Origin of the sequence: Burkholderia sp. BCC0398, from assembly GCF_902833245.1 — a bacterium.
Classification (GTDB): domain Bacteria; phylum Pseudomonadota; class Gammaproteobacteria; order Burkholderiales; family Burkholderiaceae; genus Burkholderia; species Burkholderia sola.
This window is the reverse complement of record NZ_CADFEM010000015.1, coordinates 57,672-115,342: the sequence shown is the minus strand read 5'-3', so window position 1 is coordinate 115,342 and position 57,671 is coordinate 57,672. Positions and strand designations below refer to the sequence as shown.

The 57,671-nt window shown below is 67.1% G+C and carries 51 protein-coding genes and 1 tRNA gene (2 of these 52 cut by a window edge); 27 read left to right on the top strand and 25 right to left on the bottom strand.

The features are described 5' to 3' along the window. From HWX76_RS28650 to hslU, 4 genes are all read left to right on the top strand, one after another. Positions 1–255, top strand: partial view of a GTP-binding protein gene (locus HWX76_RS28650; protein ID WP_176016704.1) — the end only. It extends 828 nt beyond the left edge of the window; 255 of the gene's 1,083 nt are visible here — the last part of the coding sequence; its start codon lies off the left edge, out of view; it ends in the stop codon at positions 253–255. A gap of 494 nt (positions 256–749) precedes the next feature. Next, positions 750–1,166, top strand: coding sequence for an RNA polymerase-binding protein DksA (gene dksA, locus HWX76_RS28645; protein ID WP_006477498.1), 417 nt, complete (start codon positions 750–752; stop codon positions 1,164–1,166). 236 nt (positions 1,167–1,402) lie between these two features. Further along, the gene (hslV, locus tag HWX76_RS28640; RefSeq protein WP_006477497.1) at positions 1,403–1,939 is read left to right on the top strand and encodes an ATP-dependent protease subunit HslV; all 537 of its coding nucleotides are present in this window, start codon (positions 1,403–1,405) and stop codon (positions 1,937–1,939) included. 10 nt (positions 1,940–1,949) lie between these two features. Further along, complete coding sequence (hslU, locus tag HWX76_RS28635; protein WP_050017933.1) at positions 1,950–3,293, top strand: ATP-dependent protease ATPase subunit HslU; 1,344 nt, start codon at positions 1,950–1,952, stop codon at positions 3,291–3,293. Positions 3,294–3,360: 67 nt separating this feature from the next. Here the strand turns inward: hslU and HWX76_RS28630 are convergent, their stop codons facing one another. From HWX76_RS28630 to HWX76_RS28620, 3 genes are all read right to left on the bottom strand, one after another. After that, positions 3,361–3,903: a response regulator transcription factor gene (locus HWX76_RS28630; protein ID WP_021156278.1), complete on the bottom strand. Its 543-nt coding sequence runs from the start codon at positions 3,901–3,903 to the stop codon at positions 3,361–3,363. Between the two features lie 13 nt (positions 3,904–3,916). Next, positions 3,917–5,335, bottom strand: a complete 1,419-nt coding sequence (locus tag HWX76_RS28625; RefSeq protein ID WP_124631154.1) for an ATP-binding protein — start codon at positions 5,333–5,335, stop codon at positions 3,917–3,919. Positions 5,336–5,415: 80 nt separating this feature from the next. After that, a complete protein-coding gene (locus tag HWX76_RS28620; RefSeq protein ID WP_011546466.1) occupies positions 5,416–5,640 on the bottom strand; it encodes a cysteine-rich CWC family protein in 225 nt (74 codons plus the stop codon). 293 nt (positions 5,641–5,933) lie between these two features. Here HWX76_RS28620 and argB point away from each other — a divergent pair, with 293 nt between their 5' ends. The 13 genes from argB to HWX76_RS28555 all read left to right on the top strand — a co-directional run bounded on the left by argB (position 5,934) and on the right by HWX76_RS28555 (position 22,825). Continuing rightward, positions 5,934–6,833 (top strand): acetylglutamate kinase, encoded by a 900-nt coding sequence (gene argB, locus HWX76_RS28615; protein ID WP_006490510.1) that lies wholly within the window; start codon positions 5,934–5,936, stop codon positions 6,831–6,833. Further along, positions 6,830–7,621 (top strand): pyrimidine 5'-nucleotidase, encoded by a 792-nt coding sequence (locus tag HWX76_RS28610; protein ID WP_176016703.1) that lies wholly within the window; start codon positions 6,830–6,832, stop codon positions 7,619–7,621. Before argB ends, HWX76_RS28610 begins: the two co-directional genes overlap by 4 nt. Then, positions 7,588–8,253, top strand: coding sequence for a nucleoid occlusion factor SlmA (gene slmA / locus HWX76_RS28605; RefSeq protein ID WP_050017929.1), 666 nt, complete (start codon positions 7,588–7,590; stop codon positions 8,251–8,253). The genes HWX76_RS28610 and slmA overlap by 34 nt, the downstream gene beginning before the upstream one ends. A 533-nt stretch (positions 8,254–8,786) precedes the next feature. Further along, the gene (locus tag HWX76_RS28600; RefSeq protein WP_050017928.1) at positions 8,787–9,329 is read left to right on the top strand and encodes a fimbrial protein; all 543 of its coding nucleotides are present in this window, start codon (positions 8,787–8,789) and stop codon (positions 9,327–9,329) included. Continuing rightward, a complete protein-coding gene (locus HWX76_RS28595) occupies positions 9,259–10,194 on the top strand; it encodes a fimbria/pilus periplasmic chaperone (protein WP_235356319.1) in 936 nt (311 codons plus the stop codon). The genes HWX76_RS28600 and HWX76_RS28595 overlap by 71 nt, the downstream gene beginning before the upstream one ends. A 114-nt stretch (positions 10,195–10,308) precedes the next feature. Continuing rightward, a complete protein-coding gene (locus tag HWX76_RS28590) occupies positions 10,309–12,918 on the top strand; it encodes a fimbria/pilus outer membrane usher protein (RefSeq protein WP_176016702.1) in 2,610 nt (869 codons plus the stop codon). A gap of 56 nt (positions 12,919–12,974) precedes the next feature. Then, the gene (locus HWX76_RS28585; RefSeq protein ID WP_176016701.1) at positions 12,975–14,048 is read left to right on the top strand and encodes a fimbrial protein; all 1,074 of its coding nucleotides are present in this window, start codon (positions 12,975–12,977) and stop codon (positions 14,046–14,048) included. A 250-nt stretch (positions 14,049–14,298) separates the two neighbouring features. Then, positions 14,299–14,841, top strand: coding sequence for a fimbrial protein (locus HWX76_RS28580; RefSeq protein WP_050017925.1), 543 nt, complete (start codon positions 14,299–14,301; stop codon positions 14,839–14,841). 13 nt (positions 14,842–14,854) lie between these two features. Continuing rightward, positions 14,855–18,232 carry an autotransporter outer membrane beta-barrel domain-containing protein gene (locus HWX76_RS28575; RefSeq protein ID WP_244138027.1) on the top strand — a complete coding sequence of 1,126 codons (3,378 nt, stop codon included), beginning with the start codon at positions 14,855–14,857 and terminating at the stop codon, positions 18,230–18,232. 265 nt (positions 18,233–18,497) lie between these two features. Next, the gene (locus HWX76_RS28570; RefSeq protein WP_176016700.1) at positions 18,498–19,643 is read left to right on the top strand and encodes a homoserine O-acetyltransferase; all 1,146 of its coding nucleotides are present in this window, start codon (positions 18,498–18,500) and stop codon (positions 19,641–19,643) included. Continuing rightward, entirely contained in the window at positions 19,640–20,248 is a 609-nt protein-coding gene (metW, locus tag HWX76_RS28565) for a methionine biosynthesis protein MetW (RefSeq protein ID WP_006755281.1), read from the top strand. The genes HWX76_RS28570 and metW overlap by 4 nt, the downstream gene beginning before the upstream one ends. 119 nt (positions 20,249–20,367) lie before the next feature. After that, a complete protein-coding gene (locus tag HWX76_RS28560; RefSeq protein WP_050017922.1) occupies positions 20,368–21,789 on the top strand; it encodes an AmpG family muropeptide MFS transporter in 1,422 nt (473 codons plus the stop codon). Continuing rightward, the gene (locus HWX76_RS28555; protein WP_089488911.1) at positions 21,779–22,825 is read left to right on the top strand and encodes a M48 family metallopeptidase; all 1,047 of its coding nucleotides are present in this window, start codon (positions 21,779–21,781) and stop codon (positions 22,823–22,825) included. Before HWX76_RS28560 ends, HWX76_RS28555 begins: the two co-directional genes overlap by 11 nt. Before the next feature lie 21 nt (positions 22,826–22,846). Here HWX76_RS28555 and HWX76_RS28550 read toward each other — a convergent pair whose 3' ends face one another. Continuing rightward, positions 22,847–23,791 carry an AraC family transcriptional regulator gene (locus tag HWX76_RS28550; protein WP_050017920.1) on the bottom strand — a complete coding sequence of 315 codons (945 nt, stop codon included), beginning with the start codon at positions 23,789–23,791 and terminating at the stop codon, positions 22,847–22,849. Between the two features lie 227 nt (positions 23,792–24,018). Here HWX76_RS28550 and HWX76_RS28545 point away from each other — a divergent pair, with 227 nt between their 5' ends. After that, entirely contained in the window at positions 24,019–25,071 is a 1,053-nt protein-coding gene (locus HWX76_RS28545; protein WP_069618219.1) for an NAD(P)-dependent alcohol dehydrogenase, read from the top strand. A gap of 86 nt (positions 25,072–25,157) precedes the next feature. Here the strand turns inward: HWX76_RS28545 and HWX76_RS28540 are convergent, their stop codons facing one another. The 5 genes from HWX76_RS28540 to gatC all read right to left on the bottom strand — a co-directional run bounded on the left by HWX76_RS28540 (position 25,158) and on the right by gatC (position 30,266). Further along, positions 25,158–25,931 (bottom strand): exodeoxyribonuclease III, encoded by a 774-nt coding sequence (locus tag HWX76_RS28540; protein ID WP_050017918.1) that lies wholly within the window; start codon positions 25,929–25,931, stop codon positions 25,158–25,160. A gap of 42 nt (positions 25,932–25,973) precedes the next feature. Continuing rightward, complete coding sequence (locus HWX76_RS28535) at positions 25,974–26,813, bottom strand: polyphosphate kinase 2 family protein (RefSeq protein WP_050011134.1); 840 nt, start codon at positions 26,811–26,813, stop codon at positions 25,974–25,976. A gap of 118 nt (positions 26,814–26,931) precedes the next feature. After that, the gene (gene gatB / locus HWX76_RS28530) at positions 26,932–28,404 is read right to left on the bottom strand and encodes an Asp-tRNA(Asn)/Glu-tRNA(Gln) amidotransferase subunit GatB (protein WP_050011133.1); all 1,473 of its coding nucleotides are present in this window, start codon (positions 28,402–28,404) and stop codon (positions 26,932–26,934) included. 2 nt (positions 28,405–28,406) lie between these two features. After that, the gene (gatA, locus tag HWX76_RS28525; protein ID WP_006494379.1) at positions 28,407–29,897 is read right to left on the bottom strand and encodes an Asp-tRNA(Asn)/Glu-tRNA(Gln) amidotransferase subunit GatA; all 1,491 of its coding nucleotides are present in this window, start codon (positions 29,895–29,897) and stop codon (positions 28,407–28,409) included. Between the two features lie 69 nt (positions 29,898–29,966). Further along, positions 29,967–30,266, bottom strand: coding sequence for an Asp-tRNA(Asn)/Glu-tRNA(Gln) amidotransferase subunit GatC (gatC, locus tag HWX76_RS28520; protein WP_006485929.1), 300 nt, complete (start codon positions 30,264–30,266; stop codon positions 29,967–29,969). Between the two features lie 367 nt (positions 30,267–30,633). Between gatC and HWX76_RS28515 the strand changes: the two genes are divergently transcribed. From HWX76_RS28515 to rodA, 5 genes are all read left to right on the top strand, one after another. After that, complete coding sequence (locus tag HWX76_RS28515) at positions 30,634–31,677, top strand: rod shape-determining protein (protein WP_004189550.1); 1,044 nt, start codon at positions 30,634–30,636, stop codon at positions 31,675–31,677. A 138-nt stretch (positions 31,678–31,815) separates the two neighbouring features. Continuing rightward, complete coding sequence (mreC, locus tag HWX76_RS28510; RefSeq protein WP_050011132.1) at positions 31,816–32,892, top strand: rod shape-determining protein MreC; 1,077 nt, start codon at positions 31,816–31,818, stop codon at positions 32,890–32,892. Continuing rightward, on the top strand, positions 32,889–33,401 hold the full coding sequence (mreD, locus tag HWX76_RS28505; protein ID WP_006477476.1) for a rod shape-determining protein MreD: 513 nt from the start codon (positions 32,889–32,891) through the stop codon (positions 33,399–33,401). The genes mreC and mreD overlap by 4 nt, the downstream gene beginning before the upstream one ends. Positions 33,402–33,502: 101 nt before the next feature. Beyond that, positions 33,503–35,791, top strand: coding sequence for a penicillin-binding protein 2 (mrdA, locus tag HWX76_RS28500; protein ID WP_050011131.1), 2,289 nt, complete (start codon positions 33,503–33,505; stop codon positions 35,789–35,791). An 11-nt stretch (positions 35,792–35,802) separates the two neighbouring features. Next, complete coding sequence (gene rodA, locus HWX76_RS28495) at positions 35,803–36,951, top strand: rod shape-determining protein RodA (protein ID WP_050011130.1); 1,149 nt, start codon at positions 35,803–35,805, stop codon at positions 36,949–36,951. A 67-nt stretch (positions 36,952–37,018) separates the two neighbouring features. Here rodA and HWX76_RS28490 read toward each other — a convergent pair whose 3' ends face one another. The 14 genes from HWX76_RS28490 to def all read right to left on the bottom strand — a co-directional run bounded on the left by HWX76_RS28490 (position 37,019) and on the right by def (position 49,859). Further along, positions 37,019–37,774 carry a tetratricopeptide repeat protein gene (locus HWX76_RS28490; protein ID WP_124638337.1) on the bottom strand — a complete coding sequence of 252 codons (756 nt, stop codon included), beginning with the start codon at positions 37,772–37,774 and terminating at the stop codon, positions 37,019–37,021. Continuing rightward, positions 37,771–38,556: an aldolase/citrate lyase family protein gene (locus tag HWX76_RS28485; protein ID WP_050011128.1), complete on the bottom strand. Its 786-nt coding sequence runs from the start codon at positions 38,554–38,556 to the stop codon at positions 37,771–37,773. Before HWX76_RS28485 ends, HWX76_RS28490 begins: the two co-directional genes overlap by 4 nt. Before the next feature lie 333 nt (positions 38,557–38,889). Further along, positions 38,890–39,342, bottom strand: a complete 453-nt coding sequence (gene queD, locus HWX76_RS28480; RefSeq protein ID WP_050011127.1) for a 6-carboxytetrahydropterin synthase QueD — start codon at positions 39,340–39,342, stop codon at positions 38,890–38,892. Positions 39,343–39,360: 18 nt separating this feature from the next. Then, the gene (queE, locus tag HWX76_RS28475; RefSeq protein WP_050011126.1) at positions 39,361–39,993 is read right to left on the bottom strand and encodes a 7-carboxy-7-deazaguanine synthase; all 633 of its coding nucleotides are present in this window, start codon (positions 39,991–39,993) and stop codon (positions 39,361–39,363) included. A gap of 76 nt (positions 39,994–40,069) precedes the next feature. Continuing rightward, positions 40,070–40,804 carry a 7-cyano-7-deazaguanine synthase QueC gene (queC, locus tag HWX76_RS28470; protein ID WP_050011125.1) on the bottom strand — a complete coding sequence of 245 codons (735 nt, stop codon included), beginning with the start codon at positions 40,802–40,804 and terminating at the stop codon, positions 40,070–40,072. A gap of 350 nt (positions 40,805–41,154) precedes the next feature. Beyond that, positions 41,155–41,230, bottom strand: a tRNA-Phe gene (locus tag HWX76_RS28465). Between the two features lie 60 nt (positions 41,231–41,290). Continuing rightward, the gene (gene esaR, locus HWX76_RS28460; RefSeq protein ID WP_176016699.1) at positions 41,291–41,992 is read right to left on the bottom strand and encodes a response regulator transcription factor EsaR; all 702 of its coding nucleotides are present in this window, start codon (positions 41,990–41,992) and stop codon (positions 41,291–41,293) included. Then, positions 41,993–44,407 (bottom strand): sensor histidine kinase EsaS, encoded by a 2,415-nt coding sequence (esaS, locus tag HWX76_RS28455; protein WP_089491792.1) that lies wholly within the window; start codon positions 44,405–44,407, stop codon positions 41,993–41,995. Then, positions 44,397–44,987, bottom strand: coding sequence for a DUF4390 domain-containing protein (locus HWX76_RS28450; RefSeq protein WP_006477467.1), 591 nt, complete (start codon positions 44,985–44,987; stop codon positions 44,397–44,399). The genes esaS and HWX76_RS28450 overlap by 11 nt, the downstream gene beginning before the upstream one ends. Beyond that, on the bottom strand, positions 44,984–46,375 hold the full coding sequence (gene rsmB, locus HWX76_RS28445) for a 16S rRNA (cytosine(967)-C(5))-methyltransferase RsmB (protein WP_089488947.1): 1,392 nt from the start codon (positions 46,373–46,375) through the stop codon (positions 44,984–44,986). Before rsmB ends, HWX76_RS28450 begins: the two co-directional genes overlap by 4 nt. Positions 46,376–46,608: 233 nt before the next feature. Then, complete coding sequence (htpX, locus tag HWX76_RS28440; protein ID WP_011546484.1) at positions 46,609–47,466, bottom strand: zinc metalloprotease HtpX; 858 nt, start codon at positions 47,464–47,466, stop codon at positions 46,609–46,611. Positions 47,467–47,566: 100 nt separating this feature from the next. Then, on the bottom strand, positions 47,567–48,208 hold the full coding sequence (locus HWX76_RS28435; RefSeq protein WP_050011122.1) for a LysE family translocator: 642 nt from the start codon (positions 48,206–48,208) through the stop codon (positions 47,567–47,569). A 120-nt stretch (positions 48,209–48,328) separates the two neighbouring features. Beyond that, positions 48,329–49,321 carry a methionyl-tRNA formyltransferase gene (fmt, locus tag HWX76_RS28430; protein ID WP_050011121.1) on the bottom strand — a complete coding sequence of 331 codons (993 nt, stop codon included), beginning with the start codon at positions 49,319–49,321 and terminating at the stop codon, positions 48,329–48,331. 34 nt (positions 49,322–49,355) lie between these two features. Further along, a complete protein-coding gene (gene def, locus HWX76_RS28425) occupies positions 49,356–49,859 on the bottom strand; it encodes a peptide deformylase (RefSeq protein WP_006485794.1) in 504 nt (167 codons plus the stop codon). Between the two features lie 185 nt (positions 49,860–50,044). Between def and dprA the strand changes: the two genes are divergently transcribed. From dprA to HWX76_RS28410, 3 genes are all read left to right on the top strand, one after another. Continuing rightward, positions 50,045–51,361, top strand: a complete 1,317-nt coding sequence (dprA, locus tag HWX76_RS28420) for a DNA-processing protein DprA (protein ID WP_176016698.1) — start codon at positions 50,045–50,047, stop codon at positions 51,359–51,361. Positions 51,362–51,397: 36 nt separating this feature from the next. Beyond that, entirely contained in the window at positions 51,398–51,778 is a 381-nt protein-coding gene (locus HWX76_RS28415; protein WP_050011119.1) for a thioredoxin family protein, read from the top strand. Positions 51,779–51,970: 192 nt separating this feature from the next. Beyond that, positions 51,971–54,568: a DNA topoisomerase III gene (locus tag HWX76_RS28410; RefSeq protein WP_050011118.1), complete on the top strand. Its 2,598-nt coding sequence runs from the start codon at positions 51,971–51,973 to the stop codon at positions 54,566–54,568. Positions 54,569–54,692: 124 nt separating this feature from the next. Here the strand turns inward: HWX76_RS28410 and HWX76_RS28405 are convergent, their stop codons facing one another. Next, positions 54,693–55,739, bottom strand: coding sequence for a LysR family transcriptional regulator (locus HWX76_RS28405; protein WP_124631136.1), 1,047 nt, complete (start codon positions 55,737–55,739; stop codon positions 54,693–54,695). 426 nt (positions 55,740–56,165) lie between these two features. Between HWX76_RS28405 and HWX76_RS28400 the strand changes: the two genes are divergently transcribed. Beyond that, positions 56,166–57,179: a D-2-hydroxyacid dehydrogenase family protein gene (locus tag HWX76_RS28400; RefSeq protein WP_050011116.1), complete on the top strand. Its 1,014-nt coding sequence runs from the start codon at positions 56,166–56,168 to the stop codon at positions 57,177–57,179. Positions 57,180–57,240: 61 nt separating this feature from the next. Here the strand turns inward: HWX76_RS28400 and HWX76_RS28395 are convergent, their stop codons facing one another. Further along, positions 57,241–57,671 carry the 3' end of a patatin-like phospholipase family protein gene (locus tag HWX76_RS28395; protein ID WP_124631135.1) on the bottom strand. It continues 436 nt past the right edge of the window, so 431 of the gene's 867 nt are visible here — the last part of the coding sequence; the start codon falls outside the window, past its right edge; its stop codon occupies positions 57,241–57,243.

Sequence of the window (57,671 nt, the reverse complement as noted above, 5' to 3'; positions counted from 1 at the left end):
GACCCGAACAAGCTGGAAGACTTCCTCGGCGGCATCCTGCAGATCTACGGCGAGCGGATGCTGCGCTACAAGGGCGTGCTGTACATGAAGGGCGTCGACCGCAAGGTCGTGTTCCAGGGCGTGCACCAGATGATGGGCAGCGACCTCGCGGCGAAGTGGCTGCCGGTCGAGAAGAAGACCAACAAGATGGTGTTCATCGGCGTCGACCTGCCGCAGGACCTGATCACCGACGGCCTCGACGCCTGCCTCGCCTGACCCGCGCGGGCGCCCGCCGCGCCCCGCCGCCCGGCCGCCAGCCCGGGCGGTGGCGGCCGCCGCGCGGCGCCTTTTTCGGGCAGGGTTTCGCCGTCATCGCTTTTTCGCGATTTGCGCGTTATATTTTCTAGATATTGGCGCAGCCGACGGGGATCGACCCGATACGGCGCCCGCTTGCGATTCAGTTACAATACGTGCCCGCTGGAGTACGGCAACAAACAGGCCCGGTTCTTGCTGAACCAGTTTTCCGGGCATCGCAACCGCGCCGGATCGCCCATCCGCCTCCCGGCCGCGGCCGATGCGATGTGCCGCGCAGCACACCGGTTCGCAGCGCGCACAACTCCGCGCCAGGCCTATCCTGGTATTTGAGAACCGGTTTCCAGAGGCTTTCGGCCCCGCGGCGGCAAATCGCAAATGAATGCAAACGCGGTTGCGGGTAATCCCAAAGTGCAGGCAATATCTCTCGATTTGCCGCACATTGAAGAAGCAAGCAGATGACGAAGAAACTCTTGACCGAAGCCGAAATCCTGAAGATGAGCGACAAGGATTACATGAATGAGGATCAGCTCGCCTTCTTCAAAAATCGGCTCGAACAGTTGCAGGCGGACATCCTCAAGAATGCAGGCCAGACGACCGAGAACCTGCGCGAGACGGTGATCGTCCCCGATCCCGCCGACCGCGCGACGATCGAGGAAGAGCACGCGCTCGAGCTGCGTACGCGCGACCGCGAACGCAAGCTCCTCAAGAAGGTTCAGCAGTCGCTCGCCCGCATCGATTCCGGCGATTACGGCTGGTGCGAGGAAACCGGCGAGCCGATCGGCATTCCGCGCCTGCTCGCGCGTCCGACCGCCACGCTGTCGCTCGAGGCGCAGGAGCGCCGCGAGCTGCGCCAGAAGCTGTTCGGCGACTGATCGGGCGGCATTCCGCTCAAACACGCTGCTTCCCGAAAGCGCGCGGCCTGCCGCGCGCTTTTTGTTTTTCCGGCACCGATTCCCGGCCGCCGGCCGATTTGCCTTCCCCTCTTGATATCCCGGCGCCCGCCCTAAAATGAAACGGACGCGCGCCGGGCCGCTTCCCGGCGCACTGCGAGATTTACGCGGCGGCGCCCCGCGCCCCCGCCTTCCCCCGTTTTTCTCAAGGAACGCAGATGGAGCAATTTCACGGCACGACCATCGTTTCGGTCCGGCGCGGCGACAAGGTCGCGCTCGGCGGCGACGGCCAGGTAACCCTCGGCAACATCGTCATGAAGGGTGGCGCGCGGAAAGTGCGGCGGATCTACAACAACCAGGTGCTGGTCGGATTCGCGGGCGGCACCGCCGATGCGTTCTCGCTGCTCGACCGCTTCGAGGCGAAGCTCGAGAAGCACCAGGGCAACCTGACCCGTGCGGCCGTCGAGCTCGCGAAGGACTGGCGCACCGACCGGATGCTGCGCCGCCTCGAGGCGATGCTGATCACGGCCGATGCGACCACCACGCTCGTGATCACCGGCAATGGCGACGTGCTCGACCCGGAAGGCGGGATCTGCGCGATTGGCTCGGGCGGTGCGTACGCGCAGGCCGCGGCCCGCGCGCTCGTCGAGAACACCGAGCTGTCGCCGCGCGAGATCGTCGAGAAGTCGCTCGGGATCGCCGGCGACATGTGCATCTACACGAACCACAACCGCATCATCGAAACGATCGAGTAAGGACAGCCCCATGAGCACCATGACCCCTGCCGAGATCGTCTCGGAACTCGACAAGCACATCATCGGCCAGGCGAAGGCGAAGAAGGCCGTCGCCGTCGCGCTGCGCAACCGCTGGCGCCGCCAGCAGGTCGCCGAGCCGCTGCGCCAGGAAATCACGCCGAAGAACATCCTGATGATCGGGCCGACGGGCGTCGGCAAGACCGAAATCGCGCGCCGCCTCGCGAAGCTCGCCGATGCGCCGTTCATCAAGATCGAAGCGACCAAGTTCACCGAAGTCGGCTACGTCGGCCGCGACGTCGACAGCATCGTGCGCGACCTGATCGAGATCTCGGTCAAGCAGACGCGCGAATCCGAAATGCGCAAGGTGCGCAGCAAGGCGACCGACCAGGCCGAAGACCGCATCCTCGACATCCTGCTGCCGCAACCGCGCGCGGTCGGCTTCGGCGGCAATGCCGAGCACGCGAACGACGACAACAACGCAACCCGTCAGACGTTCCGCAAGCGCCTGCGCGAAGGCCAGCTCGACGACAAGGAAGTCGAGCTCGACCTCGAGCAGCCGTCGGTCGGCATGGACATCATGGCGCCGCCCGGGATGGAAGAGATGACCGAGCAGATCCGCTCGATGTTCTCGAACCTCGGCAGCGGCAAGAAGCAGCGCCGCAAGGTGAAAATCAAGGAAGCGCTGAAGCTGCTGACCGACGAGGAAGCGGCGAAGATGCTGAACGAAGAGGAAGTGAAGACGAAGGCCGTGCAGAACGTCGAGCAGAACGGCATCGTGTTCCTCGACGAGATCGACAAGATCACGTCGCGCAACAACGAAGGCAGCGGCGGCGAAGTGTCGCGCCAGGGCGTGCAGCGCGACCTGCTGCCGCTCGTCGAAGGCACGACGGTCAACACGAAGTACGGGATGGTGAAGACCGATCACATCCTGTTCATCGCGAGCGGCGCGTTCCACCTCGCGAAGCCGAGCGACCTGATTCCGGAACTGCAGGGCCGCTTCCCGATCCGCGTCGAACTCGATTCGCTGTCGGTGAACGACTTCGAAGCGATCCTCGTCGCGACCGACGCGAGCCTCGTCAAGCAGTACCAGGCGCTGCTCGCGACCGAAGACGTACAGCTCGAATTCGCCGACGACGGCATCCGCCGTCTCGCGGAGATCGCGTTCGCGGTCAACGAGAAAACCGAGAACATCGGCGCGCGCCGGCTGTACACGGTGATCGAGAAACTGCTCGAGGAAGTGTCGTTCTCGGCGGGCAACCATGCGAGCGAGCGCGTGACGATCGACGCGAAGTATGTCGACCGCGCACTCGGCGAAGTGTCGCAGGACGAAGACCTGTCGCGCTACGTGCTGTAACGCGCGCGGCGCCGGATGCGAGACGGGCGGCCCCTTCGGGGGTCGCCCGTTTTCGTTGGTGCGCCGCTTACTGGCGCACCGGCTTCTTCGCGAGCTTGCGCTGCAGCGTGCGGCGGTGCATGTTCAGCGCACGCGCGGTCGCCGAAATGTTGTTGTTGTTCTCGGCCAGCACGCGCTGGATGTGCTCCCATTCAAGCCGGTCCACCGACAGCACGACCGGGTTCTCCAGCGCCTCGTCGGCCTGCACTTCGGTCGCGTTGGTCTGCAGCGCGGCCAGGATCGACTCGACGTTCGCCGGCTTCGCGAGGTAGTTGTCGGCACCCTCCTTCACGGCCTGCACGGCGGTCGCGATGCTCGCGTAGCCGGTCAGCACCAGAATCCGCGCATCGGGCTGCAGGTCGCACAACGGCGCGATCAGGCTCAGTCCCGAATCCTCGCCGAGATGCAGGTCGACGGTGATGAACTGGAACTTGCCGCCCGCGGCGAGCCGCAGCGCCGCCTCCTTGTCATGCGCCTGCTGGACCGCGTAACCGCGGCGCTCGAGGCCGCGCGCGAGCGTGCCCGCGAACACCTCGTTGTCGTCGATCACCAGGAAATTGTTCTCGCTCATGGGGTTTCTCCGTCTACGTGTTGGTTGAGGCCGCCGGCAGCGCGACGCGCACGACCGGCAGGCGCAGCACGGCCCGCGTGCCGCGCCCGGCCGGCGCGCCAGTTGGGCGGCCGTCCGGCGTGCCGGCTGGCCGGTCGGCTGCATGTGCGCCCGCGCGTTGTCCCGATGCGGCCGCCGCGTGGCCATTCGCCGCACCGCCGGCCCGCCCGTTGCCGCCCGCCGCGCGCGGCGTGACGTCGGACAGTTCGATCTCGCCGCCCAGCCGCGCGGCCGCGCTAAACGCCAGATACAGGCCGACGCCGTGCCCGCCCTGCGTACTGTCGACCGGCATCGCGCCGAGCGATTCGCGCAGCGCGGCCGGAATACCGGGCCCGTCGTCGCATACCTCGAATTCGATTTCGTCGGCCGTGCCGCCATGCGCGACCTTCGCAGCAAGCGTCACGCGCTGCGGGCTCGCGCGCGCGGCGTTGTCGAGCAGGATCGTCAGGATCTGGCCGGCCGCGACCGTATCGTCGAGCGCGACGCCCGCCGGGCGCGCGCCGAGCAGTTCGAACTGCACGTGCGGATGCCGCAGACGCCAGTGCTCGACGAACGTGTCGAGCCAGTCGTCCACCGGCTGGCGGCTCGCCGGCGCGCTCGCGCGGCTGCGCAGGCGCGCGAGCGCCGACGTGCAGAGCGTCATCTGTTCCTCGAGCACCTTCAGGTCGGCCTCGTAGCGCGCCAGCCCCGGATCGGCGCGCGCCGCGTCGCGCAGCTCCTCGGCGAGCATCGCGATCGTCGACAGCGGCGTGCCCATTTCATGCGCGACGGTGGCGGCCTGCACACCGAGCGCAACGGCCCGCTCGTCGCGCAGCAGGTGCTGCTGCGCCTCGCCGAGCGCCGCGTCGCGCTGGCGCAGCGCGTTCGACATGCGCGCGACGAACCACGCGATCAGCCCGACGCTGACCATGAAGTTCGCCCACATGCCGGTACGGTAGTAATCGAACAGGTTCGCCGGGTTGTCCATGTTGAGCGGCACCGAGTCGAAGCCGAGCGCCGCGTAGCAGGCGACCGCGAACGCCGCGAGCCAGATCATCAGGTGCCACGGCAGCACCGCCGCCGCGATCGCGAGCGACGGCAGGTACAGCGACACGAACGGGTTGGTCGTCCCGCCCGACAGGAACAGCAGCGCGGACAGCGCGCCGAGGTCGACCCACAGCTGGCCGAGCAGCTCGAAATTGGTCTCGGGCCGCGCGCGCAGCACGCGCACCCAGGTCAGTGCGTTGAAAACGATTTCGAGCGCGATGACCATCAGCATCGCCGGCAGCGGCAGATGCACGCCAAAATAGGTCTGCACGACGCCGATCGTCACGAGCTGGCCGATGATCGCAAGATTGCGCAGCCAGAACAGGTGACTGAGGTTGACGCGCCCGGTGGTGGTGATTCGTTGCATCCGGGCAGTTTACCCGTTTAGCGCCCGGCGCCTCTAGCGGGGCCGGATCGATGCGCACGAACGGGCGCGGCGCGGCGCCGTCAACCGGCCGCGCCGGCCATGCGCTGTGCGATCTCGTCGGCCAGGCACTCGGGGCATCGGCACCGCGCGCCGGCCGCGGGCGGCGTGCCGCCGGGCGGCACCGGCATCGCCGCGCACCAGCAGTCGAACGGCTGCGTATGCGCGCCGCAGTCGAAGCCGCGCCCGCAGTGCGGGCAGCGCGCACGGCGCGGGGCGGAACGGGCGTCGGCGGCGGAATCGGTCATGGCGCAATCGCGGAAGCGGGCGGGACATCGCCCCACGCGACAAGCATAGCGCGGCGGCTGGATTTTGCACGCCGGTCGCCTGACCGAACGCCATCGGAAACGCACGTTGGCCAGCCCGCCGGCACCGCCCGCGCGGCGCCGCCCGAATCGCGCCGCGCCATAGCCGGCGGGCCGCCGCGTGCGTTGCCGGGCCGCGCCGCCGGTGTTCCGGCCAGCCCAAAAACCCGATGCTGCGCTGCGCCACTCCTGTACAATTCGGCCTGTTTCAACCGTTCCCAGCCAGAGCCGCCGCCATGTCCGAGCCCATCGACCTCTCGCAGATCGCCCCCACGCTGAAAGCAGAAATCCTCGCGGAAGCGCTGCCGTACATCCGCCGTTACCACGGCAAGACCGTGGTCATCAAATACGGCGGCAACGCAATGACGGAAGAGCGGCTCAAGCAGGGCTTCGCGCGCGACGTGATCCTGCTGAAACTGGTCGGCATCAACCCGGTGATCGTCCACGGCGGCGGTCCGCAGATCGATCACGCGCTGAAGAAGATCGGCAAGGCCGGCACCTTCATCCAGGGCATGCGCGTCACCGACGAAGAGACGATGGAAGTCGTCGAATGGGTGCTGGGCGGCGAAGTGCAGCAGGACATCGTGATGCTGATCAACCACTTCGGCGGCCACGCGGTGGGCCTGACGGGCAAGGACGGCGGCCTGATTCACGCACGCAAGCTGCTGATGCCGGACCGCGACAACCCGGGCCAGTACATCGACATCGGCCAGGTCGGCGAGGTCGAGGCGATCAACCCCGCGGTCGTGAAGGCGCTGCAGGACGACGCATTCATCCCGGTGATCTCGCCGATCGGCTTCGGCGAAGATGGCCTGTCGTACAACATCAACGCCGACCTCGTCGCGGGCAAGCTCGCCACGGTGCTGAACGCCGAGAAGCTGCTGATGATGACCAACATCCCGGGCGTGATGGACAAGGACGGCAACCTGCTGACCGACCTGTCCGCACGCGAGATCGACGCGCTGTTCGAAGACGGCACGATCTCGGGCGGCATGCTGCCGAAGATCTCGTCGGCGCTCGACGCCGCGAAGAGCGGCGTGAAGTCGGTGCACATCGTCGACGGCCGGATCGAGCATTCGGTGCTGCTGGAAATCCTGACCGAGCAGCCGTTCGGCACGATGATCCGCTCGCATTGAGACCACGCAGCAAGACCGCCACACCCGACTTGCCGGCCCCGCTGCGGCGCCGGCGCGTGTCGCGCAGCCGGCCCCGCGCCGGCGCGCCGGTGTGGCTGTTCGATCTCGACAATACCCTTCACCACGCATCGCACGCGATCTTTCCCGAGATCAACCGCGCGATGACGCAATACATCATCGATGCACTGCAGGTCGAGCGTGCCGAAGCCGACCGCCTGCGCAACGGCTACACCGAGCGCTACGGCGCCGCGCTGCTCGGCCTCACGCGCCATCACCCGATCGACCCGCACGACTTCCTGCGCGTGGTCCACACGTTTTCCGACCTGCCCGCGATGGTGCGCGCCGAGCGCGGCCTCGCGCGCATCGTCGCCGCGCTGCCGGGCCGCAAGTTCGTGCTGACCAACGCGCCCGCGAACTACGCACGCGCGGTGCTGCGGGAGCTGCGCATCGAGCGGCTGTTCGAGCGCGTGATCGCGATCGAGCACATGCGTGATCGCCGCACGTGGCGCGCGAAGCCCGATCGTGCGATGCTGCGCAGGACTTTGCGCGCCGTGCATGCACGGCTCACGGATGCGATCCTCGTAGAAGACACCCGCAGCCACCTGAAGCGCTACAAGCGCCTCGGCATCGGCACCGTATGGATCACCGGCCACCTGCCGGGCCATCTGCCGAACGTCGGCCGACCGCATTATGTCGACCAGCGCATTCGTTCGTTAAAATCGCTGCGACTGGGCACACGATCGGGGCGACAAAAATGCAGCCGACTTACCCGCAGGACCACGCCGTAAAGGAAGACCAGGCCACACCGTCCCGCCCGCGCCCGAAACCGGGCGAGCGGCGCGTGATGATCCTGCAGACCCTCGCCGCGATGCTCGAGGCGCCCAAGCCCGAGAAAATCACGACCGCCGCGCTCGCAGCCCGGCTCGACGTGTCGGAAGCCGCGCTCTACCGGCATTTCACCAGCAAGGCGAAGATGTACGAAGGGCTGATCGAGTTCATCGAGCAGGCGCTGTTCGGGCTCGTGAACCAGATCGTCGCGAAGGAGCCGAACGGCGTGCAGCAGGCGCGCACGATCGCGCTGACGATGCTCAATTTCGCCGCGAAGAACCCGGGCATGACACGCGTGCTGACCGGCGAGGCGCTGGTCGGCGAGGACGAGCGGCTGACCGAACGCGTAAACCAGCTGCTCGACCGGATCGAGGCGACCGTCAAGCAATGCCTTCGGGTCGCGCGCACGGAAGCCAACGCGCCGCAGGACGGCGCCGCACCGTTCGCGCTACCGGCCGACTACGATCCGGCCGCCCGCGCGAGCCTGCTCGTCTGCTACGTGATCGGCCGATGGCACCGCTTCGCAAAGGGCGGGTTCCAGAAGCCGCCGGGCGAGCAGGCCGATGCGCATTTGCGGTTGATCCTGCAGTAACGCCCGAGGCGCGGACGTGCGCGCTGCGAGCACGCCGTCTGGCGTCGCACTCGCTTGGCGACACGCGTCAATGCCCAGGCGCCGATTCCGCGCTCGCCGTGGCACACGGCATCGCCTCACCTGTCCGCACCCGCGGTACTGACGGCCTGAATCGGCGCGGGGTTCATATCCCGCGCACGCCGTCATTAATTCGCCATCCTCAATATATCCCTGCCTGAATCGGCCGCCGAGGCGAGCCGAATCCATCAGACAGCCTCTCGATCCTTGCGGCGCTCCCGCAACGTCGACGTCCCGGCACGGGTGTGCGGCATGCGAGTCACGGCCCTTGACGATTCTTAAAAGAAATTTAGTACTCGAACTAGATTAAAGCCACTCAACTTAGAAATCGTCCCATTCTTTCGAATGACTTACTTCGGAACAATAGCACCTGTTTCCCGCAGCTGCTGCCGCCCCGCAGCAGCGATGCGCGACAGCGCGATGGAAACGTCCGTGCGTCGTCTTTCGACGCGAGGCCCTTACTAACAGGTACTTAAATGTCCAAAAAAGCACTTTCCATTCTGATGGCGACAGCAGGTCTCCTCGCCGCGGCCTCGTCGGCTCAGGCAGCTGACGGCACGATCACGATCACCGGCGAAATCACCGCCCAGACCTGCAACATCTCGGGCGACGGCGGCGGCAAGGATTTCACCGTCACGCTGCCCAACGTGTCGGCCTCGGCACTCTCGGCGGCCGGCTCGACGGCCGGCCGCAAGCCGTTCCGCATCAACCTGTCGAACTGCTCGCCGAATTCGGGCAACGCATCGGTGTACTTCGAGCCGGGCACGACGGTCAACGCGCAAACGGGTCAGCTGTTCAACGCGACGGGTGACGCGAAGAACGTCGAGGTCGGCCTCCTGAACAAGGACGGCTCGAACATCAAGCTCGGCGCGGCACAAGCGCAGCAGAACTCGCAGACGGTGCCGATCGCAAGCGGCTCGGCGGAGCTCAACTACTACGCGCAATACGTTGCAACCGGCGGCGCGGCCACGGCCGGCACGGTCAATACGTCGGTCATGTATTCGGTCTCGTACCAGTAACGCGGTCTGCCGACCGGCGGCCCGGGCACGCGATGCAGTGGTGCTGCACGGGCCGCGTCCGACCAACAGTGAACTGTCCATCTATAAGGAGAAATCGGCGATGGGAATGCCAATGAACTTGCGTTTGAGCGTGGGCGCAGCAATGCTGATCGCGTCGCTGTCCGGCCTGACCACCGCGGATGCAAGCGTCGTGATCGGCGGAACGCGTGTGATCTATCCGGAAAAGGAGCGCGAGGTCACGGTCAAGATGACCAACGAGGGCGACCGGCCTTCGCTCGTCCAGGCATGGATCGACGACGGCCACGCGAACGCACTGCCCGACGACTCGAAGGTACCGTTTACGCTGACGCCGCCGTTGTTCCGTCTCGATCCGAAGAAAGGCCAGAGCCTGCGGCTGATCTATACGCAGGAACCGCTCGCGCAGAATAAGGAAACGCTGTACTGGCTCAACGTGCTCGACGTCCCACCTCAGGCGACCGGCGATTCGAATGATCCGAACATGCTGCAGCTCGCGTTCCGCACGCGCATCAAGCTGTTCTTCCGCCCGGCGGCACTGCAAGGCGTCGCCGACGAATCCGCGGAAAAGGTCACCTGGAATTTCGCGCCGAAGTCCAGCGGCGGCTATGCGCTGCAAGCGACGAATCCGACGCCCTACCACGTGACATTCACCAAGCTGGTCGTCAAGTCCGGCGGCGCGACCTGGACCGACGACAAGGGCGGCATGGTCAAGCCGGGCGCCACCGAACAATTCGACGTCGGCAACGTGCCGTCACCGTTGGGCGCGCCGATCGAAGTCGACTATACGTTCCTCAACGATTACGGCGCCGCCATCGAAGGCCGTTACGCGCCGAAAAAGGCGCACTGACACAGCCCGACCGTTTCTGACTCAACCCGTCGTTGACCTGCGGTGCGGCCCTCGCACCGGCACAGGTAGACCGTCGCTCGCGTTATGACGATGCGGCATCAACATATTGAATTCATGCGAGCGAATCATCACATTCAACCACTGGAGTCCCCGCGTTTAGCCCTCAAGCCGGGCTATCTGCTCGTCATGGCGACGCTCGGCGGCTGGACGGCCGGTGCATTTGCCGCCGACGCGTCAACCACTCCGGCAGAGCACTTCGATGTCGCGCAGGTTCAGTTCAATGACACGTTGATGATGAAACCGCGCGGCCAGCGGCTCGACCTCGATCGCTTCGCGAAAGGCAACCCGGTTCCGGCCGGCGAGTACCTGGTCGACCTCTACGTGAACGAAACGTGGACCGGCCGCTCGACCGTACGCTTCGATGCACCGGCAGGCGCGGTCAGCGCGACGCCGTGCCTCGATCGCACGGTCGTGAGCCGGCTCGGCCTCGACAGCGAGACGCTGACCGATGCGGCGCGCGCCGAGCTGGCTCGCGTGCAGGCCGGCGAGTGCACGGACGTCGCCAGTCTGGTGGCCGGCGCTACGATTGAATTCGACCTGTCCGAGTTGCGGCTGAACGTGAGCATTCCGCAGGCATCGCTGCTGCGCAATCCACGCGGTTACGTGAGTCCGGAACTGTGGGACAGTGGCGTGCCGAGCATGACGCTCAAGTACGACGCAAACGTGTTCCGGAACATGTCGTCCGGCTATGACAGCACGCAGGCCTATCTCGGGTTGCACGGGGGCGCCAATCTCGGCAACTGGCATTTCCGCCACAACGGGTCCTACAGCGCGCAATCCCAAGGGCCGAGCCGCTACCGGAGCCTCAATACCTACCTGCAGCGCGACCTGCCCGCATGGCGCAGCCAGCTGAAGATCGGTGAGACCTATACCGACGGCACGCTGTTCGAGAGCGTCGGCATGCGCGGCGCCACGCTCGAATCGGACGACCGGATGCTGCCCGATTCGATGCGCGGCTATGCGCCGATGATCCGCGGCGTCGCCACGAGCAATGCGCACGTCGAAGTGTCGCAGAACGGCGCGCTGCTGTACGAAACCAACGTCGCGCCCGGCCCGTTCGAGATCAACGACCTGTACCCGACCGGTTACGGCGGCAACCTGCTCGTCACGGTCACCGAGGCCGACGGCAGGAAGCACAGCTTCACAGTGCCATATGCGGCGGTCGTGCAGTCGCTGCGCCCTGGCATCTCGCGTTTCGGTGTCGCAGTGGGCCAGTTGCGCGAGCCGCTGCTCGAGCGTCACCCGAATTTTGCGCAGGCCACCTATCAGCGCGGCATCAGCAACCTGCTGACCGGCTATGTCGGGGCCATCGTCGCGGAAAACTATCTGGCCGGGCTGGTCGGTGCCGCGTTCAACACGCCGGCCGGCGCTTTCGCGGTCGATGTCACGCAGGCGAGCGCCCGCATCCCGGGCGTGTCGGCCACGAGCGGCCAGAGCGTGCGCGTCAGCTACAGCAAGTCCGTCGAAGCGACGGGCACCAACGTCGCGGTCGCCGCGTACCGTTACTCATCGCGCGGATACTGGGGCATGCGCGATGCGATGCATGCCCGGGAACAAGCGGCGGCAGGCCGGGATCCGGGCGACGTGTACCGGCAGCGCAACCAGGTTCAACTGACGCTGAACCAGACGCTCGGCGAAGGGCGCGGCACGCTGTTCGCGATCGGCTCGTCGTCCAGCTACTGGAATCGGCAAGGCACGACCACGCAGTTCCAGGTCGGCTACAACAACAGCCTGCGGATCGCCGGCCTCAACGTGAGCTACAACCTGTCGGTGTCGAGGCAGCGTGACGGCTATTCGGGCAACCTGAACAATCAGGTCTATGCGAACGTGACCATCCCGCTCGGCCGGCGCTCGTACTCGCCGACGTTGAGCTCGAGTATCGCGCACGACAACCAGGGCGGCACCACCGGCCAGATGTCGCTGACCGGCACGCTCGGCGAATCCGGCGCGCTCACCTACGGCTTGAACACCACCACCGGCGGCGGCACGACGTCGGGCGGCGGCAACGTGCAGTATCGCAGCCCGTTCGCGACTTTCTCGGGCAGCGCGACCGGCGGCAGCGGCTACTCGAGCGTATCCGTCGGCGTATCGGGCGGCGTCGTCGGTCATGCGGGCGGTGTCACGCTGGCCAACGATCTCGGCGATACCGTCGCGATCATCGAGGCCAAGGACGCCGTCGGCGCCCGTATCACCAACGGCACGGACGTTCGGATCGGCCGGCGCGGCTATGCGGTGCTGCCGTATCTGACGCCGTACAAAATGAACTCAATCGAGCTCGACCCGAAGGGCATTCCGCTCGACGTGGAGATGCTGACGACGAGCCAGCAGGTCGCACCGCGCGCGAATTCGGTGGTGAAGCTCAAGTTCGGCACCATCAGCGGACGCGCGGTGCTGCTCGGGATTCATCAGCCGGACGGCACGCCCATTCCGTTTGGCAGCGCGGTGGTCGACGAGGAAGGCAATTCGATCGGCATGGCGGGCCAGGGCGGCACGGTATTCACGCGCGGCCTGAATGATTCGGGTGTGCTGACCGCGAAATGGGGCGACCGCGCCAATCAGGCCTGTTCGTTCTCCTACAGTTTGCCGACGGAGCGGAGCAAACATTCCGCATACGCGCGGATGGACGCGAAATGCGATTACTCGCTGGTCAAGGCCCGGCCGTAAGCCGTTCCACATGCTGCCGACTCCTTCGAACACACAATTTTTTACGGTGAGGTTTCATGAAGTTCACCCCACGCAGATTCGTCATTCATCTTCTCAGGCTGCTCATCGTCTGGTTGATACCGGTGACATGCGGTTTCGGCACTGCGCATGCGCAAGCATGCAAGTTCGACAAGCCCAACCAGGTATCTAGCTGGTACTTCACCTTCGGTAATGGAGGGAAACTCGTCATTCCACCCAATTTGCCGAATGGCGCCGTACTTGGAACCGCCACTACGGAATTTGAGTACGTCTGTGACACCAATCCCCCCCTGCACGGCAAGCCCGGCGGATGGGAGATCCAGTTCGGGCAGTGGTTCTGGCAGACCAAAATGCCGGGTGTCTACAGCATCGGCACTTTTACCGGCTGGGAGCACTATCTATACATCGGCATTCGCACGACGAACCTGGATACGGGTGAAGTCATGATGCTCCCCTCTACTGCTCAGCGGTGGGCGCCACCGTTCGGTGAGACCGGGCCCGTCCGAGGCGTGGTGAGGGTCAAGAAAGAGCTGATCAAAGTGGACGACATGATCTACAACTATCCCAATGCAACGCTATTCTCACCTACTCAATTCGATTCGGAGATACGAATACACAACAGGAATACCAATGCACCTGCGGCGATTTGGAGAAGCTATTGGAAGGAAACCGGGAACATCGCGCTCACCCCGGTCAGCTGTACCGTCCTGACGAAAAACCAGACCGTCCCGCTGCCACCGGTCGCCGCCAGCAAGCTGAATGCGGTCGGCATGACAGCTGGCGATCGCGACTTCGCCATCGGCCTGTCCTGCAAGTCCGGCACGAGCCTCTACGTGACGCTGACGGACCTGACCAATCCGGGAAACATGGGCAATGCCCTCACGCTCACGCCGGACGCCACGGCGAAGGGCGTCAAGCTGCGGATTCTCAGGAACGGCCAACCCGTCAGCTACGGTCCCGATTCGGGCGCGGTCGGCAACCCGAACCAGTGGTACGTCGGATCGTCAGGGTCGGTAAGCAGCATCCCGCTGAGCGCGCAATACATCGCGACCGGAGCCGTATCGGGCGGGACGGTCAAGGGCGCCGCGACGTTCACGTTGAGCTATCAGTGAACGCGTCGCACTCGATCAAAGCAATTCGGCAGTGCGCCGGCCGCAACCCAATTTCAAGCGGTAGGCGCGCTCCATCGGTCACCGTCCGATCGGTGACCAAAACAAGCTTCTGATTAGCAGTCCGACAGGACTTCATCGGAAGGTGCTTATCGGATGAACTCGACATGCCGCACGCACGGCCAATCCCGGCGTGCAGGCGGCACGACGACGGAGTCCGCGTTTTTTCCAACCAGTACTTGAGGAAATTGATATGAAATTCGCTCTCTCCAGCATCGCTGCTCTCACCGTCGCAGCCGCAGCCATGATGCCGGCCGTCTCGCACGCCGCCGACGGCACGATCACCATCAACGGCAAGATCGGTACGCAGACCTGCACGATCGACGGCAACGGCACGGGCGGCAAGGACTTCACGGTCGCGCTGCCGAAGGTGTCGACGTCGTCGCTCGCCAGCGGCGGCTCGACGGCAGGCCGCACGCCGTTCAAGATCGGCCTGAAGAACTGCTCGCCGGCCACCGGCAACGTCTTCACGCATTTCGAGGCAGGCACGACGGTCAACTCGACCACCGGTCAGCTGCTCAACGCATCGGGCACCGCGAAGAACGTCGAAGTCGGCCTGCTCAACGGCGATACGACCAATATCGGCGTCGGCAAGGCCGATGAAAATTCGAAGGCGGTCGCGCTGAAGGACGGCGCTGCAGACCTGCCGTACTACGCCCAGTATGTCGCGACGGGCGGCGCAGCAGGTCAAGGCACGGTGAACACCTCGGTGATGTACTCGATCATGTATCAGTAAAGTCCGAGCGCCGGTGCGCGTCCTGCGCGCCGGCTCGTACCAGGGCGCGGGGGCGCGCGCCCCTTCCCCGACATCCTCGGCGGACCAACGCGCCATCGATCCGCGTGCCGACGGAATTGTCGTTCGAGCAGTCGTCACTGCCTCTCGCCTCTTTCAGGATTCCCTCATCAACCCGGCCGGCAACGCTCACGCCGGGCGGCACGCAATTGGCCAGCGCAGTTCCAGGCCCGCTACACACCACCCACGCCTCCAATCATTCAGGCAACGGGCACCGAAGCACCTTCCCGCCTCACGTGTCCCCCGTGCCGTTCGTCGGTTTCCTCCGAAAATTCGAACTCGTCCAATATCCAAACCTGCTCAACAAAACTACTTTTCACCTGTTCAAGACAAGAAAGGTGATCTGGTGAACCGCAGTTATTTCCTCTCGTCCCGAGCGCGCGTCCGCCTGTACGTCGCACATTCGGCCCTGCTCGCCGGCGCGGCGATGTCGTCGCCGTCAACCGCACAAGTCACGGGCGGCGGCCCGCAGCAAGCCGACGGCATTGAACTCGAAGTCGCGCCGGGTGAATATTCGACGCACGAGGCCGGCAAAGCGGTGCTTTCCGCGATCAACGGCGGCATCCTGACGACCGGCGGCAGGACCCGCGTTTTTTCAACCGGCAACGGCGCGGCGGGCGCCGCCGCATGGGGCAGCGCGTCGCGCGTCGTGCTGCGCGATACGGAAATCCGGACCCGCGGCGGCTCCAGCGCCGGCATCGATCTTCGTAATGGTGCCAACGCGACTGCGGAGCGCATTTCCATCGATACCGACGGCGACTACGCGCATGGCGCGTCCGTCGACGGCACCAACGCGCGCCTCACGCTCTCCGACAGCGTGATCGTGACACGCGGCAAGGAAGCGCATGGCATCACGGCGATCCTGGCGCCGGGCGGCACCATCGAGGTGGCCGACACGCTGGTCCGTACCAGCGGCCTGTTCGGCGTCGGCCTGTCCATCAGTTACGGCGGTGTCCGCGCGACACTGACCCGCACCGATATCCGCACGGACGGCGACTACGCGTCGGTGCTGTACCTGCCGAGCGCCTCCACGGTCGCACTGAACGACTCGCACCTCGAAACCGCCGGCGACTACGCGCTCGGCGTGGACACGCGCGAGGGCAGCGTCGAACTCGCGGGCACGCGCGTCATCACGCACGGCAAGAGCGCGCACGGGCTTTATGCATCGAAGGAATACACCGATACGCCTGTCGTCGATGCAACCGATACGTTGGTGACCACCACCGGCGACCGCGCAATCGGCGTGATCGCCCGCCTCGGCGGCAAGATCTCGATGACGCGCGGCGGCATCACCACGAGCGGCGAACGCGCGCGCGGCGTGATGTCGGCCGGCGCGGACTCCGTCGCGTCGCTCGTCGATACGAGCGTCGAAACGCAGGGCAAGCAAGCCGTTGCGCTTTATTCGAGTTCAGGCGGCACAATCGACCTGGTGCGGACCAGCGCGCGCGCGACCGGCGAAGGCGCCCCCGCAGCGGCCGTCTACGGCGGTACGCTGACGATCGACGACGGTTCGCTGGTCAGCGAACGCCACGGCGCGATCGACGCGTCCGACGCGACCATCGCGCTGAAGAACGGCACGCGCGCCATCGGCGGCAACGGCACACTGCTGTCGGTCCATGCAGAGTCAAGCGCACCCGTGCGCCTCACGCTCGACACCGGCTCCCGTGCCGACGGCGACATCGTCAACCTGCCGACCGACGACGGCAGTGCGACCGATGCCGTGACGAACGTCGCGCTCGCCAATGCATCCGAGTGGACCGGCGCGACCGACGTGGTCCGCACGCTGTCGCTCGACACGAACAGCCGCTGGACCGTCACCGCCGATTCGACGGTCGGCTCCGTCGCCCTGAACGATTCGACGATCGAGTTCGCCGCGCCCGCGGCACGCGGCATGCCGACGCCGCGCACGCTCGTCGTGACGGGCGACTATGCGGCCCGCAACGGCCGGCTCGTCCTCCATACGACGCTGCAGGACGACGCGTCGCCCACCGACCGCCTCATGATCGACGGCGGCCGAGCGTCCGGCGACACCGGTATCGTCGTCAAGCGTTCGGGCGGCGACGGTGCGCCGACGACCATCGGCATCCCGCTCGTCGAAACCCGCAATGGCGGCACGACGGACGTGTCGGCATTCACCCTCGATGCGGGATCCGACGGCTACCGGAATGGCTTCGGCACGTTGTCCGCGGGCGGCTACGACTACATGCTCAAGCGCGGCGGCAACGGCGGGCAGGAAGAAGACTGGTATCTCGTGTCCGCTGCGAAGCCTCAGCCGCCGGTTCCACCCGGCCCCGTCGACCCGGTTCCGCCCGGCCCGGTCGATCCCGAGCCGCCGATCGTGCCGGAAATCACTCCGCCGCCGCGTGCCGCCGCACCGGAGCCCGATGCGTATCTGGCGAATGCCGATGCAGCCTCGATGATGGCCGTCCATACGCTGCATCAGCGTGAAGACGCGTCACTGCGCACGGGCGCGGCCGCGACAGGGCCGCTCGACGGCGCGGTATGGCTGCGCGCCGAAGGCCAGATGACGTCGATGTCGGGCGGCAATCGCAGCGTGTCGGGCAACGGTCGGTTGATTCACGCCGGCGCCGACCTGCTCCGCTTCGAAGACGGTCACGGCGGCAGCGTGCGCGTCGGCGCGATGGGCATGTACGGCAGCCAGACGAACTGGTCGACGCGTCCGCTGTGGAATGCGATCGAGCACCGCGTGATGAACGCCACCGCGCGCGGCAGCGTCTCCGGCTACAACGTCGGCCTGTATGGCACGTGGTACGGCAACCGTGACATCCTGACCGGCCCTTATGTCGACGCATGGTTCATGTATGGCGCCTACGCGAACAGCGTCGGCGGCAGCCTCGCTGCCGACTCGTACCGTTCGCGCACCCTCACGGGCTCGGTCGAAACGGGCTATTCATTGCCCTTCTACGAGCGGGGCGACACACGATTCTTCGTCGAGCCCGAAGCGCAGCTCGTCGTATCCGACTATCGCGCGGATGCACACGGCACGGCCGGCGGCCGCGTCGACGGCCAGGGCTCCACCGACGTGCTCACCCGCCTGGGCGTGCGCGTGCATGGCATCACCGCGATGCCGCATGGACGCGAACTTCGGCCGTTCATCGAGGCAAACTGGTGGCACGGCCCCGGCTCGCGCTCGCTGACGCTCGATCGCAATGCGTTCTCGTTCAGCGTGCCGCGCGACCGGGCTGCCGTCCGGATCGGCGCAACCGGGCAGTTGAGCCGGCAATTCTCGATATCGGCGAGCATCGGCGTGGAAGGCAATCTGTCCGACTACTCGGTGGTAAAGGGACAGTTCTCGGCGAAATACCGCTGGTGAAGTCGTCGGCGGCCAGCGAGGTGTGAAATCCGCGCCCCGCGGAATTCCGCTATACTCCTCCGACTGCCGCCCGCTTGGCGGCAGTCGGAAGCGCGCCGATTTGCTGACTCGATTGCGGGCGCGCGAACCGGCCGGGGCGTTGATGTGTCGATGCGTCGTTCCCCGGCGGTTCACTACAAATGCGGCTAAAGAGGTCGTCAGCCGCGCATCTCCGACTCCGCGCCTCGCCGACACCATTTAGCCGCCCAGTCATAAGGCGGAACGAATGGAATCGATCGGCATCGTCGCTCCACAGACCATGCACTTCGCCGAACCGCTGCGCTTGCAAAGCGGCAGCGTGCTCGGCAACTATCAGCTCGTCGTCGAGACGTACGGCGAGCTCAACGCCGCGCGCTCGAACGCGGTGCTCGTCTGCCACGCGCTCAACGCGTCGCACCACGTCGCCGGCGTCTACGCGGACGATCCGCGCAGCACCGGCTGGTGGGACAACATGGTCGGCCCCGGCAAGCCGCTCGACACCAACCGCTTCTTCGTGATCGGCGTGAACAACCTCGGCTCGTGTTTCGGCTCGACCGGCCCGATGAGCATCGACCCGTCGACCGGCAAGCCCTATGGCGCGAGCTTCCCGGTCGTCACCGTCGAGGACTGGGTGCACGCGCAGGCGCGCGTCGCGGATGCCTTCGGCATCGAGCGCTTCGCCGCGGTGATGGGCGGCAGCCTCGGCGGGATGCAGGCGCTCGCGTGGAGCCTGATGTATCCGGAGCGCGTCGCGCACTGCATCGACATCGCGTCGACGCCGAAGCTGTCCGCGCAGAACATCGCGTTCAACGAGGTCGCGCGCTCGGCGATCCTGTCCGATCCCGACTTCCACGGCGGCGACTACTACGCGCACGGCGTGAAGCCGAAGCGCGGCCTGCGCGTCGCGCGGATGATCGGCCACATCACGTACCTGTCCGACGACGACATGGCCGAGAAATTCGGCCGCGCGCTGCGCCGCGCCGACGGCGCGCTCGACGCGTACAACTTCAGCTTCGACGTCGAATTCGAGGTCGAGTCGTACCTGCGCTACCAGGGCGACAAGTTCGCCGACTACTTCGACGCGAACACCTACCTGCTGATTACGCGCGCGCTCGACTACTTCGACCCGGCGAAGGCGTTCGACGGCAACCTGACGGCCGCGCTCGCGCACACGCAGGCGAAATACCTGATCGCGAGCTTCTCGACCGACTGGCGTTTCGCGCCGGCACGCTCGCGCGAGATCGTGAAGGCGCTGCTCGACAACAAGCGCACGGTCAGCTACGCGGAAATCGATGCGCCGCACGGCCACGACGCGTTCCTGCTCGACGACGCGCGCTATCACAACCTGCTCCGCGCGTATTACGAACGAATTGCCAACGAGGTGGGCGCATGAACCAGCAAGCGCTGAATTCCCTGTCCGCGCGCGCGGACTTCCGCACGATCGCGCGCTGGGTCGAACCGCGCTCGACGGTGCTCGACCTCGGTTGCGGCGACGGCTCGCTGCTCGCGCTGCTGATGGAAGAACTGGACGTGACCGGCTACGGGATCGAGCTGAACGACGCGGGCGTGCTCGCCAGCGCGAAGAACGGCATCAACGTGATCCAGCAGAACCTCGAAGACGGCCTGCGCCTGTTCGAGGACCACAGCTTCGACATCGCGATCCTGTCGCAGACGTTGCAGACGATTCACCAGACGGCTGCGATCCTGCGCGAAACCGCGCGGGTCGGCCGCGAGTGCATCGTGTCGTTCCCGAACTTCGGCTACTGGCCGCACCGGCTGTCGGTGCTGAACGGCCGGATGCCGGTGTCGAAGTCGCTGCCTTACCAGTGGCACAACACGCCCAACGTGCGGGTGCTGACGATCGAGGATTTCGAGGCGCTCGCGCCCGAAGTCGGTGTGACGATCCTCGACCGCGTGGTGCTGCACGAAGGCCAACCGATTCGATGGGGAGCGAACTGGCGTGGTAGTCTTGCTGTCTACCGCGTCAAGCGCAGCTGAGCCGGGGAGCCGTTGACGGACGCCGACGGCCCGCACGCACGTGCGGCCGCGCCGCTGCGCGACCCGCGCCGCCGCCTGTGCTGCCGCCGCCATCAGTCAACGCTACCCAGTTCCAGTCCATGTCGAAAACGCCACACGAGGCGCCCGCACTCACCGCTCACGAGGATCACCCCGGCTGGCGCGCCTATCTGAACACGCACATGCTGATCTGCGTGTTCCTGGGCTTCACGTCGGGTCTGCCCCTCTTCACGCTCGTCTACCTCGTGCAGGCATGGCTGCGCTCCGAGGGCGTGAACCTGAAGGAAATCGGCCTGTTCGCGCTGATCCAGTTCCCGTATACGTGGAAGTTCCTGTGGGCGCCGCTGATGGACCGCTACGTCCCGCGACTACCCGGCTGGCGGCCGGGCCGCCGGCGCGGCTGGCTGCTGCTCACGCAGGTACTGGTCGCGGGTGCGATCGCCGCGCTCGGCTTCGTGTCGCCGCGCGACTCGATCTGGACGGTCGCCGCGCTCACGACGCTCGTCGCGTTCTTCGGCGCGAGCGCCGACATCGTGATCGATGCGTACCGCCGCGAACTGCTGCGCGACACCGAGCAGGGGCTCGGCAACGCGGTACACGTCAACGCGTACAAGCTCGCCGCGCTGATCCCCGGTTCGCTGGCGCTGATCCTGTCCGACCACCTGCCGTGGGACGCCGTGTTCGCGATCACCGGCGCGTTCATGCTGCCGGGCATCCTGATGACGCTCGTCGTGCGCGAGCCCGAAGTGGTCGGCGCACCACCGCGCAACCTGCGCGACGCGATCGTGCTGCCGTTCCGCGAATTCATCCAGCGCGACGGCTGGGCCGGCGCGCTGCTCGTCATCGCATTCATCTTCCTGTTCAAGATCGGCGACACGATGGCCACCACGCTGTCGACGTCGTTCTTCCTCGACATCGGCTTCTCGCGCACCGAGATCGGCATCGTCGCGAAAACCACCGCGCTCGTCGCGAGCGTCGCGGGCGGCATCATCGGCGGCATCTGGCTCGTGAAGATCGGCATCGGCCGCGGGCTGTGGATCTTCGGCGCGCTGCAGATGGTGTCGACGCTCGGCTTCGCGTGGCTCGCGCAGCTCGGCCCGGGCTCGCCGGTGCTCGCGGTGCTGTACGACTTCACGGTCGCGGCCAGCCACGCGCTCGCGTCGTTCATGTCGGTGTTCGGTATCGAGATCACGCCAAGGCTGAGCCCGATGACGGTCGCGCTCGCGATCGTCTACGGCTTCGAGACCTTCACGACCGGCCTGACGATGGCCGCGTTCGTCGCGTATATCGCGAGCACGACCGACCCGCGCTACACGGCCACGCAGTTCGCGCTATTCACGAGCCTCGCGTCGGTGCCGCGCACGCTCGCGTCGGCCGCGAGCGGCTTCGTCGTCGCGAAGATCGGCTGGTACGACTATTTCATCGTGTGTACCGTGCTCGCCATCCCCGGCATGCTGCTGCTGTTCAGGATCGCGCCGTGGAACGGCACCGCGCGCAACGGCGAGGCGAGCCGTGCGCGGTAACCGCCCGCGTCGGCTCGCACACGCGGCGGCGGCGTTGAGCGTCGGCGCCGCGGCGCTGGCCGCGACGCTCGCGCACGCGACCGACACCGGCGCGGCCGCGGCAAGCTCCGCGCCGGCCGCCGCGCAAGCCGCGCCGCCCGCCGCCACCTCTGCCGCGCCCGTCCCGCCGTCCGCCGAAGGCGCGCAGCCGACCGGCGCCGCGGTGCCGGCAAAGGCCTATACGCCGACGCCGACGCAAGTCCGCTACGGCAACGCGATCGCGTTCCGCACGCTGATCCCGTCGCCGCTGCTCGAACAGCTCACCGCGAACGAATACGCGCAGATCGTGCAGACGGCCGCCGACAGCAACCGGCTGCTGCCCGCGAACCAGCCGCGCGTGAAGCGCCTGCGCGCGATCGTCGCGAAGCTCGCGCCGTATTCGGTGAAGTGGAACGACCGCGTGAAAAGCTGGGCGTGGGACGTGAACGTGATCCGCTCGCGCGACATCCGCCTCACCTGCCTGCCGGGCGGCAAGGTGCTCGTGTACGGCGGCATGCTCGACCGCGTGCGCCTGAACGACGACGAGTTCGGCGTGCTGCTCGCGCACGGCATCGCGCACGCGCTGCGCGAACACGCGCGCAGCAACTTCAGCGTGGCCTCGCAGACGTCGCTGCGCGCGGCCGCGCTGCCGCCGCTGTTCGGCGTCGGCGATCCGCTGCCGCAGGCGCTGAACCTCGGCGAGCGCCTGCAGTCGCTCCACTACGATCCGACCGACGAGACCGAGGCCGACGTGATCGGCGGCGACATCGCCGCACGCGCGGGCTTCGATCCGCGCGCGGCGATCACGCTGTGGGACAAACTCGCGGTCGCGACGCGCGCGAACAAGACGTCGGGCTTCATCTACACGCACCCGTACAGCACCGCGCGCCGCCAGGATCTGCTGAACCGGCTGCCGGACCTGATGCCGCTGTACGCGAAGGCGACGGGCAAACGCGTCGAATCGCTGCCCGACTACGCGGGCATCAGCGCGCAGCGGCGCAAGATCGTGCGGCGCTGAGCCGCCGCGCGGCGCCGGACGCTACGCGTCCACGTCGGCCATGGCCGGCCGCACCCCGCTGTCGCGCATCCAGCGCACTTCGTCGCCGGGGCTGCGGCCGAACAGCCGCTTGAACTCGCGGCTGAACTGCGACGCGCTCGCATAGCCGACCCGCGCGGCCGCCGCGCCAGCGCCCACGCCGTCGCGCACCATCATCAGCCGCGCCTGGTGCAGCCGCGCGGTCTTCACGTACTGCATCGGCGACGTCGCCGTCACGTGCTTGAACTGCGCGTGGAACACCGCGAGGCTCATCCCGGCTTCGCGGGCGAGCGTCTCGACGTCGAGATCGGCCTTCAACTCCGCATGGATGCGCCGCAGCGCCTTCGCGATGCGGCCGAAATGATGCTGCTGCACGAGCGCCGCGCGCATCGCGTCGCCCTGCTCGCCGGTCAGCACGCGATACGCGATCTCGCGCATGATCGCCGGCCCCAGCACCCGTGTGTCGTGCGGCGACGCGAGCGCTTCGAGCAGCCGCACGACCGCATCGGCCAGCGGCGCATCGAGCGGCGTCGAATAGACGCCGAGCGGCTCGCTGACCGCCGCGCCGAGCGTCTCGTCGAGCAGGATCGCGAGCTCGGCGATCACCGCGAGATCGACGCGGATCGAGATCGCGAGAAACGGCTCGTCCATGCTCGCGAACGTCTCGCATTCGAACGGCAGCGGCACCGACAGCACCAGATACTGCTGCGCGTCGTAGACGAACGAACGGTCGCCGAGATAGCCGAGCTTGCGCCCCTGGCACACGACGATGATGCTCGGCTCGTACAGCACCGGCATGCGCGGCGCCGGATGGGTCACGCGGATGAAGCGCACGCCGTCGAGCGCCGCGAGCGTGTCGCCCTCGTTCGGCGCGAGGCGCGTGTGCAGCTCGATCATGCGGCGCTGCAGGCGCTCGCCCACGTCGGCCAAAAGGGGTTGGAAGCTCATCGGTACGGCCCTGTCCGGCAAGAGAATCTGGCTCGCAATGTAGCACCTTGAACGCATTTTGACGGCCGTTCGTGGGCAATTCGAGAGGAATAGGCAAATCTTCCAGACCTTCGTGTATTTCGCCGCGGCGCCTCGCTCCTTACGATGACGTCCTGTCTCGCCGCATCGCCACATGATGCGACGGCAGTCTGTTTCACCGGACGTTTTCCGGACAAGGAGCCCATTGCATGAGCACAACCTATGCCTACGCGGCGACCGATGCGCAGTCGCCGCTCGCCCCGTTCGAATTCCAGCGTCGCGCGCTGCGCGACCTCGACGTCCAGATCGACGTCCTCTACTGCGGCGTCTGCCACTCGGACCTTCACCAGGCGCGCAACGAATGGCGCAACACGATCTACCCGGTCGTGCCGGGCCATGAAATCGTCGGCCGCGTGACCGCGACCGGCCCGCAGGTGTCGCGCTTCAAGGTCGGCGAGCTGGTCGGCGTCGGCTGCCTCGTCGATTCGTGCCGCACCTGCGCAAGCTGCGAAGAAGGCCTCGAGCAGTATTGCGAAAACGGCTTCGTCGGCACCTACAACGGCCAGGATCGCGTGACGGGCGACATCACTTACGGCGGCTACTCGACGCAGCTCGTCGTCGACGAAGCATTCGTGCTGCGCGTGCCGGACACGCTCGATCCGGCCGGCGCCGCGCCGCTCCTGTGCGCGGGGATCACGACCTACTCGCCGCTGCGGCAGTGGAACGTCGGCCCCGGCAAGAAGGTCGGCATCGTCGGCCTTGGCGGCCTCGGCCACATGGGCGTGAAGCTGGCGCGCGCGATGGGCGCGCACGTCGTGCTGTTCACGACGTCGCCGTCGAAGATCGAGGACGGCAAGCGGCTCGGCGCGCATGAAGTGGTGATCTCGAAGGACGAAGCGCAGATGAACGCGCACCTGAACAGCTTCGACTTCATCCTGAACACGGTCGCCGCGCAGCACGACCTGAACCCGTTCCTGCACCTGCTGAAGCGCGACGGCACGATGACGCTCGTCGGCGCGCCGGAGCACGATCATCCGTCGCCGCAGGTGTTCAATCTGATCTTCAAGCGCCGCCGCCTCGCGGGCTCGCTGATCGGCGGGATCGCGGAGACGCAGGAAATGCTCGATTTCTGTGCGGAACACGGGATCACGTCGGACATCGAGACGATTCCGATGCAGCAAATCAACGCCGCTTACGAACGGATGCTGAAGAGCGACGTGAAGTACCGGTTCGTCGTGGATATGGCGTCGCTCAAGCAGTAAGCCGCGCCCCAAACGAAACGGGCCGCATGTTCGACATGCGGCCCGTTTTGCATGCGGCGGCTACGCGCACCGCGTAGCGCCGGCCGTCACTTCGTGTAGTCGTAGTCGATCGTCAGCGGCGCGTGGTCGCTGAACTTGATGTCCTTGAAGATCGACGTGCTTTTCGCGGTGCCGGCCACGCCCGGCGTCGCGATCTGGTAATCGATCCGCCACCCGACGTTCTTCGCGTACGCCTGGCCGCGGTTGCTCCACCACGTGTACTGCTCGGGGCGTTGATCGAGCGTGCGGAACACGTCGACGTAGCCGACGTCGTCGAACAGCCTCGTGAGCCACTCGCGCTCTTCCGGCAGGCAGCCGGAGTTCTTCTGGTTGCTCTTCCAGTTCTTGATGTCGATTTCCTTGTGGACGATGTTCACGTCGCCGCACAGAATCACCTCGCGCTTCTTCTTCAGCGCGGCGAGGTGCGGCATGAATTCGGCCATGAAGCGGTACTTGGCCTGCTGGCGTTCTTCGCCGCTCGAGCCGGACGGCACGTACACCGACACGACCGACAGCTTGCCGTAGCGCGCCTCGACGTAGCGCCCTTCGGCATCGAATTCGCTGCTGCCGAAGCCGATGATCACGTCGTCGGGCTCGCGGCGGCTGTACACGCCCGCACCGCTGTAGCCCTTCTTCTCGGCGTGGTGGAAATAGCTCTTGAAGCCGTGCGGCTCGACGAATTCGGCCGGCAGGTCGTCGGCCGACACCTTGATTTCCTGCACGCACACGCAATCGGCATTCTGTTCGCCGAGCCAGTCGAAGAAGCCCTTCTTCGCGGCGGAGCGGATGCCGTTCAGGTTGGCGGTGATCACTCGCATCATGTCGGGTTCCGTTCAGTTCGATGTTTTTACAGGGGGGGCAGCTTAGCGGATCTTCACGCCTTCGAGTTCGGGCTTCGGCGGCGGGAATTCCAGCTTCATGTCGGTCATCGTGCGCAGCAGCAGTTCGGCGATCATCACGTTGCGGTGCGTCTTCGAATTCGCCGGGATCACGTACCACGGCGCATGCTCGGCCGACGTCGCGGCGAGCGCGTCGCGGTACGCGGACTGGTACGCGTCCCAGTGCTTGCGCGCGTCGAGATCCGAGATGTCGAATTTCCAGTGCTTGGTCGGATCGTCGATACGCGCCTGCAGCCGCGCGCGCTGCTCGTCCTTCGAAATGTGCAGGAAGCACTTGACGATGGTCGTGCCGTTCTCGAACAGCATCGTCTCGAAATCGCGGATCTGCCGGTAGCGGCGCTCGCATTCCTTGTCGTCGATCGCACCGAGCACGCGCGGCACCAGCACGTCCTCGTAGTGGCTGCGGTTGAAGATCGCGAGTTCGCCCGCCGCCGGCACCTGCGCATGCACGCGCCACAGGAAGTCGTGCGCGGCCTCGATCGGCGTCGGCGCCTTGAACGGCACGATGCGCAGGCCGAGCGGATCGACCTCGCGGAACACCGCGCGCACGGTGCCGTCCTTGCCGCTCGTGTCCATCCCCTGCAGCACGAGCAGCACGCGCTTCTTCTGCTGCGTGTGCAGGCGCTCCTGCTGGACGTCGAGCTCGGTCGACACGGCCGACAGCCGTTCGCGGTCGGCCTCCTTCGAACCGGACGAAAACGGCTTCGCGGCCGGGTCGAACGCGTCGAGCTTGAATGCGGCGGCTTCCTTGTCGCGCGTGCTGTAGGGCACGCGGAAATCGTCGAGCGACGGTTGTTTCGCCATTCGTTCCTCCGTTGGACGGTGCGATGCATACGATAACGCATCCACCAAACGCGACGGGCCGCCCCGAACTGGTTCGGAGCGGCCCGTCGTCAAGCGCGGTTCAGGCGCGCGCGCATGCTCAGCCGAGCTTCTTCTTCAGCAGTTCGTTGACCTGCTGCGGATTGGCCTTGCCCTTGGTCGCCTTCATCGCCTGGCCGATCAGCGCGTTGAACGCCTTTTCCTTGCCCGCGCGGAATTCCTCGACCGATTTCGCGTTCGCCGCGAGCACTTCGTCGATGATCGCTTCCAGCGCGCCGGTGTCGGAGATCTGCTTCAGGCCCTTCGCGTCGATGATGCGGTCGGCCGCACCTTCGTCGGTCGCCTTCTCGTCCCAGATCGTCGCGAAGATTTCCTTCGCGATCTTGTTCGAGATCGTGCCGTCGGCGATGCGCTGCAGCAACAGCGCGAGTTGCGCGGCCGACACCGGAATCGCGTCGATCTCGATGCCGTCGCGGTTCAGTTGCGACGACACGTCGCCCATCAGCCAGTTCGCGACGATCTTCGCATTCGCCGCGCCGGCCTTCGCGACCACCGATTCGAAGTACGCGGCCATCGCCTTGCTCGACGTCAGCACGCCCGCGTCGTACGCGGACACGCCGTACTCGTCGACGAAGCGCTGCTGCATCGCGGCCGGCAGTTCGGGCATGCCCGACTGCACACGCTCGACCCAGTCCTGGCCGATCACGAGCGGCATCAGGTCGGGGTCCGGGAAGTAGCGGTAATCGTGCGCGTCTTCCTTGCTGCGCATCGACCGCGTCTCGCGCTTGTCCGGATCGTACAGGCGCGTTTCCTGCACGACTTCGCCGCCGTCCTCGATCAGCTCGATCTGGCGACGCACTTCGTAGTTGATCGCTTCCTCGAGGAACCGGAACGAGTTCAGGTTCTTGATTTCCGCGCGCGTGCCGAATTTCTCCTGGCCGACCGGGCGCACCGACACGTTCGCGTCGCAGCGGAACGAGCCTTCCTGCATGTTGCCGTCGCAGATGCCGAGCCACACGACGAGCGCGTGCAGCGCCTTCGCGTACGCAACGGCCTCTGCCGCGCTGCGCATTTCCGGCTCGGTGACGATCTCGAGCAGCGGCGTGCCGGCACGGTTCAGATCGATGCCCGTCATCCCGGCGAAGTCTTCATGCAGCGACTTGCCCGCGTCTTCCTCGAGGTGCGCGCGGGTCAGGTTGACGGTCTTCTCGTACGCGGCCTTGCCGGCCTTTTCGTTGGCCGGCACCTGGATCGTGATCTGGCCGCCCTGCACGACCGGAATCTCGTACTGGCTGATCTGATAGCCCTTCGGCAGATCGGGGTAGAAATAATTCTTGCGCGCGAAGATGCTGCGCGGCGCGATGGTCGAGCCGATCGCGAGGCCGAAGCGGATCGCCCGCTCGACCGCGCCGCGGTTCAGCACCGGCAGCACGCCCGGCAGCGCCAGGTCGACCGGGCACGCCTGCGTGTTCGGCTCCGCGCCGAACTGCGTCGAGGCGCCCGAGAAAATCTTCGAGACGGTCGACAGTTGCGCGTGCGTCTCGAGACCGATAACGACTTCCCATTGAGTCATGCTTACACCCCCGCCGGAACTTGCTTGTGCCAGTCGGTCGCGCGCTGGAACGCATCGGCGACCTGCAGCATCCGGGCTTCGTTGAAATAGTTGCCGATGATCTGCAGGCCGACCGGGCGCTGCGCGTTCGCGCCCGCGCCGAAGCCGCACGGCACGCTCATGCCGGGCAGGCCGGCGAGGCTCACCGACAGCGTGTAGATATCGGCGAGATACATCTGCACCGGATCGTCGCCCTTCGCGCCGAGATCCCATGCGACCGTCGGCGACGCCGGGCCCATGATCACGTCGCAGGACTTGAACGCTTCCTGGAAATCGTTCGCGATGATGCGGCGGATCTTCTGCGCCTGCAGGTAGTACGCGTCGTAGTAGCCGTGCGACAGCACGTACGTGCCGACCAGAATCCGGCGCTTCACCTCGGGCCCGAAGCCTTCGGCGCGCGACTTCTTGTACATGTCGAGCAGGTCGCCGTACTGCGCGGCGCGGTGGCCGAAGCGCACGCCATCGAAACGCGACAGGTTCGACGACGCTTCCGCCGGCGCGATCACGTAGTACACGGGGATCGACAGTTCCGTCTTCGGCAGCGACACCGGCACGAGCGTCGCGCCGAGCGCTTCGTATTGCTTGAGCGCCGCGTCGATCGTCGCGCGCACGTCGTCGGCGAGGCCGGCGCCGAAATACTCGTTCGGCAAGCCGATGCGCAGGCCCGCGAGCGGCTTGCCCGCGTCGTTGCCGGCCGCCCACGGCTGGCCGAGGTGGCGCGTGAAGTCTTCGTCGTCGCGCTCGAGGCTCGTCGAGTCGCGCTCGTCGAAGCCCGCCATCGCGTTCAGCAGCAGCGCGCAATCGGACGCGCTCTGCGCCATCGGGCCACCCTGGTCGAGCGACGACGCGAACGCGATCATCCCGTAGCGCGACACGCGGCCGTAGGTCGGCTTGATGCCCGTCACGCCCGCGAACGACGCGGGCTGGCGGATCGAGCCGCCGGTGTCGGTGCCGGTCGCGGCCGGCGCGAGGCGCGCGGCGACGGCGGCCGAGCTGCCGCCCGAGCTGCCGCCCGGCACCGCGTTCGTGTCCCACGGGTTCTTCACCGCGCCGAACGCCGAATTCTCGTTGGACGAGCCCATCGCGAACTCGTCCATGTTGGTCTTGCCGAGCGTGACCATGCCGGCCGCCTGCAGGCGGGCGACGACGGTCGCGTCGAACGGGCTCTCGTAGTTCGCGAGCATCTTCGAGCCGGCGGTCGAGCGCCAGCCGCGCGTGACGAACACGTCCTTGTGCGCGATCGGCAGGCCGGTCAGCGCGCCGCCCGCACCGCGGGCGAGTTCCGCGTCGGCGGCTTTCGCCTGCGCGAGGGTGAGGTCGGCGTCGACGTGGACGAACGCGTTCAGGTCGCGCGCGGCGTCGATCCGTTTCAGGTAGTGCTGCGCGAGCTCGACGGCCGAGCATTCCTTGGCGGCGAGCGCGGCGCGCAGTTCGGTCAGGCTTTTTGCGTGCATTGAGTGGTTTTCCTGGGAATTCTGGGTGGCGCGCGGCGCTGGACGGCCGGCGCGCTTGTCATCGAATGCTTACTCGATCACCTTCGGCACGAGATAGAGGCCGTCCTGGACGGCCGGCGCCGGACGCTGGTTGTCGTCGCGATCGACGACTTCCGTCACGGCGTCGTCGCGCAGGCGCTGCGCGACTTCCTGGATCTGTTCGATCGGGTGGGCGAGCGGCGCGATGCCGGCGGTGTCGACCGCCTGCATCTGTTCGACGAGGCCGAAGAATTCATTGAGCTGGCCGAGCATGTGCTCGGCGTCGGCGTCGGCCATTTCGAGTCGCGCCAGGTGCGCGATGCGTTTCACATCGGTCAGGGTCAGGGCCATGCGATCACCGGAAAAACAAGGCTGCGCAGTGCATCGACGACAGCACTGCGGCGGGGGGTTGGAGGGTGCGATCCCACCCTCAAAAATCGGGGCCGAAGCGGCAAAAATACCGCCCGTTTCGATTCAAATACCGAGAAATTATAAGGTATCATTACGCGTTCGACCCAAACCCGGCAGCCTTTTCCCGCACCGTTTCGCCCTGTTTCGGCAAGCCGTGCGTGCTTCGTGCGATCCCCGGTAGACATCACTCGCAGCTTCGTGCGCCGCGGCGGCCGCTTCCGCCACGCTTCCCGAGGCTGTTATTTTTTCCGCTGCCGCCCTCAGCGCTCGCTATGCAGGGCCGGCCCAGAGCGAAACAGGATTCTGAATGTTCGGTTTTTTGCGCAGCTACTTCTCCAACGATCTCGCGATCGACCTCGGCACCGCAAACACCCTGATCTACATGCGCGGCAAGGGCATCGTCCTCGATGAGCCGTCCGTCGTGTCGATCCGCCAGGAAGGCGGCCCCAACGGCAAGAAGACGATCCAGGCGGTCGGCAAGGAAGCCAAGCAGATGCTCGGCAAGGTGCCGGGCAACATCGAGGCGATCCGCCCGATGAAGGACGGCGTGATCGCCGACTTCACCGTCACCGAGCAGATGATCAAGCAGTTCATCAAGACGGCCCACGAGTCGCGCATGTTCTCGCCGTCGCCGCGCATCATCATCTGCGTGCCGTGCGGCTCGACCCAGGTCGAGCGCCGCGCGATCAAGGAAGCGGCGCACGGCGCCGGCGCGTCGCAGGTCTATCTGATCGAGGAGCCGATGGCGGCCGCGATCGGCGCGGGCCTGCCGGTGTCCGAAGCCACCGGCTCGATGGTCGTCGACATCGGCGGCGGCACGACCGAAGTCGGCGTGATCTCGCTCGGCGGCATCGTGTACAAAGGCTCGGTGCGCGTCGGCGGCGACAAGTTCGACGAGGCGATCGTCAACTACATCCGCCGCAACTACGGGATGCTGATCGGCGAGCAGACCGCCGAGGCGATCAAGAAGGAAATCGGCTCCGCGTTCCCGGGCTCCGAAGTCAAGGAAATGGAAGTGAAGGGCCGCAACCTGTCGGAAGGCATCCCGCGCAGCTTCACGATCTCCAGCAACGAAATCCTCGAAGCGCTGACCGATCCGCTGAACCAGATCGTGTCGTCGGTGAAGATCGCGCTCGAACAGACGCCGCCGGAACTCGGCGCCGACATCGCCGAACGCGGGATGATGCTGACGGGCGGCGGCGCGCTGCTGCGCGACCTCGATCGCCTGCTCGCGGAAGAAACCGGCCTGCCGGTGCTCGTCGCCGAGGATCCGCTCACCTGCGTCGTACGCGGTTCGGGCATGGCGCTCGAGCGCATGGACAAGCTGGGCAGCATCTTCTCGTACGAGTGATCGCCGAGTGATCGCCTAAGCAGTCCCGTTTGATATGACGCACCCGCGGCGTGGCCGGATCGCTCGTTCAGAACGAACCGCCGCGCCGTTTGCGCGTCTGAGCATTATTTAACCGATCACACGCGCCCGGCGCCGACCATGGAATACAGTCCGCCGCCCCTCTTCAAGCAAGGTCCGCCCGCGCTCGCGCGGCTCATCTTCTTCGTCGCCCTCGCCATCGCGCTCCTCGTGTCGGACGCGCGCTTCAGCACGCTCGAAATCGTGCGCGGCGTGCTCGGCACCGTGCTCTACCCGCTGCAACGCGCGGCGCTCGTGCCGCGCGACCTGTTCATGGGCGCGGCCGACATCGCCGTTACCGGCGCGTCGCTGCGCCACGAGAACGACGATCTGCGCAAGCGCAACCTGCAATTGTCCACGCAGGCCAACCAGGCCGCCGTGCTCACGCAGGAAAACGCGCACCTGCGCGCGGTGCTCGAACTGCGCCAGCACATCGCGACGCAATCGACGCCGGTCGAGATCCAGTACGACACGAGCGATCCCTTCACGCAGAAGATCGTGGTCGGCCAAGGCTCGCAGCAAGGCATCCAGGACGGCTCGCCCGTCGTCAGCGAGGACGGCGTGATCGGTCAGGTCACGCGCGTGTTCCCGCTGCAATCCGAAGTCACGCTGGTCACCGACCGCGATCTCGCGATCCCCGTGCAGGTGCTGCGCACCGGCCTGCGCAGCGTGATCTACGGCACGCCGAAGGGCGATTCGCTCGACCTGCGCTTCGTGCCGACGAGCGCGGATCTCGTCGCCGGCGACGAGCTCGTCACGAGCGGCCTCGACGGCGTCTATCCGCCCGGCCTGCCGGTCGCGAAGGTCGTGCGCGTCGACAAGCTCGCCGATACCGCGTTCGCCCGCGTGACCTGCGCACCGGTCGCGGCCGTGCGCGGCGCGCGCCAGATGCTCGTGCTGCATTACCGGAACGACATCCCGCCGCGCCCGGCCGAGCTTGATCCCGCGACCGAGAAGAACGCGAAGGGCAAGAAGGGCGCGAAAGCCGCCGCGAAGAGCGACAAAGCGGAGAAAACCGACAAGGCCGACGCGAACGCGAAGCCGGCCGCCGCGGCCCAGCCCGGCGCAAAGCCGGCGCCCGCGGCGCCTGCCGCGCCGGCCCAACCGGCCGCCGCGCCCGCGAAGCCCGCCGCCGGGCAATCAGGAGCCCAGCGATGAACCGCCCGCAATACATCCTGCAGCCGGTCAATCCGTATTTCATCGTCTTCAGCCTCGCCGCCGCGTTCCTGCTGAACCTGATGCCGTGGGGCCGCCTGCCCGGCGTGCCCGACTTCGTCGCGCTCGTGCTGCTCTTCTGGAACATCCATCAACCGCGCAAGGTCGGGATGGGCGTCGCGTTCGCGCTCGGCATCCTGATGGACGTGCACGACGCGGGGCTGCTCGGCGAGCACGCGCTCGCCTATACGCTGCTGTCGTACGGCGCGATCACGATCCACCGCCGCGTGCTGTGGATGCCGATCGGCGTGCAGGTGCTGTACGTCACGCCGCTGCTCGTCGCCGCGCAGCTCGTGCCGTTCGTGATCCGCCTGCTGATGGGCGCCGCGTTCCCCGGCTGGCGCTATCTGGTCGACGGTTTCGTCGAAGCCGCGCTGTGGCCGATCGCGAGCCACCTGCTGCTGATGCCGCAACGCCGCCCGGTCGACCCGGACGATACGCGACCGATCTGAGCCGGACCGACCTTGAATACCCGCCGCCCCCACGCCCGCCGCGCGACGCGCTCCGGGGCGGCACCTCGCCCGCGCCCGCGCGCGGGCCAGATTGCCCTTAAATGACCGAATTCAACGACACCCAACAGCAGCTCTCGAGGTTCCGCCTGCGCGTCGCGGCGGCGGGCGTGTTCGTGTTCGTCTGCTTCGGGCTGCTCGCGAGCCGCTTCTTCTACCTGCAGCTGATGCAGCACGGCAAATACGCGCTGCAGGCCGAGGAAAACCGCATCTCCGTCGCGCCGATCGTGCCGAACCGCGGGATCATCACCGACCGCAACGGCGTGATCCTCGCGAAGAACTACTCGGCGTACACGCTCGAGATCACGCCGTCGAAGCTCGACGACACGCTCGACAACACGATCGACAAGCTGTCCGAGATCATCCCGATCGACGCACGCGACCGCCGCCGCTTCAAGAAGCTGCAGGAAGACTCGAAGAACTTCGAGAGCCTGCCGATCCGCACGCGGCTCACCGACGCGGAAGTCGCGCGCTTCACCGCGCAGCGTTTCCGCTTCCCCGGCGTCGACGTGCGCGCGCGGCTGTTCCGTCAGTACCCGCTCGGCATGACGGCCGCGCACGTGATCGGCTATATCGGCCGGATCTCGAAGCGCGACCAGGATCGCATCGACGCGATGAGCGACGACAACGACAGCGACCAGGAGCACTACGATCCGCGCCGCGACGCGAACAACTACAAGGGCACCGACTACATCGGCAAGATCGGCGTCGAGCAGAGCTACGAAACCGAGCTGCACGGGCTGACGGGTTTCGAGGAAGTCGAGGTGACGGCCGGCGGCCGGCCGGTGCGCACGCTGTCGCGCACGCAGGCGACGCCCGGCAACAACCTCGTGCTGTCGCTCGACATCGGGCTGCAGCAGGTCGCCGAGCAGGCGTTCGCCGGCAAGCGCGGCGCGCTCGTCGCGATCGAGCCGAAGACGGGCGACGTGCTCGCGTTCGTGTCGTCGCCAAGCTTCGACCCGAACTCGTTCGTCGACGGCATCGACCAGCAGACCTGGGACGAGCTGAACAACTCGCCCGACAAGCCGCTGCTGAACCGCCCGCTGCACGGCACCTACCCGCCCGGCTCGACGTACAAGCCGTTCATGGCGCTCGCCGGCCTGACGCTCGGCAAGCGCACGCCGGGCTGGGGCTTCCAGGATCCCGGCTACTTCACGTTCGGCGGCCACACGTTCCGCAACGACGTGCGCTCGGGCCAGGGCTGGGTCGACATGAACAAGGCGATCATGGTGTCGAACGACACCTACTTCTACATGCTCGCGCGCGACCTCGGCGTGAACGCGATCGCGAACTTCATGAAGCCGTTCGGCTTCGGCCAGATCACCGGGATCGACATCCAGGGCGAGGCGCGCGGGATCCTGCCGTCGACCGACTGGAAGAAGAAGGCGTTCAAGAAAGCGGCGCAGCAGAAGTGGTTCGACGGCGAGACGATCAGCCTCGGGATCGGCCAGGGCTACAACTCGTTCACGATCCTGCAGCTCGCGCACGCCACGGCGACGCTCGCGAACAACGGCGTCGTGATGAAGCCTCACCTCGTGAAGGAAGTCGAGGATCCGATCTCGCGTGCGCGCCACCTGACCGTGCCGAAGGAAAGCGACGTGATCCCGCTGAAGGCGGCCGACATCGACGTCGTGAAGCGCGGGATGGAGAACGTGATCGAGAACCCGTCCGGCACCGCGTACAAGGTGTTCCGCGGCGTGCCGTACCTCGCGGCCGGCAAGACCGGGACCGCGCAGGTGTTCTCGCTGCAGGGCTCGAACTACAAGGGCCACCTGCTCGCCGAGCACCTGCGCGACCACGCGCTGTTCATCGCGTACGCGCCGGTCGACCATCCGCAGATCGCCATTGCGCTGGTCGTCGAGAACGGCGGCTGGGGCGCGCAGGCCGCCGGCCCGATCGCGCGGCGCGTGCTCGACTACTACCTCGTCGAGCGCCAGAACCCGAAGAACGAGGCCGCGGCCGTGGCCGCCGCGGCGTCGGCCACCGAGCCGGTGAGCGCGCCGGTGGTCGGCGACACGTCGAAGCCGGCCACGATCGCGGCCGGCTTCACCGCGCTGCCGCAGCCGGTCGTGCCGTCGGCGGCCAGCGCGGCCGATGCGGCATCGGCCGCATCGGGGGCGTCGGATGCCTCGGGGCCGGCTAGCGCCAGCACCACCGCGCCGGCCGACGCGAGCGCCGCGGCGCCGATGGCCGCGAGCCTGCCGCCGATCCGGCGCCCGCACCGGCCGCGCCGGCCCGCCAGCGACGCGCAGCCGGTCGTCGCCACGCCGCGGGACGACAACCACCGCGCAACGGCCCCCGCGAAAGCGGCGGACGCCGGCACCGCTCATTAACGGAGAAAGGCATGCAATTCGACAAGCGCGCCTGGCTCGACAAGATCAAGCAGATGTTCGCGGGCTTCGACCGCCCGCTCGCCCTCATCGTGTTCCTGCTGCTGTGCGTCGGCATCGTCACGCTGTACAGCGCGTCGATCGACGTGCCGGGCCGCGTCGAGGACCAGTTGCGCAACATTCTGCTGACGTTCGTGCTGATGTGGGTGATCGCCAACATCCCGCCGACCACGCTGATGCGCTTCGCGGTCCCGCTCTATACGTTCGGGGTCGCGCTGCTGATTGCCGTCGCGCTGTTCGGGATGACCAAGAAGGGCGCGAAGCGCTGGCTGAACGTCGGCGTCGTGATCCAGCCGTCGGAAATCCTGAAGATCGCGACGCCGCTGATGCTCGCGTGGTACTACCAGCGCCGCGAAGGCGGGCTGCGCTGGTACGACTTCGTCGCCGCGTTCGGGATCCTGATGGTGCCGGTCGGGCTGATCGCGAAGCAGCCCGACCTCGGCACGGGCCTGCTCGTATTCGCGGCCGGCTTTTTCGTGATCTACCTCGCCGGCCTGTCGTTCAAGCTGATCGTGCCCGTGCTCGTCGCGGGCGTGATCGCGGTCGGCTCGATCGCCGTGTTCGAGGAACGCATCTGCCAGCCCGAAGTGCAGTGGCCGCTGATGCACGACTACCAGAAGCACCGTGTGTGCACACTGCTCGACCCGACGTCCGACCCGCTCGGCAAGGGCTTCCACACGATCCAGGCCGTGATCGCGATCGGCTCGGGCGGCGCGCTCGGCAAGGGCTACCTGAAAGGCACGCAGGCGCACCTCGAATTCATTCCGGAAAAGCACACCGACTTCATCTTCGCGGTGTTCTCCGAGGAATGGGGGCTCGCCGGCGGGCTCGTGCTGCTGACGCTGTACATGGCGCTGATCGCACGCGGCCTCTACATCGCCGCGCAGGGCGCGACGCAGTTCGGCCGGCTGCTCGCGGGCTCGCTCACGCTCGCGTTCTTCGTCTACGCGTTCGTCAACATCGGGATGGTGAGCGGCGTGCTGCCGGTCGTCGGCGTGCCGCTGCCGTTCATGAGCTACGGCGGCACCGCGCTCACGACGCTCGGCATCGCGATCGGGATGATCATGAGCGTCGGGCGGCAGCGGCGGCTGATGAAGAGCTGACCGCGCGGCCTGCCCCGCGACACACGAAAACGGCGCCCCGGCGCCGTTTTTCATTGGGCCAGGCCGCTTACTGCGGCGGCGCGTACGGCTTGCCTGGCTGCACCGCGCCGGCGCCCGATGCCGGCGTCGGCGCCTTCAGCCGCGCGCTCAACTCCTTGAATTTCAGCCCGGCCGTCTCGTCGCCCTGCGCGGCCGCCGCCGCGTAATACGCGCGCGCGATGTTCAGGTTCTGCGCGACGCCGTCGCCGCCGCGCTCGTAGAACGACGCGGTCACGTACTGCGCGACGGGATCGCCGGCGTCGGCGGCCTGCTTGTACCACGTGAACGCCTGCCGGTTGTCGCGCGGCGTACCGCGCCCGTCGAGGAACTGGTTTGCGAGCGACAGCTCGGCCTGCACATGCCCCTGCTTCGCGGCCCGCAGGAACCAGCGATGCGCTTCTGCCGGGTTGCGCGCGACGAACTCGCCGTCGTCGAACATCCGGCCGTACACGTACTGCGCGTGCGACATGTTCGCGTCCGCCGCGCGCTTGAGCCAGCGCACCCCTTCGTCGATGTTCGCCGTCACGCCTTCGCCCGTCAGCAGCATCATCGCGTAGTTGAACTGCGCGAGGCGATCGCCGCGCTCGGCCGCATCGTGGAACTGCACGAGCGCCGCGCGATAGTCGCCGGCGTTGTAGTCGGCGACCGCCGATTGCGTCTCGCGCGCCGGATCGGGCTTCGCTTGCGGCACGCCCTGCGCGGCGGCCGCCGCCCACACGGCCCACAGCCCGACCATCGCCCCGATCCGCACCCGCCTGCGGCACGCAGCGTCTGCTCCGTTCATGACCGTACCTCCTGCAACGCCTGCCGCGTCGCGCGCAACAGCCAGCTCACGTCGGCCGATACGGTAATCATCCGGTATCCGGCGTCGCGATACTGGCGCGCGGCCGCCGTATCGCCGGCGAAGATGCCGACCGCGACGCCCGCCTGCTTGCCGGCCGCGAGCACGCGCGCCATCGCGGTTTCGACGTCCGGGTGGCGGATATCGCCGAGATGCCCGAGGCTCGCCGCGAGATCGGCCGGGCCGACGAACAGGCAATCGACGCCGGGCGTCGCCGCGATCCGCTCGACTTCGTCGACGCCGCGCGCCGATTCGACCTGCACGACCACCGCGACTTGCGCATTCGCCGTCTGCAGATAGTCGCGGCGCATGCCGAATGCCGCCGCGCGCACCATGCCGGCCACGCCGCGCAGCCCGTCCGGCGATTCCGGCGACGGGAAGCGCGTGAGCCGCACCGCGTGCGCGGCGTCGTCGGGCGACTCGATACACGGGAACATCAGCGTGCGCGCGCCGGCGTCGAGCGCGCGCTTCACGAGCCACGGCTCGCGCGCCGGCACGCGCACGACCGGCTCGCTCGGCAGGTGCGCCGCGGCGATCGCGCGCAGTTGCGATGCCACGTCGCGACTGTCGTTCGGCGCATGCTCCATGTCGATGCAGAGCCAGTCGTAACCGGCATGCGCAAGCGCTTCCGCGGCCGAGTCGCTGCCGAGCGACAGCCACAGGCCGTACAGCGGCTCGTCACCGTCGCGCAGGCGTTGTTTGAGGGAATTGGTGAGCGTGCTCATCGATACGGCCTCCGGAACGGAACGGCAATCGAACGGGACAAGCAACAGGCGAAGCGAAACGCGCACCGCCCAAGCAATCGAAGCATGGCGGCGGCCGCAGACCGCGCGCCGCAGAACGTGAGTCGGACCGGGACGGCCGATCTGACAGCGCGGGCCGCGCGATCGCCCACGCGCGCGTTTTTCGGTGCCGCACGACGATCATAGCGCGGCGGGGTGCTCGATGCGGGAACAGACGGGGGAAGCCGTACCGGCGCGGGACGGCGGGAGGCGACACCGCCAGGCGCGGTGACGGGCAGCCCGCGCCGGACGGCGGGGCTGCCGGTGCAGGCAGGATCAGCGGCCGGACTGGCGCTCGACGTCGGCCCAGCAGTTCGGCGTTTCGTACAAGCGCACGCGCTCGAGGCGCAGGTTCACGCCGTAGTGCGCGTCGTACACGTTCGCGAGGCGGTCGAACGCGATCGCCGCGAGGTTCTCGACGGTCGGGATCCGGTCGATCACGACGGTCTTGTGGTCGGCCATCTGCTCGAGGAACGAGCGCACGACGTCGTCGCGCGCATAGACCAGGAACGCGTGGTCCCACTTGCTGACGAGGTGCTCCATCGCGAGCGCCTTCACGTCGGCGAAATCCATCACCATGCCGCGGTCGGGCGCGCCCTCGGTATCGACGAGATCGCCGCGCAGCGTGATTTCGAGCACGTAGCGATGGCCGTGCAGGTTCCTGCACTGGCTGCGGTGATCGGGAATGCGGTGGCCCGCGTCGAATTCGAGTTTTCGGGTAATCAGCACGATGTCAAAGGCCGTGGCTCAGGGAATGTTCAGATATTTGTGGGTCTGCATCGACAGCCGCCACTGCGGATGACGCTTGCACCAGTCGATCGCGAGCTTCGTGTTGAGGTCGCGCGACGGGCCGTCCATCGGCTGCACGAGAAAATACTCGAAATCGAGCTTCGCGTAGTCGGCGAGCCGCTGGTTGTCCTGCGGCACGACGACCTTCAGTTCGTTGCCCTTCGTGACGACGAGCGGCGCATCGGCCTTCGGGCTCACGCAGATCCAGTCGATCGTGTCGAGCACCGGCAGCGAACCATTGGTCTCGATCGCGATCTCGAAGCCGGCCGCATGCAGCGCGTCGACGAGCGGCTGGTCGAGCTGCAGCATCGGCTCGCCGCCCGTGCAGACGACGAAGCGGTGCGCTTCGCCGTCCGGCCACAGGCCGGCGATCGTCGCGACGAGCGCGGCGGCATCCTTGAACTTGCCGCCGTTCTCGCCGTCGGTGCCGACGAAATCCGTATCGCAGAAGCGGCACACGGCCTCCGCACGATCCTCTTCGCGGCCCGACCACAGGTTGCAGCCGGCGAACCGGCAGAACACGGCCGGCCGGCCCGCATTCGCGCCCTCGCCCTGCAACGTGTAGAAAATTTCCTTGACCGCGTAAGTCATCGTGCTTCGTCCGGCTCGCGCCGCTCGTTGTCGATCAGAATCCGTTGTCCATCAAGCGCTGCCCGCGCGAGCCGCGTCACAGCGGCGCTTCGGTCACCCGCTCGCCCTTCAGGTAGGCCTCGTAGCCGCGCTTGCGCAGCTTGCAGGCCGGGCATTCGCCGCAGCCGAAGCCCCAGTCGTGCAACTCCGCACGCTCGCCCACGTAGCACGTGTGCGTCTCGACGCGGATCAGTTCGACGAGCGCGTTGCCGCCGAGCTGTTCGGCGAGCTGCCAGGTCTGCGCCTTGTCGAGCCACATCAGCGGCGTCTCGAGCACGATGCGCGTATCCATCCCGAGATTCAGCGCGACCTGCAGCGCCTTCATCGTGTCGTCGCGGCAGTCCGGATAGCCGGAGAAATCGGTCTCGCACATCCCGCCGACCAGCACGCGCAGCCCGCGGCGATAGGCGATCGCCGCGGCGATCGTCATGAACATCAGGTTGCGGCCCGGCACGAACGTGTTCGGCAGGCCGTTGGCCGTCGTCTCGATCTCGATCGTGCGCGTCATCGCGGTATCGCTGATCGCGCCGAGCACCGACAGGTCGATCATGTGATCGTCGCCGAGCCGGTCCGACCACGCCGGAAACTTGCGCTTCAGCGCTTCGCGCACGCCTTCGCGGCACTCGAGTTCGACGCGATGACGCTGGCCGTAATCGAAGCCGAGCGTCTCGACCGTCTGGTAGCGCTCGAGGGCCCATGCCACGCACGTGGCGGAGTCCTGCCCGCCGGAAAACAACACGAGCGCGCCGTCTTTAGCGTCTGTCCGAATCACCGTGATACTCCGTGAATGTGTAGGCTCGCGTCGCACTGCGCCCCGAGGCCGGCTGCCACCGGGCGGCCGACGCGGCCGGCCTGCGCCGGCCCGACCAGTATAGGCAGCGCGGTCGGCCGCGAATGCGGCGGCGCGCTTATACCGCTCATCGCGCGGCATCGTGGCCGCGCGCCACGGCAGGTGCGCCGCGGGCAGCCTGCCATGCGCATGAAGCGATGCGCTAAGTCATTGAGCGGGCACGGATTTTATCATGCCCCGGCGAATGCTGCCGGGCCCGCCGCTCACGACGCGCGATATCCACCACAAACGAAAAACCCCAAGAACCTTCCGATTCTTGGGGTTTTAAATGCTGGTGGCCTGGGACGGAATCGAACCATCGACACGCGGATTTTCAATCCGCTGCTCTACCAACTGAGCTACCGGGCCAACGAAGAATGAAAGTATATCGAGCTATTCGGCCCCGAGCAAGTGCTTTCGCGAAATTTTTTACAGCGCGCCTTCCGACGGCTTCTTGCCGAGCTCGACGCCGAGTTGCTTCAGCTTGCGATACAGGTGCGTGCGCTCGAGGCCCGTCTTCTCCGCGACGCGCGTCATGCTGCCGTTCTCGCGCGCGAGGTGATATTCGAAGTACGCGCGCTCGAACGCATCGCGCGCCTCGCGCAACGGGATGTCGAACGGGATCGCGGCCGTCTGGACCGCGAGGCCGAGCGCCGACGCCATGTCGTCGCCGAGCGTCGGCAGCGCCGCCGCGGACGCGACCGCCGCCGGCCCCGCGGCCTGCCCGCCGCCCGCCTTCGCCGCCGCGTTCGCGGACACCGGCGCCGCGCCGCGCGCAAGCCCGTGCTCGACCGACTTCAGCAGCTTCTGCAGCGCGATCGGTTTCTCGAGGAAATCGAGCGCGCCGATCTTCGTCGCCTCGACGGCCGTATCGATCGTCGCGTGCCCGGACATCATGATCACGGGCATCGTCAGCAGCCCCTGCGCCGCCCATTCCTTGAGCAGCGTGACGCCGTCGGTATCGGGCATCCAGATATCGAGCAGCACGAGATCGGGCGCCTGATTCAGCCGGTATTCCCGCGCGGCCTGCGCGTTCTCCGCCGCCTCGACGACATGTCCTTCATCGCTGAGGATCTCCGAGAGCAATTCCCGGATGCCCATTTCATCATCTACCACCAGGATGGTTGCCATTTACGCTGCCTTTGTCTGCTCACTTGCTTTTGTCTTGGCGGGAGTCGCCCCGTCCTGCGCACCGGGTTCGGCGCCTGGCGTATCGCTCGCCATCTGCAGGAACAGGATCGACACCTGCGCACCCTCGACGGTCTCGCCGTGCATGCGATTGCGCAGATCGATCCGCGCGCCGTGCTCGTCAACGATTTTCTTGACCGTGGCCAGCCCGAGCCCCGTGCCCTTCGCCTTCGTCGTCACGTAAGGCTCGAACGCGCGGGTCAGGATGCGTGCCGGAAAACCGGGCCCGTTGTCGGACACGGTCAGACGTACCGCGACGCGCGTTTTGCCCTCGGCGTCGGGGTCGCCATATTCTACTGTCTTGGTTTCGATCAACACACGCGGATGCGCGGACTCCGCAACCGAATCCTGCGCATTCTGCAGCAGGTTGTGAATCACCTGGCGCAATTGCGTCGCGTCGCCGCGAATCACCGGCAGCGACGGCGCGAGTTCGGCGACGATCGGGTTCTTGCCTTCGCCGACGCCGTACAGCCCGAGCACCTCGCTCGCCAGTTCGTTCAACTGCAGGTTCGCGAGCACCGCCGGCGGCGTGCGCGCGTATTCGCGGAAATCGTCGACCATCCGCTTCATCGCGGCCACCTGGTTCACGATCATCGTCGCGCCGCGCTTGAGCACGTCCGCGTCGGGCGGTGAGAGTTTGTCCGACAGCTTCATCTGCAGCCGCTCGGCCGACAGCTGGATCGGCGTCAGCGGATTCTTGATCTCGTGCGCGAGCCGCCGCGCGACCTCGCCCCACGCAACCGAACGCTGCGCGGAAATCACGTCGGAGATGTCGTCGAACACGACGACGTAGCCGGACGTCTGCGGATCGTCGGCCTGCCCCTCGACCGTCGACACGAGCCGCGTGCCGCGCACGAGCAGCGTCAGCGGATCGGTTTCGCCCGGCACCTCGATCGCGAACTGCTGCTGCCAGTGGCCGCGATCGCCGCTGCCGCCGTCGGACGCCGCCTCGCGATCGGCGAACGCCTTGCGCACCATCGCGCCGAACCCGGCGGCCACGCCGATCCGGTCGAGCGTCGTACCGATCAGCGAGTTGAACGGCTGCCGGAAGATCCGCTCGGCGCCGCGATTGGCCGTCGTCAGCCGGAACTGCCGGTCGAGCACGAACACGCCGGCCGTCAGGTTCGCGAGAATGCTCTCGAGATACGTCTTCGAATGCTCGAGCGCGATGCGGTTCTTCTCGACCGCGAGCCGCGCCTCCGACAACTGGCGCGTCATCGCGTTGAACGACTGCGTAAGGAAGCCGAGCTCGTCGCGCGTCTTGATCTCGCGCTTCGGCGTGTAGTCGCCTTCGGTGATCTCCTTCGTGCCCTGCGCGAGCAGGAACAGCGGCCGCGCGAGCTGCTGGCCGAGCGCGAGCGCGAGCATCATCGCGATGAAGGTCGCGAGAAACAGCGCGAGCGTCAGCGTGCCGATGTACATCTTGCGCAGGCCCGTGCGGCCGAGCGACTTTTCCTGGTACTCGCGGTACGCGCGCTGCACCGCGTCCGCATTGTGCGCGAGCCCGGGCGGCACCGGCTGCGTGAGCTGCAGGAACCGCTCCGCCGGCTGCAGCAGCGACGTCGTCGCATCGGGAATCGGCCGCACGACGCGCAGCCGCAGCGCGCCCTTCGCACCGTGCGCGCGCGGGTCGCCGTCGACTTCGCCCTCGATCGCCGCATACGCGCCGTGTTCGCGTGCCTGGCTCAGCATCAGCGGCGTCGGCAGGTCGTCCGGAATCAGCGCCGCGAAATTGCCCGACGCCTGCGCGACGATGTGCAGGTCGGGCGCGGCACCCGAGCCGCCGCGGCTCGGCTCGACGATCGTCGCGTCCTGCACGCCGAACTGGTCGCGCAGCCGCAGCAGCGTGAGCGTCGTGCCGTTCGTGTTCGCATCGACGCTCGCGAGCTGGTCGGACATCAGCCGCGCCTTCGTCTGCAGATCGGACAGCGACGCATCGAGCATCCCGCGGCCGAGGTTCAGGCCGGCCGTCAGCGCCGTCTCGACGTTCACGTCGAACCACGATTCGATACTGCGCGACACGAACTGGTACGACACGATGTAGATGATCCCGCCCGGCACCACACCGACGAGCGCGAAGAACACCGCGAGCTTCGCGAGCAGCCGCGTGCCGAACTTGCCCTTCCTCAGGCGCACGACGATCATCCCGATCAGCCCGAGCACCACGAGCAGGAACACGAGCGCGACGACGATGTTCGTCGCGTACAGCCACGAGTAGTAGCGGTCGAAGAATTCGGTGTTCGCGCTCGCGGCCGCGAGCAGCACGAGCAGCAGCAGCGCGGTCAGCGCGACCGTCGAGACGATCACGCGGATCAGGAGGCTCTTCCCGCTGGCCGCGCGGCGTACTTTATTTAGCACGTTCGGTCACCGTGAAGTTGAAGCGCTTCCAGTCCGACCCGAGCGTCCAGTCGCGGTTGTTCACGGCATCGACCTGGAACGGCTTCGGCATCAGCGCCGTATCGAGCTGCATGCGCACCGACGCCGTGTAGGTTTCGCCCGCGCGCACCTGGTTGCGGTCGATCACGTGCCACGACGTGATGTGCCGGACCACCGCGAGCGCATCCTTCAGCGACGGAAAGCCGAGCTGCAGGCCGCCCGTCGACACGCGGTACTCGCGCGTGAGCGGCTGGAACGACAGGCGGATCGTCTGCGTGACCGCCACCGGCTGCTCGTCGAACCAGTACCAGCGCGCGCGGCTCAGCTCGAAGTCGGTCGTGAAGTAAAGCGGGATGCCCTTGTTGACGGCATCCTCGAGGTTCGGATTCAGCTCGAAGTCGAACCGTGCGTCGAGGCTCCAGCCGCTTCCGTCGGACTGGAGCGACGCGCGCTGCACGGCGATCGATTCGGCATGCGCCGGCCGGACGACGGCCAGACACAGCGTCAACGCGACCAGCAAGACGGCCGCGAGCCGAAAGGGAAAAAGGTGTTTGATCGTCACCGTTTCTGAAACCGCGCGTAGAAAAATCCGTCGTGATCGGTGTTCTGGTCGAGTGCGCCGGCGGCCGCCCGTCCCTGCACGCCGCCCGGCAGCAGTTGGCCGGGGGCGTCCAATCGTACCGCATCTTCACAGGCCGCTTCAAACCAGCGGGCCTGCCCTTCGCCTTCCTCGGGGAAGATCGAGCAGGTCACGTAAAGCAGTTCGCCGCCCGGTTTCACGAGCGGCCACAGCGCGGACAGGATGCGCCGCTGCTCCGCGACCAGCGCCGGGATGTCGGCCTCGCGGCGCAGCCAGCGGATGTCGGGGTGCCGCCGCACGATGCCGGACGCCGAGCACGGCACGTCGGCCAGGATGCGATCGAACGGACGCCCGTCGTACCACGCGTCCGGCGCGCCGGCGTCGCCGACGCACACGTTCGCGGCGAGCGACAGGCGCACGAGATTCTCGCCGATCCGCGCGGCGCGCGTCGCGTCGCTTTCGAGCGCCACGACGTCCGCATCGGCGAGTTCGAGAATATGGCCCGTCTTGCCGCCGGGCGCCGCGCACGCATCGAGCACGCGCATGCCGTCGCGCGCGCCGAGCCATTCGGCCGCGAGCTGCGCGCCGGCGTCCTGCACCGACACCACGCCGTCGGCGAAGCCCGGAATGCGTTCGACCGGCAGCGCCGACGCGAGTCGCACCGCATGCCGGCCGATTGCGGTCGCTTCGATTCCATTCGCGCGCAGCGTGTCGAGATACGCGTCGACGCTCACGCGGCGCGCATTCACGCGCAGCGTCAGCGGCCCCTGACGCTCGCCGGCCGCGAGAATCGCCTGCCACGCGTCGGGCCATGCACGCTTCACCGCATCGACCCACCACGCGCGGTAGTTCCAGCGCGCGACCGGGTCGTCCTGCATCGCGGCGACGAGTGCGTCGCGCTCGCGCAGGAAACGGCGCAGCACCGCGTTGACCATCCCCTTCGCGAACGCGAATTCGCGCCGCGCGCCGATGACGGTGACGGCCTGGTCGACCACCGTGAACGCCGGGTACGCGGCCTCGTCCGCCGGGTCGAGCAGCAGCGCGAACGCACCGGCGAGCACCGCGTGCACGTGCGCGGGCGGCGCCTTGCTGACGAACTTGCCGATCAGCCAGTCCGCGCTGCCGAGGCGGCGCATCGTCCGATAGGCGACGTCCTGCGTCGCGCCGCGCGCGAGCGGCTGCGCACCGGATGGCATCTGCGCGAATACCGCCGACAATGCCGCCGGCAACGCGGTGCCGCGTCGCACCGCATCGACCGCCTGCGCGGCCGCGTCGAGCGCGAAGCCGAGCGAATCGGGCGCCAGGTGCAGCGCAGCCAGGCGCGCCGGGCGGCCGGAGGAAGTCGAAGCGGAAGAACGGGGTCGTGTCATCGGTGCGGAATCGGCAAACAAGCGCGGCAAACAGGCGCGAGCAATCGGGTGCGGCAAACGGCGGGATCGCAACCGCCAGTTGGCCCGGCGATCCCAAACCGCGCATTGTAGCGTGCGGCCATGCTGCCCCTTTGGCCCCTTTACGGCGCGCACAAATGAAACACCCCGCAGCGCGAAGCATGCGGGGTGGCGAAGCGACCCCGCGCGGCAACGGCCGCGCGGGTCGCCAAGCGTCACTCGAAGCGGCCGGTGCGCGCCATCTCCATCAGGCGCGCGATGCGCTCCTCGGTGGCCGGGTGCGTCGAGAACAGGTTCTGCAGACCGCCGCCGTGCAGCGGATTCATGATCATCATCTGCGCGGTGGCCGGATGCGCTTCGGCCGCCTGGAACGGGATGCCCGCCGCATAGCGATGGATCTTGTCGAGCGCGGTGGCGAGCGACTGCGGATCGCCGGAAATCTGCGCGCCGCCGCGGTCGGCCTCGAACTCGCGGGCCCGCGAAATCGCCATCTGGATGAGCGCGCCGGCGATCGGCGCGAGCAGCGCGACCGCGATACCGGCGATCGGGTTGGCCGGCCGGCCGTTCTCGTCGCGCCCGCCAAAGAACATCGCGAAGTTCGCGAGCGCCGAGATCGCGCCCGCCATCGTCGCGGTGATCGTCGAGATCAGGATGTCGCGGTGCTTCACGTGCGCGAGCTCGTGCGCCATCACGCCGCGCATCTCGCGCTCCGACAGCACGCGCAGGATGCCCGTCGTCGCGGCGACCGCCGCGTGCTCCGGGTTGCGGCCCGTCGCGAACGCGTTCGGCGCATCCTCGTTGATCAGGTAGACGCGCGGCATCGGCAGGTTCGCGCGCGTGGCCAGCTCGCGCACCATCCGGTAGAACTGCGGCGCCGTGTTCTCGTCGACTTCCTGCGCGTTGTACATGCGCAGCACCATCTTGTCCGAGAACCAGTACGAGAAGAAATTCATGCCGAGCGCGAACAGCAGCGCGATCGTCATGCCGCGCGAGCCGCCGATCATCCCGCCGATCACGATGAACAGGGCCGTGATCGCGGCCATCAGCATCGCCGTTTTGACCCAATTGAACATACCCACTCCTTATCCGTCAGGGGACCCGCCGCGCATCACAGCGCACGGCGGAAAATTGTAAGTGATTTGTTAGATAAGGTCTTGCCGGAAAAATTCAATCTCAGCGTTGCGAAGCGGCGAGACGAAGGCCGAGCCCGACGAAAGCGCTGCCGACCGTGCGGTCGAGCCACTTCCTGACGCCCGGCTTGCCGGAAAAGCGCTGCGTGACGCTGCCCGCCACCCACGCGACCACGCTCGTCCAGACCGTGCTCATCGCGACGAACACCGCGCCGAGGGTCAGGAACGCCCAGGCCTTGTGCGGGCTGTCGGCCGATACGAACTGCGGAAAGAACGACACGAAGAACAGCACGACCTTCGGATTCAGCACGTTGGTCCAGAAACCCTGCATGAACAGCTGGCGCAGCGGCTTGGCGGCCGCGGCCTGCGCGGCTTCGGCGCCCGACGGCGTGGCGGCCTGCTTCGCGATGATCATCCGCACGCCGAGATAAATCAGGTACGCGGCGCCGACCAGCTTGATCACCGTGAACGCGGTTGCCGACGCGGCCAGCAGCGCGGTCAGGCCGAACGCGCAGGCGAGCGCATGGACGCAGCAGCCGGCCGAAATGCCGAACGCCGACATCAGCCCCGCGCCGCGCCCCTGCGCGACGCTGCGGCCGACGATGTAGGCCGTATCGGGACCGGGCGTGATGTTCAGCAGGAAAACCGCGAACACGAAGAAGCCGAAATGGGTGATGCCGAACATGAAAACCTCGAAACCGGAGAGCGCAGGGAAATTCTACGCGCGCCTGCCGCCCCGCGCGACTCGGCCGTCCGGCCAGTTGCGCCGGGCCGGCGGACCGGGTCGAATGACGCTCGGGCCGTGTCAGTCCACGTCGGGCAGCGCGAACCGCTGGCCGGCGGCGAGCGGCGAACCGGCGAGGAATTCTCGCGCGGGCAGCCGCTTGCCGCCCGGTTTCTGCAACTGGGTCACGCGCAGCGTGCCGCTACCGCATGCGACCACCACGCCTTCCGGCGCGGCTTCGACGATCGTGCCGGGCGCCGCGTCGGCAATCGTGGCCGGCGCAGCCACGGGCTCGGCCGCCCACAGCTTGATGGCCGCGCCGTCGAGCGTCGCGACGCCGCCCGGGAACGGATCGAACGCACGCACCTGACGCGCGAGCACGTCGGCCGGCTTGCGCCAGTCGAGCGCCGCTTCGTGCTTGCCGATCTTTTCCGCATAGGTCACGCCGTCGGCCGGCTGCGGCGTCGCCGGCAGCGTGCCGTCGCGCTCGAGCCGCACGAGCGCGTCGACGATCAGCCGCGCGCCGTCGGCGGCGAGCCGGTCGTGCAGCGTCGCGGTCGTATCGTCGGGCGCGATCGCGAGGCGCGCCTCCTCGATCATCGCGCCGGTGTCGAGGCCAACGTCCATCTGCATCAGCGTAACGCCCGTCTCGGCGTCGCCGGCCTCGATCGCACGATGGATCGGCGCGGCGCCGCGCCAGCGCGGCAGCAGCGACGCGTGGATGTTGATGCAGCCGGCGCGCGGGATGTCGAGCACTTCCTGCGGCAGCAGCAGGCCGTACGCGGCCACCACCATCACGTCGTGCGGCGTCGTGCGCAGCAGCTCGATCGCGTCGGCCGCCTCCGCCGGGTACTTGCCCGCGCGGCGCAGCGACGGCGGCTGCGCGACGGTCATCCCGTGCTCGACGGCGTAGCGCTTCACCGCGCTCGCCTGGAGTTTCATCCCGCGCCCGGCCGGGCGATCGGGCTGGGTGAGCACGAGCGGCACCGGGAAACCGGCCTCGTGGATCGCGGCAAGAGCGGCCGCGGCGAATTCCGGCGTACCGGCAAAAATCACGCGCAACGTATGGGTCATGACAGCGTTCGGGGTCGGGCTGGGCGCACGCGCATCACATCGCGCGTTCGAGTTTCTTCATCTTCGTCTTGATACGCGTCTGCTTGAGCGGCGACAGGTATTCGACGAACACGCGGCCCATCAGGTGATCCATCTCGTGCTGGACGCACACCGCGAGCAACCCTTCGCAGTCGAGCTCGAACGTCTCGCCCTGCTCGTTGAGCGCGCGCACGCGCACGTGGTCGGGACGTTCGACTTCGTCGTAGATGCCGGGCACCGACAAACAGCCTTCCTCGTAGGTCTGCTTCGCGTCGCTCGACCACACGATTTCCGGGTTGATGAACGCGCGCAGCTCGTTCTTCTCCTCGGAGACGTCGATCACGATCACGCGCTCGTGCACGTCGACCTGGGTGGCCGCCAGGCCGATGCCGGGCGCCGCGTACATGGTCTCGGCCATGTCGGCGACGAGCTTGCGGATCCGGTCGTCGACCTTGTCGACGGGCTTCGCGACCTTGTGCAGCCGCTTGTCGGGGTAATGAAGAATATTGAGCAAAGCCATGGTGTTCGGTATTCGGTGGAGCGGCGCGCCGCATCGGCCATCCGGCCGGCTGGCGCCGCCGCCGGGATGCAATGAAGATGAGGCGGATGCGTGGCATATCAATGCCGCGGATCGCGCCTCCTGCAATCGGCCGGGCGCCTGCGCGCACGGCCCTGTCGAGTATTTCGGATGATGAAAATTTTATCATGGCGCCACGCGCTCCGCTGGACGCCGCATTCGAGGGCCGCCTCATGTCCCCGCAAGCGCTGACGCCCGCCGCGCTGCGCGCCTGGCTGCAGCTCGCGCATGCGCCCGGCCTCTCGGCCGCCGTGCTACAGGCGCTGCTCGCGGCATTCGGCTCGCCGGCGGCGTTGCTGCGCGCGTCCGACGAAGCCATCGCCGCCGTGAGCAGCCCCGCCGCCGCGCAGGCCGTGCGCGCAAGCGAGCGCGACGATCTCGACACGCGCACCCGCGCCGTGCTCGCGTGGCTCGACGGGCCGGGCAACGGGCTCGTCACGCTGAGCGACCCGGCCTACCCGCCGCGGCTGCGCGACCTGCACGATCCGCCGCCGCTGCTATATGTAAAGGGGCGGCTCGACCTGCTGCACGCACACGGCCTCGCCATCGTCGGCAGCCGCCATGCGACGCCGCAAGGGCTCGCCGACGCCGCGCACTTCGCCCACGCGTTGTCCGACGCGGGCCTCACGATCGTCTCGGGCCTCGCGCTCGGGATCGACGGCGCCGCGCATCGTGGCGGGCTCGACGGCCGGTCGGGCACCGTCGCGGTGATCGCGACGGGCGCCGATCTCGTCTATCCGGCGCGGCACCGTGCGCTCGCCCACGAAATCGCCGCGCACGGCGCGATCGTGTCGGAATGGCCGCTCGGCACGCCGGCCCGCGCCGCACATTTCCCGCAGCGCAACCGGCTGATCGCCGCGCTGGCGATCGGCGCGCTCGTCGTCGAGGCGGCCCCGCGCTCGGGCTCGCTGATCACCGCGCGGCTCGCGAACGAACTGGGGCGCGATGTGTTCGCGATGCCCGGTTCGATCCACGCCCCGCTCGCGCAGGGCTGCCACGCGCTGATCCGCGACGGCGCAAAGCTCACCGCGGCGCCGCTCGACGTGCTCGAGGAATACGGGCTGGGCGAGCCGGCCGCGCGCGCAACGGGCGGCGCGACGCGGGCCGGCAACCGGGGCGAGAACGCCGGTGCGATTCGCGAACCCGAAGCTGCCGGCGTCGCGCCAACGGATCGCGCCGTCGCGGGCGCGCCGCCGCCCCCTCGCATCGAAGCCCGGCCACCGGGCAACCCGTCGGAACAGGCAGTGCTCGCCGCGCTGGGATACGGGCCCGTGACGTATGAATGGCTCGCCGAGCACAGCGGCCTGTCCGACGACGTGCTGCATGGCGCGCTGCTCGCGCTGGAGCTGGCCGGCCGCGTCGCCAGTGTCCCCGGCGGACGCTTCGCGCAGCTTGATGCGGCGCCCACCCCGTCCGCGCGGGGCGTGCTACATTCCCCGGCATAGGGGCGGCCCGGCCGCCGACGCTACCCAAGGAATGCCATGCCCGCGCTGAATCTCGACACCGACGCAGATCGGATCGCCGAGCGCCTCGCCGATCCCGGCACGTTGCTGGTCGCGTGCCTGTGCGCCGACTGGTGCGGCACGTGCCGCGACTACCGGACCGCCTTCGACCAGCTCGCCGACGCGCATCCGGACGCCTGCTTCGCGTGGATCGACATCGAAACCCATGCCGACCGGCTCGACGATCTCGACGTCGAGAACTTCCCGACCATCCTGATCGAGGATGCGCACACCGCACGCTTCTTCGGCACGGTGCTGCCGCACGCGGCGATCGTCGAGCGCATGCTGTCCGACCTGAGCGCGGTGCCTGGTGCGCCGCACGCACCGAAATTGCGCGACGTCCTGAACGTCGAAGCCTGAATTCGCGGGCCGGCGCGGCGGTTTGGCGCGGGTTTGCGCGCGCCGCCGCGCCCGGCGCTTGCCGCCGTTGCGGCCCCCCTCTATGATGAGCCGCTTTTTACACGCTGAGCCGCCGTCGCTGCGGCGTGTGCTATAAAGCGGTCGTAAAAGGGACCTACACCGGCGAACCCGGTCTACCAACACACACCTGTCATGTCCAAAGCACTGATCATTGCGGAAAAGCCTTCTGTCGCGAACGACATCGCACGCGCTTTGGGCGGCTTTACCAAGCATGACGAGTATTACGAGAGCGACGATTTCGTTCTTTCGTCCGCTGTCGGCCACCTGCTGGAAATCGCCGCCCCGGAGGAGTACGAGGTCAAGCGCGGGAAATGGAGCTTCGCGCATCTACCCGTCATCCCCCCGCATTTCGACCTGAACCCGATCGCAAAAAGCGAGTCGCGCCTGAAGGTCCTCACGAAGCTGATGAAGCGCAAGGACGTCGACCGCCTGATCAATGCATGTGACGCGGGGCGCGAAGGCGAGCTGATTTTCCGCCTGATCGCGCAGCACGCGAAGGCGAAGCAGCCGGTCCAGCGGCTCTGGCTGCAATCGATGACGCCGCAGGCGATCCGCGACGGTTTCGCGAACCTGCGCAGCGACTCGGACATGCAGCCGCTCGCCGACGCCGCACGCTGCCGCTCGGAAGCCGACTGGCTCGTCGGGATCAACGGCACCCGCGCGATGACCGCGTTCAACAGCAAGGGCGGCGGCTTCTTCCTGACCACCGTCGGCCGCGTTCAGACGCCAACGTTGTCGATCGTCGTCGAACGCGAAGAGAAAATCCGCCGCTTCGTCCCGCGCGACTACTGGGAAGTGAAGGCCGAATTCGCGTGCGCGGGCGGCTTCTACGAAGGCAAGTGGTACGACCCCAAATTCAAGCGCGACGAATTCGATCCGGAAAAGCGCGACTCCCGCCTGTGGAGCCTGCCGGCCGCCGAAACGATCGTCGCCGCCTGCCGCGACCAGGTCGGCACGGTGTCCGAGGAATCGAAGCCGTCGACGCAACTGTCGCCGCTGCTGTTCGACCTGACGAGCCTGCAGCGCGAGGCGAACGGGCGCTTCGGCTTCTCCGCGAAGAACACGCTCGGCCTCGCGCAGGCGCTGTATGAAAAGCACAAGGTGCTGACCTACCCGCGTACCGACGCGCGCGCGCTGCCGGAAGACTACCTGTCGACGGTCCAGTCCACGCTCGAGATGCTCAAGGAAAGCAACAACTACCTGCCGCATGCGAAGCAGGTGCTCGACAAGGGCTGGGTGAAGCCGAACAAGCGGATCTTCGACAACTCGAAGATCAGCGACCACTTTGCCATCATCCCGACGCTGCAGGCGCCGAAGTCGCTGTCCGAACCGGAGCAGAAGCTGTACGACCTGGTCGTGAAGCGCTTCCTCGCGGTGTTCTTCCCGGCGGCCGAATTCCGCGTGACGACGCGGATCACCGAAGTCGCCGGCCATCACTTCAAGACCGAGGGCAAGGTGCTCGTCGAGCCGGGCTGGCTGCAGGTGTACGGCCGCGACGCCGAAGGCGCGGACGCGAACCTCGTGCCGGTGCAGAAGGACGAGAAGGTGAAAACGGACGAAATCGCCGCCGTCGCACTCGTGACGAAGCCGCCCGCACGCTACTCGGAAGCGACGCTGCTGTCCGCGATGGAAGGCGCGGGCAAGCTGGTCGAGGACGACGAGCTGCGCGAGGCGATGGCCGCCAAGGGCCTCGGCACGCCGGCGACGCGCGCGGCGATCATCGAAGGCCTGCTCGGCGAGAAGTACCTGCTGCGCGAAGGCCGCGAACTGATCCCGACCGCGAAGGCGTTCCAGCTAATGACGCTGCTGCGCGGCCTCGGCGTGAAGGAACTCACCGCGCCCGAGCTCACCGGCGAATGGGAATACAAGCTGTCGCAGATGGAGCGCGGCAATCTCGGCCGCGACGCGTTCATGCAGGAAATCGCCCGCATGACGCAGCAGATCGTCAAGCGTGCGAAGGAATACGATTCCGACACGATTCCCGGCGACTACGCGACCCTTCAGACGCCGTGCCCGAACTGCGGCGGCCAGGTGAAGGAAAACTACCGCCGCTTCGCGTGCACGAAGTGCGACTTCTCAATTTCGAAGATCCCGGGCAGCCGGCAATTCGAGATCCCGGAAGTCGAAGAACTGCTGCAGAAGAAGGAAATCGGGCCGCTGTCCGGATTCCGCAGCAAGATGGGCCGCCCGTTCTCGGCGATCCTCAAGCTGTCCTTCGACGACGAGACGAAGAACTACAAGCTCGAGTTCGATTTCGGCCAGGACCAGGGCGGCGAGGAAGGCGAAGCGCCCGACTTCTCCGCGCAGGAACCGGTCGGCGCGTGCCCGAAGTGCAAGGGCCGCGTGTTCGAGCACGGGATGAGCTACGTGTGCGAGCACTCGGTCGCGAACCCGAAGACCTGCGACTTCCGCTCCGGCAAGGTGATCCTGCAGCAGGAAATCACGCGCGAGCAGATGGGCAAGCTGCTGGCCGACGGCCGTACGGATCTGCTGCCGGGCTTCAAGTCGTCGCGTACCGGCCGCAACTTCAAGGCGTTCCTCGTGAAGCAGCCGGACGGCAAGATCGGCTTCGAGTTCGAGAAGAAGGAACCGAAGGCGGCCGCCGCGAAGAAGACGGCCAAATCGGCGACGAAGGATGCCGAAACCGTGACCGAAGGCGCCGAAGAGAAACCGGCGCCGGCACGCAAGACCGCCGCCCGCAAGACGACGGCGCGCAAGACGGGTTCGTGACGGCCCGGCCGCCGGGCGCCGCTTCGAGCGTGCCCGGCGCCGGCACGCAGCCATGAAAAAACGCGGATCGATCGATCCGCGTTTTTTATTTGCGCCGGCCGTAACGCTACCGGGCGCCGCCCCGTTACAGCGGCGACGGCATCGCCACGCGCGTGCGCGGCGAGCGCGCCACACGCGGCTGCAGGTTCGGACCGGTCGATTCGGGGAGCGGCTCGGCACGCATCTCGACACCGATCGGCGGCGCGCTCTGCGCGGCCCATTGTTCGCCCATCGTCGCGTCGGTCGAGTGGCTGAAATGCTCGACGAGGTGATCGATGAACGTCCGCACCTTCGCCGGCAGATGGCGCCGGCTCGGGTACGCGATGTTGATCTCGACCTGCGGCAGGCGGAAATCCGGCAGCAGCCGCACGAGCGCGCCGCGCGCGATGTCGCTGCCGATCAGGTAGCTCGGCAGGATCGCGACGCCCATCCCGAGCAACGCGAACTGGCGCAGCATCGCGGTGTTGTTCGCGACGATCACGTTGGTCGGGCGCACGCGCACTTCGCCGTCCGGCCCCGTGAACACGCGCTCGTCGCCCCAGTATTCGGTCGGCAGGCTCAGGGCCGGGTGCTCGGCGAGCTGCTCCGGATGAATCGGCACGCCGTGCTTCTCCAGATAGCTGGGCGTCGCGCACACGGTCATGCAGCCGGTGGTCAGACGCCGGGTGACGATGCTCGCGCTACGCATCTGGCGCGTGACGACGATGCCGACGTCGAAGCCTTCCTCGACCAGATCGACCTGTCGGTCGACCAGCGTGAGATCCGGCACCACTTTCGGGAAATTCTCCGTGTACGACTGCAGCACGGGCGCGAGGTTGTGCAGGCCGAACACGACCGGCGCGACGATGCGCAGCGTGCCGACCGGCTCGTGATTGCGTGCGACGACCATCTGCTCGACGTCCTCGAGCTCGTCGAGGATCTGGCGGGCACGCTCCAGATAAACCTGACCCGACTCCGTCAGGGAGAGGCTGCGCGTGGTGCGGTTAAGCAAACGCGTGCCGAGCCGGCCTTCCAGATCGGCGACGTGGCGCGTCGCGACCGCGTTGGAGATATCCATTGCGCTCGCGGCCCGCGCGAAACTGCCGAGATCTGCAACCTTGACGAACACGCGCATCGACTGCAAATGATCCATAAACGACTCCTGCCGCTGTTACAACTTCAAAAAGATGAAGCAAATGCGTAATTCTCCTACGACAGCGGAAATGATGCAGAGTTGCTCAACAAGGCGCCGGTTGACGATAAAAATAGTCAAAAATCCTCGCCTTCTGCGGATACTTGATCCAATTATTCTGCTTGAAGCAACAATTGGGTGAACCTCGGCGAGTAAACGGCCGAATCAGAAAGGACGTGTTTGATGCGACACAACAGCGCACCCGTTTGCACGGGCCGGGAGCGGCGCCGGGGGCGGCAGGGCCGATTGCGGCGGAGCGTAACAACCTGTTAAAAAGACACCACCAAGGCGGCCGACGTTGCATCATGTCGGCCCCGGCCGGGCGAGACGGCCGCGCAAGCTGCGCCGCCGCCCTTGCCGCTTTCAACGCGCGACACCCCGTTCACCATGAAAATTGCCATCCTCGACGACTACCAGGACGCCGTCCGCAAGCTGAACTGCTTCGAGATGCTCGCCGGCCACGACGTAAAGGTCTTCAACAATACGGTGCGCGGCCTCGGACAGCTCGCCAGCCGTCTGGCCGAAGTCGAGGCGCTCGTGCTGATTCGTGAACGGACCCCGATTACGTCCCAGCTACTGGCCAAGCTGCCGAACCTGCGCATGATCAGCCAGACCGGCCGCGTGTCGAGCCACATCGATCTCGACGCGTGTACCGATCGCGGCGTCGCGGTGCTCGAAGGCACCGGTTCGCCGGTCGCGCCGGCCGAGCTGACCTGGGCGCTCGTGATGGCCGCCCAGCGCCGCATCCCGCAATACGTCGCGAACCTGAAGCAGGGCGCCTGGCAGCAGTCGGGCTTGAAGACGTCGGCGATGCCGCCGAACTTCGGCCTCGGTCAGGTGCTGCGCGGCCAGACGCTCGGCATCTGGGGCTACGGCAAAATCGGCCGGCTCGTCGCCGGCTACGGCAAGGCGTTCGGGATGAACGTGCTGATCTGGGGCCGCGAGCATTCGCTCGAAGCCGCGCGCGCCGACGGCTACACGGCCGCCGACAGCCGCGAGGCGCTGTTCGAACAGAGCGACGTGCTGTCGCTGCACCTGCGCCTACACGACGACACGCGCGGGATCGTGAAGCAGGAAGACCTGATGCGGATGAAGCCGACGTCGCTGCTCGTCAACACGAGCCGCGCCGAGCTGCTCGAGGAAAACGCGCTCGTCAACGCGCTGTCGCACAACCGTCCGGGGATGGTCGCGATCGACGTGTTCGAAAGCGAGCCGATCCTGCAGGGCTACAGCCTGCTGCGGATGGAAAACGTGATCTGCACGCCGCACATCGGCTACGTCGAACGCGAAAGCTACGAGCTGTATTTCAGTGCCGCATTCCGCAACATTCTCGCGTTCGACGACGGCGACATGTCGAGCGTCGCCAACCCGGAAGCGCTGACGCCGATCCGCAAGCGCTGATCGCACGGGCTGCGCGCGTCGCGCGGCCCCTTTTGCCCTTTACTCCCTTCCCGATCGTTCGTCAGGCGGCCACGCGGCCGCCCGTCATCGCGCCGACGCGCGTGAGAAAGTGCTCGCCGTCGCGCCGCCCGAGATCGTACGCATGCCGCATCTGCGACGGGCTCGTGTAGTCCCAGCTCGAAATCGGCACCTTGCTCGACGGCTGCACATACAGCCGCCGCTGGTCGCCATGCGCGACCGTGAACATCTGCGGACGTGGATACAGCCGCGTGACGAGCACCAGCACGTCGCCCGGCGACGGGTCGAGCGCATCGACCGGCACGTTGTCGACCATCCCGCCGTCGAGCACCGGCCGGCCGCCGCGCCGCAGTACCGGCGTGAACGGCGGCGTGCAGGACGACTGCAGGATCAGGTCGGCGAGTTCGTCGACGTGCATGCAGGCCTGCGCGCGCACGAATTCGGGCCGAAAGCCGAGCGTGCGCCCGAGCGTCG

Excerpts from the sequence above, each read along its gene's own strand:
- hslV (WP_006477497.1), top strand. The coding sequence starts at position 1,403 with ATGGAGCAATTTCACGGCACGACCATCGTTTCGGTCCGGCGCGGCGAC.
- rodA (WP_050011130.1), top strand. The coding sequence starts at position 35,803 with ATGCAATTCGACAAGCGCGCCTGGCTCGACAAGATCAAGCAGATGTTC.
- rsmB (WP_089488947.1), bottom strand. The coding sequence starts at position 46,375 with ATGACACGACCCCGTTCTTCCGCTTCGACTTCCTCCGGCCGCCCGGCG.
- hslU (WP_050017933.1), top strand. The coding sequence starts at position 1,950 with ATGAGCACCATGACCCCTGCCGAGATCGTCTCGGAACTCGACAAGCAC.
- gatA (WP_006494379.1), bottom strand. The coding sequence starts at position 29,897 with ATGCACGCAAAAAGCCTGACCGAACTGCGCGCCGCGCTCGCCGCCAAG.
- HWX76_RS28405 (WP_124631136.1), bottom strand. The coding sequence starts at position 55,739 with ATGGATCATTTGCAGTCGATGCGCGTGTTCGTCAAGGTTGCAGATCTC.
- mreD (WP_006477476.1), top strand. The coding sequence starts at position 32,889 with ATGAACCGCCCGCAATACATCCTGCAGCCGGTCAATCCGTATTTCATC.
- HWX76_RS28585 (WP_176016701.1), top strand. The coding sequence starts at position 12,975 with ATGAAGTTCACCCCACGCAGATTCGTCATTCATCTTCTCAGGCTGCTC.
- HWX76_RS28550 (WP_050017920.1), bottom strand. The coding sequence starts at position 23,791 with ATGAGCTTCCAACCCCTTTTGGCCGACGTGGGCGAGCGCCTGCAGCGC.
- HWX76_RS28625 (WP_124631154.1), bottom strand. The coding sequence starts at position 5,335 with ATGCAACGAATCACCACCACCGGGCGCGTCAACCTCAGTCACCTGTTC.
- HWX76_RS28435 (WP_050011122.1), bottom strand. The coding sequence starts at position 48,208 with ATGTTCGGCATCACCCATTTCGGCTTCTTCGTGTTCGCGGTTTTCCTG.
- HWX76_RS28600 (WP_050017928.1), top strand. The coding sequence starts at position 8,787 with ATGTCCAAAAAAGCACTTTCCATTCTGATGGCGACAGCAGGTCTCCTC.
- mreC (WP_050011132.1), top strand. The coding sequence starts at position 31,816 with ATGGAATACAGTCCGCCGCCCCTCTTCAAGCAAGGTCCGCCCGCGCTC.
- esaR (WP_176016699.1), bottom strand. The coding sequence starts at position 41,992 with ATGGCAACCATCCTGGTGGTAGATGATGAAATGGGCATCCGGGAATTG.
- HWX76_RS28570 (WP_176016700.1), top strand. The coding sequence starts at position 18,498 with ATGGAATCGATCGGCATCGTCGCTCCACAGACCATGCACTTCGCCGAA.
- HWX76_RS28490 (WP_124638337.1), bottom strand. The coding sequence starts at position 37,774 with ATGAACGGAGCAGACGCTGCGTGCCGCAGGCGGGTGCGGATCGGGGCG.
- HWX76_RS28545 (WP_069618219.1), top strand. The coding sequence starts at position 24,019 with ATGAGCACAACCTATGCCTACGCGGCGACCGATGCGCAGTCGCCGCTC.
- mrdA (WP_050011131.1), top strand. The coding sequence starts at position 33,503 with ATGACCGAATTCAACGACACCCAACAGCAGCTCTCGAGGTTCCGCCTG.
- HWX76_RS28400 (WP_050011116.1), top strand. The coding sequence starts at position 56,166 with ATGAAAATTGCCATCCTCGACGACTACCAGGACGCCGTCCGCAAGCTG.
- HWX76_RS28485 (WP_050011128.1), bottom strand. The coding sequence starts at position 38,556 with ATGAGCACGCTCACCAATTCCCTCAAACAACGCCTGCGCGACGGTGAC.
- HWX76_RS28515 (WP_004189550.1), top strand. The coding sequence starts at position 30,634 with ATGTTCGGTTTTTTGCGCAGCTACTTCTCCAACGATCTCGCGATCGAC.
- HWX76_RS28560 (WP_050017922.1), top strand. The coding sequence starts at position 20,368 with ATGTCGAAAACGCCACACGAGGCGCCCGCACTCACCGCTCACGAGGAT.
- dprA (WP_176016698.1), top strand. The coding sequence starts at position 50,045 with ATGGCGCCACGCGCTCCGCTGGACGCCGCATTCGAGGGCCGCCTCATG.
- gatB (WP_050011133.1), bottom strand. The coding sequence starts at position 28,404 with ATGACTCAATGGGAAGTCGTTATCGGTCTCGAGACGCACGCGCAACTG.
- queE (WP_050011126.1), bottom strand. The coding sequence starts at position 39,993 with ATGACTTACGCGGTCAAGGAAATTTTCTACACGTTGCAGGGCGAGGGC.
- slmA (WP_050017929.1), top strand. The coding sequence starts at position 7,588 with ATGCAGCCGACTTACCCGCAGGACCACGCCGTAAAGGAAGACCAGGCC.
- HWX76_RS28580 (WP_050017925.1), top strand. The coding sequence starts at position 14,299 with ATGAAATTCGCTCTCTCCAGCATCGCTGCTCTCACCGTCGCAGCCGCA.
- HWX76_RS28590 (WP_176016702.1), top strand. The coding sequence starts at position 10,309 with ATGCGAGCGAATCATCACATTCAACCACTGGAGTCCCCGCGTTTAGCC.
- HWX76_RS28620 (WP_011546466.1), bottom strand. The coding sequence starts at position 5,640 with ATGACCGATTCCGCCGCCGACGCCCGTTCCGCCCCGCGCCGTGCGCGC.
- metW (WP_006755281.1), top strand. The coding sequence starts at position 19,640 with ATGAACCAGCAAGCGCTGAATTCCCTGTCCGCGCGCGCGGACTTCCGC.
- HWX76_RS28415 (WP_050011119.1), top strand. The coding sequence starts at position 51,398 with ATGCCCGCGCTGAATCTCGACACCGACGCAGATCGGATCGCCGAGCGC.
- HWX76_RS28630 (WP_021156278.1), bottom strand. The coding sequence starts at position 3,903 with ATGAGCGAGAACAATTTCCTGGTGATCGACGACAACGAGGTGTTCGCG.
- HWX76_RS28410 (WP_050011118.1), top strand. The coding sequence starts at position 51,971 with ATGTCCAAAGCACTGATCATTGCGGAAAAGCCTTCTGTCGCGAACGAC.
- fmt (WP_050011121.1), bottom strand. The coding sequence starts at position 49,321 with ATGACCCATACGTTGCGCGTGATTTTTGCCGGTACGCCGGAATTCGCC.
- HWX76_RS28540 (WP_050017918.1), bottom strand. The coding sequence starts at position 25,931 with ATGATGCGAGTGATCACCGCCAACCTGAACGGCATCCGCTCCGCCGCG.
- gatC (WP_006485929.1), bottom strand. The coding sequence starts at position 30,266 with ATGGCCCTGACCCTGACCGATGTGAAACGCATCGCGCACCTGGCGCGA.
- HWX76_RS28535 (WP_050011134.1), bottom strand. The coding sequence starts at position 26,813 with ATGGCGAAACAACCGTCGCTCGACGATTTCCGCGTGCCCTACAGCACG.
- htpX (WP_011546484.1), bottom strand. The coding sequence starts at position 47,466 with ATGTTCAATTGGGTCAAAACGGCGATGCTGATGGCCGCGATCACGGCC.
- argB (WP_006490510.1), top strand. The coding sequence starts at position 5,934 with ATGTCCGAGCCCATCGACCTCTCGCAGATCGCCCCCACGCTGAAAGCA.
- dksA (WP_006477498.1), top strand. The coding sequence starts at position 750 with ATGACGAAGAAACTCTTGACCGAAGCCGAAATCCTGAAGATGAGCGAC.
- def (WP_006485794.1), bottom strand. The coding sequence starts at position 49,859 with ATGGCTTTGCTCAATATTCTTCATTACCCCGACAAGCGGCTGCACAAG.